This window comes from Paractinoplanes atraurantiacus (assembly GCF_900215205.1).
In the GTDB taxonomy this organism is placed as follows: Bacteria; Actinomycetota; Actinomycetes; order Mycobacteriales; family Micromonosporaceae; genus Actinoplanes; species Actinoplanes atraurantiacus.
Window position 1 is genome coordinate 126,178 of sequence record NZ_OBDY01000017.1, and the last position, 55,490, is coordinate 181,667.

Annotated in this window: 59 protein-coding genes (2 of these 59 only partly in view); 34 read left to right on the forward strand and 25 right to left on the reverse strand. The window is 70.5% G+C overall.

Annotated elements, in window-relative coordinates:
* The 7 genes from infC to pheT form a co-directional block, all read left to right on the forward strand.
* A protein-coding gene (infC, locus tag CRP55_RS31395) for a translation initiation factor IF-3 (RefSeq protein WP_097324695.1) crosses the window boundary here: on the forward strand, positions 1 to 193 show its end. It extends 434 nt beyond the left edge of the window; the window shows 193 of its 627 coding nt (coding positions 435-627); its start codon lies beyond the left edge, outside the window; its stop codon occupies positions 191 to 193.
* Positions 194 to 262: 69 nt separating this feature from the next.
* Complete coding sequence (rpmI, locus tag CRP55_RS31400; RefSeq protein WP_097324698.1) at positions 263 to 457, forward strand: 50S ribosomal protein L35; 195 nt, start codon at positions 263 to 265, stop codon at positions 455 to 457.
* A 37-nt stretch (positions 458 to 494) separates the two neighbouring features.
* Positions 495 to 887 (forward strand): 50S ribosomal protein L20, encoded by a 393-nt coding sequence (gene rplT, locus CRP55_RS31405; RefSeq protein ID WP_097324701.1) that lies wholly within the window; start codon positions 495 to 497, stop codon positions 885 to 887.
* Positions 888 to 954: 67 nt separating this feature from the next.
* Complete coding sequence (locus CRP55_RS31410; protein WP_097324703.1) at positions 955 to 1,731, forward strand: TrmH family RNA methyltransferase; 777 nt, start codon at positions 955 to 957, stop codon at positions 1,729 to 1,731.
* On the forward strand, positions 1,731 to 2,732 hold the full coding sequence (locus CRP55_RS31415) for an alcohol dehydrogenase catalytic domain-containing protein (protein ID WP_097324705.1): 1,002 nt from the start codon (positions 1,731 to 1,733) through the stop codon (positions 2,730 to 2,732). The genes CRP55_RS31410 and CRP55_RS31415 overlap by 1 nt, the downstream gene beginning before the upstream one ends.
* A gap of 169 nt (positions 2,733 to 2,901) precedes the next feature.
* A complete protein-coding gene (pheS, locus tag CRP55_RS31420; protein ID WP_097324709.1) occupies positions 2,902 to 3,963 on the forward strand; it encodes a phenylalanine--tRNA ligase subunit alpha in 1,062 nt (353 codons plus the stop codon).
* 4 nt (positions 3,964 to 3,967) lie between these two features.
* Positions 3,968 to 6,445, forward strand: coding sequence for a phenylalanine--tRNA ligase subunit beta (gene pheT / locus CRP55_RS31425; protein WP_097324712.1), 2,478 nt, complete (start codon positions 3,968 to 3,970; stop codon positions 6,443 to 6,445).
* On the opposite strand, the gene CRP55_RS31430 is transcribed toward pheT, so the two are convergent.
* The gene (locus CRP55_RS31430) at positions 6,426 to 7,073 is read right to left on the reverse strand and encodes a TetR/AcrR family transcriptional regulator (RefSeq protein ID WP_097324716.1); all 648 of its coding nucleotides are present in this window, start codon (positions 7,071 to 7,073) and stop codon (positions 6,426 to 6,428) included. The two genes, pheT and CRP55_RS31430, sit on opposite strands and share 20 nt — an antisense overlap.
* A gap of 65 nt (positions 7,074 to 7,138) precedes the next feature.
* Here CRP55_RS31430 and CRP55_RS31435 point away from each other — a divergent pair, with 65 nt between their 5' ends.
* The gene (locus CRP55_RS31435) at positions 7,139 to 8,488 is read left to right on the forward strand and encodes a serine hydrolase domain-containing protein (RefSeq protein ID WP_097324720.1); all 1,350 of its coding nucleotides are present in this window, start codon (positions 7,139 to 7,141) and stop codon (positions 8,486 to 8,488) included.
* Positions 8,489 to 9,177: 689 nt separating this feature from the next.
* A complete protein-coding gene (locus CRP55_RS31440; RefSeq protein ID WP_097324724.1) occupies positions 9,178 to 10,161 on the forward strand; it encodes an IS481 family transposase in 984 nt (327 codons plus the stop codon).
* Positions 10,162 to 10,168: 7 nt separating this feature from the next.
* On the opposite strand, the gene CRP55_RS31445 is transcribed toward CRP55_RS31440, so the two are convergent.
* From CRP55_RS31445 to CRP55_RS31460, 4 genes are all read right to left on the reverse strand, one after another.
* A complete protein-coding gene (locus tag CRP55_RS31445) occupies positions 10,169 to 10,681 on the reverse strand; it encodes a hypothetical protein (protein WP_097324728.1) in 513 nt (170 codons plus the stop codon).
* Positions 10,682 to 10,861: 180 nt separating this feature from the next.
* Positions 10,862 to 11,191, reverse strand: a complete 330-nt coding sequence (locus CRP55_RS31450) for a helix-turn-helix domain-containing protein (RefSeq protein ID WP_097324730.1) — start codon at positions 11,189 to 11,191, stop codon at positions 10,862 to 10,864.
* A 267-nt stretch (positions 11,192 to 11,458) separates the two neighbouring features.
* On the reverse strand, positions 11,459 to 11,737 hold the full coding sequence (locus CRP55_RS31455; protein WP_218854745.1) for an immunity protein CdiI family protein: 279 nt from the start codon (positions 11,735 to 11,737) through the stop codon (positions 11,459 to 11,461).
* A 7-nt stretch (positions 11,738 to 11,744) separates the two neighbouring features.
* The gene (locus CRP55_RS31460) at positions 11,745 to 12,128 is read right to left on the reverse strand and encodes an alpha/beta fold hydrolase (protein ID WP_097324732.1); all 384 of its coding nucleotides are present in this window, start codon (positions 12,126 to 12,128) and stop codon (positions 11,745 to 11,747) included.
* Positions 12,129 to 12,278: 150 nt separating this feature from the next.
* Between CRP55_RS31460 and CRP55_RS31465 the strand changes: the two genes are divergently transcribed.
* Positions 12,279 to 12,500, forward strand: a complete 222-nt coding sequence (locus CRP55_RS31465) for a nuclear transport factor 2 family protein (RefSeq protein WP_097324735.1) — start codon at positions 12,279 to 12,281, stop codon at positions 12,498 to 12,500.
* Here CRP55_RS31465 and CRP55_RS31470 read toward each other — a convergent pair.
* Positions 12,483 to 13,139: a maleylpyruvate isomerase N-terminal domain-containing protein gene (locus tag CRP55_RS31470; protein ID WP_097324738.1), complete on the reverse strand. Its 657-nt coding sequence runs from the start codon at positions 13,137 to 13,139 to the stop codon at positions 12,483 to 12,485. The genes CRP55_RS31465 and CRP55_RS31470 overlap by 18 nt on opposite strands.
* A 63-nt stretch (positions 13,140 to 13,202) precedes the next feature.
* On the opposite strand from CRP55_RS31470, the gene CRP55_RS31475 reads away from it, so the two are divergent.
* From CRP55_RS31475 to CRP55_RS31485, 3 genes are all read left to right on the forward strand, one after another.
* A complete protein-coding gene (locus CRP55_RS31475) occupies positions 13,203 to 14,546 on the forward strand; it encodes a M20/M25/M40 family metallo-hydrolase (RefSeq protein WP_097324740.1) in 1,344 nt (447 codons plus the stop codon).
* Between the two features lie 101 nt (positions 14,547 to 14,647).
* Positions 14,648 to 15,709, forward strand: a complete 1,062-nt coding sequence (locus tag CRP55_RS31480) for a DUF3616 domain-containing protein (RefSeq protein WP_097324846.1) — start codon at positions 14,648 to 14,650, stop codon at positions 15,707 to 15,709.
* A complete protein-coding gene (locus CRP55_RS31485; protein ID WP_097324741.1) occupies positions 15,706 to 16,005 on the forward strand; it encodes a hypothetical protein in 300 nt (99 codons plus the stop codon). The genes CRP55_RS31480 and CRP55_RS31485 overlap by 4 nt, the downstream gene beginning before the upstream one ends.
* 7 nt (positions 16,006 to 16,012) lie before the next feature.
* Here the strand turns inward: CRP55_RS31485 and CRP55_RS31490 are convergent, their stop codons facing one another.
* From CRP55_RS31490 to CRP55_RS31500, 3 genes are all read right to left on the reverse strand, one after another.
* A complete protein-coding gene (locus CRP55_RS31490; RefSeq protein ID WP_245923502.1) occupies positions 16,013 to 17,956 on the reverse strand; it encodes an FtsX-like permease family protein in 1,944 nt (647 codons plus the stop codon).
* A gap of 102 nt (positions 17,957 to 18,058) precedes the next feature.
* Positions 18,059 to 18,790: an ABC transporter ATP-binding protein gene (locus CRP55_RS31495; RefSeq protein ID WP_097324848.1), complete on the reverse strand. Its 732-nt coding sequence runs from the start codon at positions 18,788 to 18,790 to the stop codon at positions 18,059 to 18,061.
* 74 nt (positions 18,791 to 18,864) lie between these two features.
* A complete protein-coding gene (locus tag CRP55_RS31500) occupies positions 18,865 to 19,863 on the reverse strand; it encodes an LLM class flavin-dependent oxidoreductase (protein WP_097324746.1) in 999 nt (332 codons plus the stop codon).
* An 18-nt stretch (positions 19,864 to 19,881) separates the two neighbouring features.
* On the opposite strand from CRP55_RS31500, the gene CRP55_RS31505 reads away from it, so the two are divergent.
* From CRP55_RS31505 to CRP55_RS31520, 4 genes are read left to right on the forward strand one after another with little or no spacing between them, the layout of a single operon-like run.
* Entirely contained in the window at positions 19,882 to 20,364 is a 483-nt protein-coding gene (locus tag CRP55_RS31505) for a mycothiol transferase (RefSeq protein ID WP_097324748.1), read from the forward strand.
* A complete protein-coding gene (locus CRP55_RS31510; RefSeq protein ID WP_245923503.1) occupies positions 20,361 to 21,071 on the forward strand; it encodes an SDR family oxidoreductase in 711 nt (236 codons plus the stop codon). The genes CRP55_RS31505 and CRP55_RS31510 overlap by 4 nt, the downstream gene beginning before the upstream one ends.
* Before the next feature lie 18 nt (positions 21,072 to 21,089).
* Positions 21,090 to 21,866 carry an SAM hydrolase/SAM-dependent halogenase family protein gene (locus CRP55_RS31515; RefSeq protein ID WP_097324750.1) on the forward strand — a complete coding sequence of 259 codons (777 nt, stop codon included), beginning with the start codon at positions 21,090 to 21,092 and terminating at the stop codon, positions 21,864 to 21,866.
* Complete coding sequence (locus CRP55_RS31520) at positions 21,848 to 24,517, forward strand: AAA family ATPase (RefSeq protein WP_179855404.1); 2,670 nt, start codon at positions 21,848 to 21,850, stop codon at positions 24,515 to 24,517. Before CRP55_RS31515 ends, CRP55_RS31520 begins: the two co-directional genes overlap by 19 nt.
* 14 nt (positions 24,518 to 24,531) lie before the next feature.
* Here CRP55_RS31520 and CRP55_RS31525 read toward each other — a convergent pair whose 3' ends face one another.
* The 3 genes from CRP55_RS31525 to CRP55_RS31535 form a co-directional block, all read right to left on the reverse strand.
* Entirely contained in the window at positions 24,532 to 25,326 is a 795-nt protein-coding gene (locus CRP55_RS31525) for a DUF6082 family protein (RefSeq protein WP_097324754.1), read from the reverse strand.
* A 195-nt stretch (positions 25,327 to 25,521) separates the two neighbouring features.
* On the reverse strand, positions 25,522 to 25,758 hold the full coding sequence (locus CRP55_RS31530; RefSeq protein WP_097324755.1) for a DUF397 domain-containing protein: 237 nt from the start codon (positions 25,756 to 25,758) through the stop codon (positions 25,522 to 25,524).
* 227 nt (positions 25,759 to 25,985) lie between these two features.
* Positions 25,986 to 26,663, reverse strand: a complete 678-nt coding sequence (locus CRP55_RS31535) for a SanA/YdcF family protein (protein ID WP_342751592.1) — start codon at positions 26,661 to 26,663, stop codon at positions 25,986 to 25,988.
* 41 nt (positions 26,664 to 26,704) lie between these two features.
* Between CRP55_RS31535 and CRP55_RS31540 the strand changes: the two genes are divergently transcribed.
* Positions 26,705 to 27,397, forward strand: coding sequence for a GNAT family N-acetyltransferase (locus tag CRP55_RS31540; RefSeq protein ID WP_245923504.1), 693 nt, complete (start codon positions 26,705 to 26,707; stop codon positions 27,395 to 27,397).
* Here CRP55_RS31540 and CRP55_RS31545 read toward each other — a convergent pair.
* Positions 27,384 to 29,624, reverse strand: coding sequence for an exo-beta-d-1,3/1,6-glucosidase (locus CRP55_RS31545; protein ID WP_097324758.1), 2,241 nt, complete (start codon positions 29,622 to 29,624; stop codon positions 27,384 to 27,386). The two genes, CRP55_RS31540 and CRP55_RS31545, sit on opposite strands and share 14 nt — an antisense overlap.
* Positions 29,625 to 29,738: 114 nt before the next feature.
* Entirely contained in the window at positions 29,739 to 29,972 is a 234-nt protein-coding gene (locus tag CRP55_RS31550; RefSeq protein WP_097324760.1) for a hypothetical protein, read from the reverse strand.
* A 112-nt stretch (positions 29,973 to 30,084) separates the two neighbouring features.
* Here CRP55_RS31550 and argC point away from each other — a divergent pair, with 112 nt between their 5' ends.
* From argC to argH, 8 genes are read left to right on the forward strand one after another with little or no spacing between them, the layout of a single operon-like run.
* A complete protein-coding gene (argC, locus tag CRP55_RS31555; protein WP_097324762.1) occupies positions 30,085 to 31,086 on the forward strand; it encodes an N-acetyl-gamma-glutamyl-phosphate reductase in 1,002 nt (333 codons plus the stop codon).
* Positions 31,083 to 32,255 (forward strand): bifunctional glutamate N-acetyltransferase/amino-acid acetyltransferase ArgJ, encoded by a 1,173-nt coding sequence (gene argJ, locus CRP55_RS31560; protein ID WP_097324763.1) that lies wholly within the window; start codon positions 31,083 to 31,085, stop codon positions 32,253 to 32,255. The genes argC and argJ overlap by 4 nt, the downstream gene beginning before the upstream one ends.
* A 31-nt stretch (positions 32,256 to 32,286) precedes the next feature.
* On the forward strand, positions 32,287 to 33,156 hold the full coding sequence (argB, locus tag CRP55_RS31565) for an acetylglutamate kinase (protein ID WP_097324765.1): 870 nt from the start codon (positions 32,287 to 32,289) through the stop codon (positions 33,154 to 33,156).
* Positions 33,153 to 34,301: an acetylornithine transaminase gene (locus CRP55_RS31570; RefSeq protein WP_097324767.1), complete on the forward strand. Its 1,149-nt coding sequence runs from the start codon at positions 33,153 to 33,155 to the stop codon at positions 34,299 to 34,301. The genes argB and CRP55_RS31570 overlap by 4 nt, the downstream gene beginning before the upstream one ends.
* The gene (gene argF, locus CRP55_RS31575) at positions 34,298 to 35,227 is read left to right on the forward strand and encodes an ornithine carbamoyltransferase (RefSeq protein ID WP_097324769.1); all 930 of its coding nucleotides are present in this window, start codon (positions 34,298 to 34,300) and stop codon (positions 35,225 to 35,227) included. The genes CRP55_RS31570 and argF overlap by 4 nt, the downstream gene beginning before the upstream one ends.
* Complete coding sequence (locus CRP55_RS31580) at positions 35,224 to 35,727, forward strand: arginine repressor (protein ID WP_097324771.1); 504 nt, start codon at positions 35,224 to 35,226, stop codon at positions 35,725 to 35,727. The genes argF and CRP55_RS31580 overlap by 4 nt, the downstream gene beginning before the upstream one ends.
* Positions 35,724 to 36,926, forward strand: a complete 1,203-nt coding sequence (locus CRP55_RS31585) for an argininosuccinate synthase (protein WP_097324773.1) — start codon at positions 35,724 to 35,726, stop codon at positions 36,924 to 36,926. Before CRP55_RS31580 ends, CRP55_RS31585 begins: the two co-directional genes overlap by 4 nt.
* 6 nt (positions 36,927 to 36,932) lie before the next feature.
* Positions 36,933 to 38,357, forward strand: coding sequence for an argininosuccinate lyase (argH, locus tag CRP55_RS31590; protein WP_097324776.1), 1,425 nt, complete (start codon positions 36,933 to 36,935; stop codon positions 38,355 to 38,357).
* Here argH and CRP55_RS31595 read toward each other — a convergent pair.
* The 3 genes from CRP55_RS31595 to CRP55_RS31605 form a co-directional block, all read right to left on the reverse strand.
* Positions 38,354 to 38,572 carry a hypothetical protein gene (locus CRP55_RS31595; RefSeq protein WP_179855405.1) on the reverse strand — a complete coding sequence of 73 codons (219 nt, stop codon included), beginning with the start codon at positions 38,570 to 38,572 and terminating at the stop codon, positions 38,354 to 38,356. The two genes, argH and CRP55_RS31595, sit on opposite strands and share 4 nt — an antisense overlap.
* Before the next feature lie 117 nt (positions 38,573 to 38,689).
* On the reverse strand, positions 38,690 to 40,057 hold the full coding sequence (locus CRP55_RS31600; RefSeq protein ID WP_097324778.1) for a hypothetical protein: 1,368 nt from the start codon (positions 40,055 to 40,057) through the stop codon (positions 38,690 to 38,692).
* Positions 40,054 to 40,572 carry a SigE family RNA polymerase sigma factor gene (locus CRP55_RS31605; RefSeq protein WP_218854746.1) on the reverse strand — a complete coding sequence of 173 codons (519 nt, stop codon included), beginning with the start codon at positions 40,570 to 40,572 and terminating at the stop codon, positions 40,054 to 40,056. Before CRP55_RS31605 ends, CRP55_RS31600 begins: the two co-directional genes overlap by 4 nt.
* 225 nt (positions 40,573 to 40,797) lie before the next feature.
* On the opposite strand from CRP55_RS31605, the gene CRP55_RS31610 reads away from it, so the two are divergent.
* On the forward strand, positions 40,798 to 41,805 hold the full coding sequence (locus tag CRP55_RS31610; protein WP_179855406.1) for a hypothetical protein: 1,008 nt from the start codon (positions 40,798 to 40,800) through the stop codon (positions 41,803 to 41,805).
* 5 nt (positions 41,806 to 41,810) lie between these two features.
* Here the strand turns inward: CRP55_RS31610 and CRP55_RS31615 are convergent, their stop codons facing one another.
* A complete protein-coding gene (locus tag CRP55_RS31615) occupies positions 41,811 to 43,325 on the reverse strand; it encodes a glycosyltransferase family 2 protein (protein ID WP_097324782.1) in 1,515 nt (504 codons plus the stop codon).
* The gene (locus tag CRP55_RS31620; RefSeq protein WP_245923505.1) at positions 43,322 to 43,936 is read right to left on the reverse strand and encodes a hypothetical protein; all 615 of its coding nucleotides are present in this window, start codon (positions 43,934 to 43,936) and stop codon (positions 43,322 to 43,324) included. Before CRP55_RS31620 ends, CRP55_RS31615 begins: the two co-directional genes overlap by 4 nt.
* Positions 43,937 to 44,198: 262 nt before the next feature.
* Here CRP55_RS31620 and CRP55_RS31625 point away from each other — a divergent pair, with 262 nt between their 5' ends.
* Positions 44,199 to 44,804 (forward strand): helix-turn-helix transcriptional regulator, encoded by a 606-nt coding sequence (locus CRP55_RS31625; protein ID WP_097324862.1) that lies wholly within the window; start codon positions 44,199 to 44,201, stop codon positions 44,802 to 44,804.
* A 22-nt stretch (positions 44,805 to 44,826) separates the two neighbouring features.
* A complete protein-coding gene (locus CRP55_RS31630) occupies positions 44,827 to 45,375 on the forward strand; it encodes a VanZ family protein (RefSeq protein WP_143235023.1) in 549 nt (182 codons plus the stop codon).
* Here CRP55_RS31630 and CRP55_RS31635 read toward each other — a convergent pair.
* Entirely contained in the window at positions 45,351 to 46,433 is a 1,083-nt protein-coding gene (locus tag CRP55_RS31635; RefSeq protein WP_097324785.1) for a glycosyltransferase, read from the reverse strand. The two genes, CRP55_RS31630 and CRP55_RS31635, sit on opposite strands and share 25 nt — an antisense overlap.
* Before the next feature lie 238 nt (positions 46,434 to 46,671).
* Between CRP55_RS31635 and CRP55_RS31640 the strand changes: the two genes are divergently transcribed.
* From CRP55_RS31640 to CRP55_RS31655, 4 genes are read left to right on the forward strand one after another with little or no spacing between them, the layout of a single operon-like run.
* Positions 46,672 to 48,513, forward strand: a complete 1,842-nt coding sequence (locus CRP55_RS31640) for a polysaccharide biosynthesis protein (RefSeq protein WP_097324787.1) — start codon at positions 46,672 to 46,674, stop codon at positions 48,511 to 48,513.
* Positions 48,510 to 49,763 (forward strand): nucleotide sugar dehydrogenase, encoded by a 1,254-nt coding sequence (locus CRP55_RS31645; RefSeq protein ID WP_097324789.1) that lies wholly within the window; start codon positions 48,510 to 48,512, stop codon positions 49,761 to 49,763. The genes CRP55_RS31640 and CRP55_RS31645 overlap by 4 nt, the downstream gene beginning before the upstream one ends.
* A 23-nt stretch (positions 49,764 to 49,786) precedes the next feature.
* Entirely contained in the window at positions 49,787 to 50,371 is a 585-nt protein-coding gene (locus CRP55_RS31650) for a sugar transferase (RefSeq protein ID WP_245923506.1), read from the forward strand.
* Positions 50,361 to 51,437, forward strand: coding sequence for an aspartate aminotransferase family protein (locus CRP55_RS31655; RefSeq protein ID WP_097324793.1), 1,077 nt, complete (start codon positions 50,361 to 50,363; stop codon positions 51,435 to 51,437). Before CRP55_RS31650 ends, CRP55_RS31655 begins: the two co-directional genes overlap by 11 nt.
* A gap of 281 nt (positions 51,438 to 51,718) precedes the next feature.
* On the opposite strand, the gene CRP55_RS31660 is transcribed toward CRP55_RS31655, so the two are convergent.
* Complete coding sequence (locus CRP55_RS31660; protein ID WP_097324795.1) at positions 51,719 to 52,066, reverse strand: hypothetical protein; 348 nt, start codon at positions 52,064 to 52,066, stop codon at positions 51,719 to 51,721.
* Between the two features lie 105 nt (positions 52,067 to 52,171).
* On the opposite strand from CRP55_RS31660, the gene CRP55_RS31665 reads away from it, so the two are divergent.
* Positions 52,172 to 52,453, forward strand: coding sequence for a hypothetical protein (locus CRP55_RS31665; RefSeq protein WP_143235025.1), 282 nt, complete (start codon positions 52,172 to 52,174; stop codon positions 52,451 to 52,453).
* On the opposite strand, the gene tsaA is transcribed toward CRP55_RS31665, so the two are convergent.
* The 4 genes from tsaA to CRP55_RS31685 form a co-directional block, all read right to left on the reverse strand.
* Positions 52,454 to 52,843 carry a tRNA (N6-threonylcarbamoyladenosine(37)-N6)-methyltransferase TrmO gene (gene tsaA, locus CRP55_RS31670; RefSeq protein WP_097324799.1) on the reverse strand — a complete coding sequence of 130 codons (390 nt, stop codon included), beginning with the start codon at positions 52,841 to 52,843 and terminating at the stop codon, positions 52,454 to 52,456.
* A gap of 91 nt (positions 52,844 to 52,934) precedes the next feature.
* Positions 52,935 to 53,933 (reverse strand): GNAT family N-acetyltransferase, encoded by a 999-nt coding sequence (locus tag CRP55_RS31675; protein ID WP_097324802.1) that lies wholly within the window; start codon positions 53,931 to 53,933, stop codon positions 52,935 to 52,937.
* The gene (locus CRP55_RS31680; RefSeq protein WP_097324804.1) at positions 53,926 to 55,131 is read right to left on the reverse strand and encodes an FAD-dependent monooxygenase; all 1,206 of its coding nucleotides are present in this window, start codon (positions 55,129 to 55,131) and stop codon (positions 53,926 to 53,928) included. Before CRP55_RS31680 ends, CRP55_RS31675 begins: the two co-directional genes overlap by 8 nt.
* A 9-nt stretch (positions 55,132 to 55,140) precedes the next feature.
* Positions 55,141 to 55,490 carry the 3' end of a GNAT family N-acetyltransferase gene (locus CRP55_RS31685; RefSeq protein ID WP_097324805.1) on the reverse strand. Its footprint extends 688 nt past the window's final position, so 350 of the gene's 1,038 nt are visible here — the last part of the coding sequence; its start codon lies off the right edge, out of view; its stop codon occupies positions 55,141 to 55,143.

The window sequence follows — 55,490 nt, forward strand, 5'->3', positions numbered from 1 at the left end:
GGAGCTGGGTTTTGTCGAGGCCAGTCCGAAGCAGGACGGCCGAAACATGATCATGGTGCTGGCTCCGCATCGGGCCACGAAGGCCGCCGCCGTCGCGGCCAACGTCGCCGCCGCCAAGCCCGGCCGTGAGCCGCGCGAGGGCGAGGGTGAGGCCGTCGCACCGGACGCGCCCGCCGAAACCACCGCAGAGTAGACAGCTTTTCCGTGCGACGTGGGGCCGATCGGCCCCTCGCTCGCATGGAAAGATCAGAAAGAGGCTCAAGTGCCTAAGTTCAAGCCGCACACCGGCACGGGCAAGCGGGTGAAGGTCACCGGCAAGGGCAAGCTCCGCACGGAGCAGGCCGGTAAGCGCCACCTGCTCGAGGGCAAGTCCTCGCACGTCACGCGCCGTATGACGGGCACCACCGCCGTCGCCAAGGCGGACATCCCGCGAGTGAAGAAGCTGCTCGGCCGCTGACGCGCGCCACACACGTTCCCCTGTTAGGAGTACTGAAATGGCACGCGTCAAGCGGGCAGTCAACGCCCAGAAGAAGCGTCGCACGTTGCTGGAGACCGCCAGCGGATATCGCGGTCAGCGCTCCCGCCTTTACCGCAAGGCCAAGGAGCAGGTGCTGCACTCGATGCAGTACTCGTACCGCGACCGCCGTGACCGCAAGGGCGACTTCCGCCAGCTGTGGATCACGCGCATCAACGCGGGTGCTCGGGCCAACGGCCTGACCTACAACCGCCTCATCCAGGGCCTCAAGCTGGCCGGCGTCGAGGTGGACCGCAAGATCCTGGCCGACCTCGCGGTGAACGACGCCGCCGCCTTCGCGGCGATCGTCGAGGTCGCGCGGGCCGCCGTGGCGGCCGAGGGCACCGGCGGCGCCGCCGCGCAGGCTGCCTGATTTCGAAGAACCATTCAGGGCGTCTCCCGTACGAACGGGAGGCGCCCTGCTTCGTGGGAGAGCCCCGATGACATTCACGTCCCGTACGCCCAGGGTTGTCGCCGCCCGTAAGTTGCAGCGCCGCAAGGATCGCGACCAGGCCGGCCGATTCCTCGCCGAAGGACCGCAGGCGGTCCGGGAGGCGCTCGCCGCGGGGGTCGTCCTCGAGCTCTTCGGCACCGGCGACGGCCTGTCCCGGCACGCCGAGCTGGCGGCCGAGGCGCCGGTCGTCTCGCCGATCGACGACGACGGGCTGGCCTCCCTCGCCGAGACGGTCAACCCGCAGGGCCTGGTCGCGGTCTGCGAGCAGGTGGACGTGCCGATCCACGAGGCGCTGGCCAAGCAGCCGCGGCTGGTCGCGGTGGTCGCCGAGATCCGCGACCCGGGCAACGCGGGCACGATCCTGCGCACCGCGGACGCGGCCGGAGCGGAAGCGGTGATCTTCGCCGGGGACGCGGTCGACCCGTACAACGGCAAATGCGTCCGCGCCTCGGCCGGATCGTTGTTTCATGTAGATGTGGTCCGTGCCCCGCTCGACGTCGTTCCCGAGTTGACAGCCGCCGGTCTCCAGGTGCTCGCCACCAGCGGATACGGCGCCGACGACCTGGACTCCCTGGCCGATGACGGCGTGCTGGCCGCGCCGACCGCCTGGATGTTCGGGTCGGAGGCGCACGGCCTGCCGGCCTCCGTGTTGGAGGAGGCCGACCGCCGGGTCCGGGTGCCGATCTACGGCGGCGCCGAGAGCCTGAACCTGGCCGCGGCCGCCGCCGTCTGCCTGTACGCGTCGGCCCGGGCCCAGCGCTGATGCGCGCCATCGTCTACGACGCCGTCGGCGCGACGCCGCATGTGGCCGACGTGCCCGAGCCGGACTGCCCGCCCGACGGCGCGGTCGTCGACGTGCGGGCCACCGGCATCTGCCGCTCCGACTGGCACGCCTGGCGCGGGCACGACCCGGTTCCGCTGCCGCACACCCCGGGCCATGAGTTCGCCGGCGTCGTCTCGGCGGTCGGGCCGCACGTCAAGGGCTTCGCCGTCGGCGACCGGGTGACCGCGCCCTTCGTCAACGGGTGCGGGTGGTGCCCGTTCTGTCTCGCGGGCCGGGCGCAGATCTGCCCCAACCAGACCCAGCCCGGCTTCACCCACCCCGGGTCGTACGCCGAGAAGGTCCAGGTGCGGGCGGCCGACACCAACCTCGTACGGCTGCCGGACGCTGTTGATTTTGTACCGGCGGCGGCCCTGGGGTGTCGGTTCGCCACCGCCTTCCGGGCGCTGACCGGGCACGGGCCGGTGGCCGACGACGCCGTGGTCGCCGTCTACGGCTGCGGAGGCGTCGGGCTCTCGGCGGTGATGATCGCGGCGGCGCTGAAGCTGCGGGTGCTCGCCCTCGACCCCTCGCCGGCGGCGACCGCGATGGCGGCCTCCCTCGGCGCGGTCGTCGTCCCGTCCGTGGTCGGCGAGGCCGACATCGCCATCGACGCCTACGGCTCGGCCGAGACGGCCGAGGCTTCGGTGCGGAGTCTGCGGCGCGGCGGACGGCACGTCCAGGTCGGCCTGATGCTCGGCGTCGCCGCGCGGGCGCCGCTGCCCTGGGACCTGGTCGTCTCACAGGAGCTGGAGATCGTCGGCTCGCACGGGATGGCCGCCGTCGACTATCCGCCGATGCTCGATCTCGTGGCCCGCGGGCGGCTCGATCCGGGCCGTCTGGTCTCCTCCGTCGTCGATCTCTCGGAAGCCGGTGCGGCGCTGACCGCGATGGACTCGCCGATCCCGGACCACGCGGGCATCACGGTCGCTGTCCCGTCGTGACGACCGGTATGCTGGGCCACGTGCCAGGACTGATGATGCTGTTTAGCCGGCCCGCTGGTCGCGGGCGCTAGACACTCCTGGGCGTCTTCCCTGACCGGCGGGCTGCGGCTGAGCCGTGCCTCCGTACACTGCCCGATGGCTCATCAGGTGTTAGGGGAGTAGCCCGACCATGTCCTATCGCAACGATCCGTACGACCCGAAGCAGGCCGCCCTGCTCGACCCGGCCGCCCTCGAGGCCGCCGTGGACGAGGCGCGCCAGGCCTTCGACGCCGCCGGCGACCTCGACGCCCTGGCCGCGCTGAAGCCCCTGCACCTGGGCGACCGCTCGCCGGTCTCGCTGGCCCGCCGGGAGATCGGCTCGCTGCCGCCGGCCGCCAAGTCCGACGCCGGCAAGCGCGTCAACCTGGCCCGCCAGTCCGTGCAGGGCGCCTACGACTCCCGGCAGGCCGAGCTCGAGCTCGACCGCGCGGCCAAGGTCCTGGTGCAGGAGCGGGTCGACGTCACCCTGCCGTGGGACCGCGCCCCGCGCGGCGCCCGCCACCCGCTGACCACGCTGATGGAGCACATGGGCGACCTGTTCGCCGGCATGGGCTACGACATCGTGGAGGGTCCCGAGCTGGAGCTCGAGTGGGCCAACTTCGACGCGCTGAACATCGGGCCCGACAACCCGGTCCGCGGCGCCATGGACACGTTCTACGTGGACCTGCCCGGCCTGGTCATGCGCACGCACACGTCGCCCGGCCAGGTCCGCTCGATGATCACCAAGCAGCCGCCGATCTACGTGGTCAGCCCCGGCCGCGCCTACCGCTCGGACGAGCTGGACGCGACCCACAGCCCGGTCTTCCACCAGATCGAGGGCCTGGTCGTCGACGAGGGCATCACCATGGCCCACCTGCGCGGCACCCTCGACCACTTCGCCAAGGCGATGTTCGGCGCCTCGGCGCGCACCCGCTGGCGGCCCCACTACTTCCCGTTCACCGAGCCCAGCGCCGAGTTCGACGTGTGGTTCGAGCAGCACCGCGACGGCCCGCGCTGGGTCGAGTGGGGCGGCTGCGGCATGGTCAACCCGCGCGTGCTGACCGCCTGCGGCATCGACCCTGACCGTTACTCGGGCTTCGCCTTCGGCATGGGCGTCGAGCGCACCCTGATGTTCCGCAACGGGGTCAGCGACATGCGCGACATGGTCGAGGGCGACATCCGCTTCACCACGAACTTCGGAATGGAGGTCTGACGCGATGAAGACCACGCTTTCGTGGCTGCGCGAGTACGTCGAGCTGCCCGCGGACCTCACCGCCGATCAGCTGGACTCCGCCCTGACCAACCTGGGCATGGAGGTCGAGTCGATCGTCGACCAGTCCGCCACGATCAAGGGTGACCTGGTCGTCGGGCGGGTGCTGACGATCGAGGAGCTGACCGGCTTCAAGAAGCCGATCCGGTTCACCACGGTGGACGTCGGCCGCGACGCTCCCCAGGAGATCGTCTGCGGGGCGAGGAACTTCGCCGAGGGCGACCTGGTGGTCGTGATCCTGCCCGGTGGCGAGCTGCCGGGTGGCTTCAAGATCGGTGCGCGCAAGACGTACGGGCGCAACTCGAACGGCATGATCTGCTCCGCGGCCGAGCTCGGGCTCAGCGGCGACCACTCGGGCATCATCGTGCTGCCGGCCGGCTCGGCGGCGCCGGGCACCGACGCGCGCGGGGCCGTGGGTCTCGACGACGTCGTGGTCGAGGTCGAGATCACCCCGGATCGTGGCTACGAGATGAGCCTGCGGGGGCTGGCACGTGAGCTTTCGTATGCGTTCTCGGCCGCGTACACGGATCCGGCTGCCATTGATTTCGCCGCGGCCACTTCGGCCTCGCCTTTCCCGGTCACCGTGGAGGACACCGTCGGCTGCGACCGGTTCTCGGCGCGCGTGGTGCGGGGGATCGACCCGAGCGCGCAGTCGCCCGACTGGATGCAGAAGCGGCTGGTCGCGGCCGGCATCCGGGCGATCTCGCTGCCGGTCGACATCACGAACTACCTGATGCTCGAGCTCGGGCAGCCGATGCACGTCTTCGACCTCAACCGGCTCAACGGCGGCCTCGTCGTGCGCCGGGCCCGGGCCGGGGAGAAGCTGACCACCCTGGACGGCGTGGCCCGCGTGCTCGACGCCGAAGACATGGTCATCTGCGACGACACCGGCCCGATCTCGCTGGCCGCGGTCATGGGCGGCGAGACCAGCGAGTGGCAGCCGGACACGGTGGACGTGCTGCTCGAGGCGGCGCACTGGGATCCGGTGATGGTCGGGCGTACGGCCCGCCGGCACAAGCTGTTCAGCGAGGCGGCCAAGCGGTGGGAGCGTGGGGTCGACCCGCAGCTGACTTTGGTCGCTTTGGAACGAGCCGTGCAGATCTTGACCTCGCAGGCCGGCGGAACCGTTGACGACGCGGTGCTCGACATCGACCACGTCGTCGCGCCTTCCACCATCGCTGTGGATGCGGATCTGCCGGCACAGCGCATCGGCCTCGCGTATTCCTCCTCGGACGTCGTGAAGCTGCTGTCCCAGGTCGGCTGCCAGGTGCGCGAGAGTGTGCCGCTCGAGGTCACGCCGCCGTCGTGGCGTCCCGACCTGCTCACGCCGATCGACCTGGTGGAGGAGGTGGCCCGCCTCGGCGGGTACAACGACATCCCCAGCATCCTGCCGCCGGCCCGTGGCGGCTCCGGCATCACGCCGGCCCAGCGCCGTCGCCGCACGGTGGGCCGGGCGCTGGCCGAGAACGGCTACGTCGAGGTGCTGTCGTACCCGTTCGTGGCGCCGTCGGCCGCCGACCAGCTCGGCTACCCGGCCGACGACCCGCGGCGCAGCGCGGTCCGGCTGACCAACCCGCTGTCCGAGCAGGAGCCGCTGCTGCGCACGTCGCTGCTGCCCACGCTGCTGGCGACGCTCAAGCGCAACCTGGGCCGCGGCCACCGCGACCTGGCGATCTTCGAGACCGGCCTGGTCTTCCTCCCGACGCTCGCGGTCACCGCGCCGCCGGCGATGGGCGTCGACCGCAAGCCGACCGACGAGGAGTGGAAGGCCGCCAACGCGATCGTCCCGCACCAGCCGTGGCACCTGGCCGCGGCCGTGACCGGCGACATCGCCCCCGCCGGGTGGTGGGGCGCGGGCCGCGAGGCCACGTGGGCCGACGCGATCGAGGCGGCGCGGGTCGCGCTGTCGGCGGCCGGCATCACCGCCGGCCGGGTGACGGTGGCGGCGGCCGAGCTGGCGCCGTGGCACCCGGGCCGTTGCGCGGCGATCAGCGTGGACGGTGAGGTCGTGGGCCACGCGGGCGAGCTCCACCCGGCGGTCGTGTCGGCGCTGGAGCTGCCGAAGCGTACGAGCGTGATGGAACTCGACCTCGACGCCGTGCCCGCGGCGCCGGTCACGCAGGCGAAGAAGATCTCGTCGTTCCCGCCGGCGCTGATCGACGTGGCGCTGGTCGTCGACGCCGGCACCCCGGCCGCCGCGGTCTCGTCCGTGCTGGAACAGGGCGCGGGGGAGCTGCTGGAGTCGGTCGCGCTCTTCGACCTGTACGAGTCGGACCAGCTCGGCGAGGGCAAGAAGTCCCTGGCCTACAAGCTGACCTTCCGGGCCCCCGACCGCACGCTGACCTCGGAGGAGACCCTGGCCGCGCGCGACGCCGCCGTGGCCGCCGCGGCGTCACGTTTCGGGGCTACCCTGCGGGGCGCCTGACGTCCTGTTCCCCGGAGCGGTGGTGACACTCTCCGGGGAACACCCGCCGCAGCTCATCGGCGATCGTCTCGCGGGCGGCGATCGCCGACGGCTCGGTGTAGGCGTGCAGCCGTAGACCCTCGGTGAGGGCCAGAAGGCGTACGGCGGCCGCGGTCTCATCGGTCTCCTCGGGCACCTCGCCGCACTCCTTGCCGTTCTGCACGGCCTGCGTGATCGTGCCGCGGATGTGGGAGTTGCTGCGGCCCAGCGCCCCGGCCAGCTTCGGGTTGTCCACCGTGCGGCCGGTGAAGGCCAGCTCCACCCGGCACTCCCGGCGTCTCCTTTCGTCCAGGGGCATCAGTCGCGTCAGCGCGTTCAGCAGGATCTCCTCGATGCGCGCGCCTTCTTGGTCGGCTCTTTTCGCCTCGTCCTGGATCTGCTGCTCGAGGCGCTCACGCGCAGTCGTGAAGGCATGAAGCAACATTTCATCTTTTGTCCGAAAATAATGCTGCACTAAGCCTACCGAGATGCCGGCGGTGGCGGCGGTCCGCGCCACGGTGACGGCGTCGAAGCCCTCGGTCGCCACGATCTCCTCGACGGCCTCGGCGACCTGACGGCGGCGAGCTTCATGATCAGCGGTCCTGGCCATTGCATAACCATATCGGCATACGGTTTACTGCCATAACCATACAGCCATACGGTTATGGAGGCTCCATGCTCATCCATGCGCTCCTGGCTCTCACGCTCGCCGTGCCCACGTTCGTCGAGCAGCAGCAGAAAGACCTGAACATCCCCGGCGTGGCCTATGCGATCGTCACCCGCGACCGCGTCGTCGAGCAGCACACGTCGGGCGTCACCGCGCAGACCCCGTTCCTCATCGGCTCGGTGTCCAAGCCGTTCACCGCCCTGACCGTCATGCAGCTCGTCGAGCAGGGCCGGGTCGACCTCGACGACCCGGTCGTCCGCCACCTGCCGTGGTTCGCCTTCCCGCAGATCACCGTGCGCCAGCTGCTGAACCACACGAGCGGCCTGCCCCAGTGGGCCTCACGCACCGACCGCTTCGACAACAGTCCCGACGGCCTTTCCCGTTCCGTTCGAGACCTGGCGACAGCCCGCCTGGGAAAGCCCGAATACAGCGACGCCAACTACATGGTGCTGGGCGCGATGGTGCAGGAGGTGACCGGCCGCCCATTCCGCGAGGTGTTGCAGCGCCAGGTCTTCGACCCGCTCGACATGCGCCACACGGTCGCCCAGTCAGCCGGCCACCGCTATTGGTTCGGCCATCCACGCCGCTTCGAGGCCCCCTACGACCTTTCGGGCCTGCCGTACGGCTACGTGACAGCCTCCCTGGACGACATGACGCACTTCGCGATGGCCCACCTGAACGGCGGCCGCTACGGCCCCCACCGCGTGATCTCCGCCGACACCATCACCCAGATGCAGACCGCACAGACCGACGTCGGCTACGGCCTGGGCTGGCGCGACACCGAGCTCGACGGCACCCGCATCGTCTGGCACGCCGGCGCTGACCCCGGCTTCTGGGCCCACCTGGTCCTGGTGCCGAGCGCCGGCATAGGCGTGATCGTCCTGGCCGACGCGTACAGCCCCGCCTTGGACGAGCGCCTGGCGTCGATAGCCTTCAACATCACCCGCATGGCCTTGGGCGGCACACCCGAGCCGTCCCCACCCTGGGACCCGCTACTGCGGGGCACGCTCTACGCGCTGGTCACCCTGGCCGCCCTGCTAGCGCTGACAATCACCATTTCCGCCGTACGCCGCCGCGTACGCCACCGAGCCGCCGCCCTCATATGGGCGATTTCATGCGCCGCCGTGGTCACATTGGCCTTGGTGGTGCTTCCCGCCTCGATGGGCTACAGCCTGACCCAGATCCGCTTGTGGACCCCCGACATCTTCTGGTCCATCATCGCGACAGCCACCCTGGCCACCATCCTGGCCATCCTCCGCCTGGCCTTGGCCGCCACAGCCCCACGCCCCGGTCCGCAGCCTTCACTCCCGCCCGCAGGCGTCCCTTCCAGCGACAGCCCAGCCGTGCCAGGCCCATGAGCGCCCTTTCGCTCACAGCGTCGCCACCGACATCGTCGTCACTTGTTTCCACGCCGGCTTCCGTCCCGTGCTTCGCCATTGCCTCCGAGCTCGCTCGCTCCAGGCCTTCCACGCCGCGCGGCTCAACCAAAGCCACGAAAGGACAGCCCCGATTCCGCGCGATGAGCCTTCCGACGCGGCGGCGTTCCCCGGCGTGCGACAAAAACCTTCGAAAGCGGGCCTTCAAGCCGCGAGCGGGACAAGTACGGTCGCGGCCCTTCATGCGGTGCGCGGGACAGGCTCGGTCGCGGCCCTCCACGCGGTGCGCAGGACAGGCTCGGTCGCGGCCCTCCATGGTGCGCGGGGACAGGCTCGGTCGCGGCCCTCCACGTGGTGCGCGGGACAGGCTCGGTCGCGGCCTTTCGTGCGGTGCGGGGATGAGCTCGGGCGTGGGCCCTTCATCTGGCATCGGCGGCGGCACCCTGATCTTCCCCGCGCGGGATCGGCCTTCAGACGCGGCGAGAGCGCAGCCATCACTCGACGCGAGGAGAGCCTTCATTTGGGTGCGCGGGCAGCCCTTCGCGCGCTGTGTCGTGTTCTAGGTGTTCTGACCACGGACGTTGGTAACGCGGCGGAGTTCCGGAAATAGGTGAGGACCTCCAGGTGAGGTGGAGCTTGTCGAGAGTTCCGTTTCACCCGGGAGGTCCTCTATGCCCCACGCTAACGCCTCACTGACCGAACGCGGCCGATTGCGGCTGGCCCGGTGCGTCGTCGATGACAAATGGCCGCTACGCCGGGCCGCGGACCGGTTCCAGGTCAGCCCGACCACCGCGAAACGCTGGGCCGACCGCTACCGCACCGACGGCGCGGCAGGCATGACCGACCGATCCAGCCGGCCACACCACAGCCCAAACCGCACACCCCACCCGATCGAACGCCGCGTCCTGCACCTACGCCGCAGCAAACGACTCGGGCCCGTGCGCATCGGCTGGCGCCTCAGCCTGCCGGCATCAACCTGCCACGCGATCCTGCGCCGTGCCCGCGCCGCCCGTTTGTCCCACCTCGACCGGGCCACCGCCGAACCGATCCGCCGCTACGAACACGACCGGCCCGGCGACCTGATCCACATCGACATCAAGAAACTCGGCAACATTCCCGACGGCGGCGGCTGGCGCACCCAAGGACGCGCCGCCGGCAGCCACAACAAACAGCGCACCACACCAAAACGCAAGAACAGCCACCCGGTGATCGGCTACGCCTACCTGCACACCGCCCTGGACGACCACTCCCGACTGGCCTACACCGAAATCCTGGCCGACGAGGCCAAGGAAACCGCTGCCGGGTTCTGGCGCCGCGCCCACGCCTGGTTCGCCGGCCACGGCATCACCATCACCCGGGTCCTGACCGACAACGGCTCCTGCTACAAATCCCGCCTCTGGCACCAGACCAACGCCGAACTCGGCGTCACGGTGAAGAAAACCCGCCCCTACCGGCCCCAAACCAATGGCAAAGCCGAACGTTTCCACCGAACCCTGACCGACGAATGGGCCTACGCCAAGGCAAACACCAGCGAAAACGCCCGCCGAAAAGCCCTACCCCGGTTCCCGCATACCTACAATCATCACCGCCACCACACCGCCATCGGCGGACCACCCGCCGACCGCGTTCCCAACCTCTCTGGGCAGAACATCTAGGCGACGGTCACATGAGTAGGCAGGCGCGGTGGGTCAGCAGGTCGTCGGCTAGTTCGTTGAGCATCTTGGCCGCGCCTACGGAACGAAGGGCGTGGCTCACGGCGGCGCGGACAGGCTCGGGCACGTCCGGATTTCCGAAGGCGGGCAGCGCCAGCAGGAGCGACGCCGGATCGGAGGGCAGAAGCGGCCAGGGCAAACCATGGTCGTCGGTGTAGTGCGGACCGGGGTCGGCGGCTCGCACCCCCTCGTCGACCACCCAGTCGATGCCGGCGTCGTCGGGCATCGTGCAGACGACCAGATGAAGGGTGCCGCCGGCCACCGCCACGGCGAAGACAGGCCACTGCCCCGGATCCTCGAAGTTCTCGAGATAGGCCTCCAGGTCGCCGAGGTCCACATCGAAGGCTTCGGGCGCACCTTGGGCGAGGCCGACACAGTAGAGAAAGGCCGGCCAGAACAGTTCGTCCTCGACCCAGCCGCTCGCATCAACGAGGGGCGCGTCTTCGTATCGAGGCAACCGCACGCCGCATGTTAACGGCGCGGGGGAAGGGGCGCCGCCCTGGTGGTCCCGCCCGCCGCCGTGGGCGGGCCACCAGGGCTCTTCAGCGCGCCGCCGGGCGGGCTGGTCTGGGGGAACTCTGTCGGGCCGGGTGGGTGGTGGGGTGAGCGCGTCCTGGCGCCGGGGTGGCCGCCACCGCGGGCGTCAGGACGCGCTCAGCTTGGGGGTGGGGCGCCGGTTCTCCGGGAAGATCTGGTCGTAGGCGATCAGCCAGCGGATCTGCTCGCGTGGGGGGACCTGGCAGCCGCGCAGGAAAGCCAGAAGGGTGTCGCGCCGCGGATTGCTGCGGGCGGCGATCAAGTTGTGTGCCGTGGCCCGGGAGATGGGGGTGCCGGCCAGGCTGCTGCGGCGCACTACGGCGTCGACCGAGCATCTACGCTGAGTCATCAGAGCGCGGAGTCGTCGCCCCAGCTCTTGCGGGGTGGCGGCGCCGGCCGGGTCGGGCGGAACGTTCGGCAGGGCGGTGACGGTCATGAAGGATTGCCTCCAACGGCTCCGGTCCTCGCGGCAACGAGGATCTTTCCGGGGTCGATGTAGATCCTGGTGCGGCCGTCCAGGCGAAACAAGAACGCGCTTGCGCACGAAAACCCAAGGTCAGCGCGTTGTGCCCCGGCTGGACGGTCCGTGACGCCTCTGCGCCACACTCGGCGTAGTCAGGCCGGCCGCCGACCTCGGACAGTCACGGATCATCGGTCGGCCACCGGTCGACGGTGCCGCAGCGTTATCGCAGTGAAATAACGCTCAGTAGTCGTTGACGTAGGTGATCTCGTAAAGGTCACCCAGCTCCCGGCTCACCAAAGCGTGCAATTGCCGCCCTTCGGCGATGAAGGCGACCCGCGCCTCCTCGGACTTCCACTCGAACTCCGGCCCCAGCTCCGCGCCGTACCGGTCGCCCCACCGCTCCAGCCGGGCCACCAGCTCCGCCGAGAGGGGCAGATCCTCGGGGGACAACCCGCCGTAGCGCCCCCACAACGGAAACGCCCCGTAGTCGGCCATCAGCCGGATGTGCTGCACCTTCACCGGGTCATCATGCCTTGAGGAAGCCTCGGACCAGGTCGGCACACTCCTCGGGCCGTTCGGCGTGCACGAAATGGCCGGAGCCGGGGAAGGTCCGGATCTCCGCGTCGGGCCGGGCGCTTCGCAACGCCTGGAGCTCCTCGGCGCTGGGAAGGGCGTCGAGCTCACCCCGGATCAGCAGGCTGCGCGCGGTCAGCCGCCGAAGGGCGGGAGTGTGCGGCGCGAAGAACTCGGGGTCTTCGGTGAGCCGGCTCTGGTGATCGGCGCCCCGTCGCCAGTGCTCCGGCCCGAAAGGGGCGGCCGCCACTACGGCAGCGATGCGGCCGCGCGCGGCGGCGTCGGGCGTGTAGACCTCATCGCGGGCAGCGCCGAACGCCGCGATCGTCTCGATCAACAGCGCCCACAGGGCCCGCGCCTCGTCTTCGGCAGCGCGACCGAGTTGCTCCGTAGTCGCTTGGTGAGGGCGGTCGGCCGGACGGTAGGGGGTCGGAGCGCAGGACCCCACGCTGGTCCAGCAGCAGTGCAGGCCTGCGATCCTGAACGTGTGGACCGGATCGTGGCCGAAGTGATCGACGCGATGGGGCGTGGGGATCGGGAAGCTTTGATCCGGCTCTTCCATCCCTACCTGCATTGGACCGAGGGCAGCTTGACCGTACGCGGGCGCACCAAAGTCCTGGCCCACGTCGATGGTGTGCCGGCGCCGCCTGTGGACTACGAGTTGCGGGACGGGCAGATCTACCGGTGGGTGTCAGCCCAGGACCGGTAGACGGGCCACGGCCGGGGACTCGGCGCGCTGCGCCGGGGTGGGTGACACGCGGCCGGTGCCCAGCAGGACCACTGTCTCGTCGGGCCACGTGGGTGGGAGTGGGGCGCCGGCCAAGGTCTCGACGGTGCGGCGGGCCAACAGGAGCGCCGGGGTGTGCGGTGGCGAGGTGGTGATGTCCAGGTGGTGGACGGCCAGCTCGACTGCCCACGTGGCCAGGAAGTCGCCCCAGGGGAGCACGTGACCCTGGAATCGCACGGCGGACGGCGTGAAGGTGAGCACGGCAGCGCGTACACCATCAATTGTCGGGGTCAGATGTTTCAGCACAGCCGAGGGGCGCTCGTAGGCGGCGGCCACGCGCCGGACGAACTGGATGCCGGCGATGTCGGGTGTGCCGGTGGGGGTGAAGTCGCGCCAATACGAGGCGGCGTCGGTGTCGGGTGGGGCGTCCGTGTGGGAGACGCAGCCCAGCAGCATCTCCTGCAAGCCCTGGTGGACGTGGACCAGCGCCTCGCTCACGGTCCAGCCGGTGCAGCGGCTCGGCGCCAGCAGCGCCTCGTCGGAGAGGCCGGCCGCGGTGCCGATCAGGAGGTCCATCTGGCCGAGGAACGCCGAGCGTGCCTCGCCGGGGTCGACGTGCATGGGTCTTCCTTACCCCGAAACTGCGTATAGACATCGATCACTGTCCGGGCCAGAGTGGGACGCATGGCCAACTCGACGAGGCGTACGTTTCTGTCGGTGTCCGCGGCTGCTGTGGCGGCGCCGCTCGTGGCGGGTGAGGCGAAAGCCTCGGTGAAGCCCGAGCTGAGGGAGATCCTCAAGGAGATCGACCCGCGGCGGATCGAGGCCGTCGTCCGGCGTCTGGTCTCCTTCGGTACGCGGCACACGCTGTCCACGCAGGACGACCCGGTGCGGGGCATCGGGGCGGCCCGGGACTGGATCTACGCGGAGCTGCGGCGATATGCGGCGGGGACGCCGATGACCGTGGAGCTCCAGTCGTTCATTCAGCCGGTGTCGCCGCGGGTTCCGCAACCGACGCGGATCACCAACGTGATCGCGACGCTGCCGGGCTCGGTCACGCCGGAGCGGATCTACGTGGTGACCGGGCACTACGACTCGCGGGTGACCGACGTCATGAACGCGACCGCCGACGCGCCCGGCGCCGACGACGACGCGTCGGGCGTTGCCGTGATCATGGAGTTGGCGCGGGTCATGGCCAAGAGGAGGCCGGAGGCGACGCTCGTCTTCGCGGCGGTGGCGGGGGAGGAGCAGGGTCTGTACGGCTCCGACCACATGGCCCAGGTCTACAAGGACCAGGGCGCGGACATCCAGGCCATGTTCAGCAACGACATCGTGGGCACCGGGGACGCGCATGACGGCACGGCCCCCCACCGGCGGCAGGTGCGCCTTTTCGTCGAGGGGGTGCCGACCTCCGAGACCGCGGCCGAGGCGAGGACCCGGCTGAGCGTCGGGGGCGAGAACGACGGCCCGTCACGGCAGATCGGGCGATTTGTCCAAAACACCCGCACGGACCTTGACGTACGCGTGATCTGGCGCCGCGATCGCTACCTCCGGGGCAGTGATCACATCTCGTTCCTGCTCCGGGGCTATCCGGCGGCCCGCTTCACGGAGCCCCGGGAGAACTTCGCCCATGAGCATCAGGACGTACGCGTCGAGAACGGCGTCCAATACGGCGATCTGATCCAGTTCTGCGACTTCCGGTACATCGCCGGCGTCGCGAAGACGAACGCCGCCGTCCTCTGGTCGCTGGCCCAGGCGCCGGGCACGCCGCGCGGCGTGGTCATCGACACGACCCAGCTCACCAACGAGACGACCCTGCGCTGGGAGGTCGGCGCCGAGCCCGATCTGGCCGGCTACGAGATCGTCTGGCGGGAGACCACGGCCCCGGAGTGGCAGCACAGTCGCGACGTGGGCAAGGTGGGCACGATCACGATCGATCTGTCCAAGGACAACGTCTTCTTCGGCGTACGGGCGTACGACCGTGAAGGCAACCGCAGCCCGGTCGCGGCGCCGAGACCGTCGCCGTGATCCCGGCAAATGAGGACGCGTCCTCACTTATGTCGTGGATCGTGAAGCTGAAGTAGGACAGAACAGATCCGCAGGTGCGCGGCGGTGCGACGATGAGTTTCATGACGTTGGAACACACCGTGCGCCTGCGGTTCGGGGACGTGTCCCGCACGGCGGCGACGCACACCAACCTGTCCGCGGTCCGGCTCGACGGCCCCGTGCTGTGGATCGCCGGCGACGAGACCGCGACCCTGGAACGGCTGATCGTCGACGACCCGGCCCAGCCCACCGAGTTCGGCGACGAGCGCAGCTTCCGGCTGGCCGACTTCGTCGACCTGCCCGGCGTCGACGCCGACGAGGAAGCCGACGTCGAGGGCCTGGCCCGCACCGGGCATTTCCTGTGGGCGGTCGGCTCGCACAGCCTGCGCCGCAAGCAGATCAAGGAGAGGCATGAGGGCGCCCGGGCGCTCAAGCGGCTGGCCCGGGTCGAGGGCCAGGACAACCGCCAGATTCTCGTACGGCTGCCGATCGTCGACGTCGACGGTCTGCCGACACCGGTCCGCGAGGCGACGATCGACGGCGTACGTCACCGGGCGGCCGCCCTGGGCAAACGCGACGCCCTGCGGACGCTGCTGCGCTCCGACGAGCACCTGGGCCCGTTCCTGGGCATCCCCGGCAAGGACAACGGCCTGGACATCGAGGGCATAGCGGTCCGCGGTGGCCGCGTCTACCTGGGCTTGCGGGGCCCGGTGCTGCGAGGGTGGGCGTTCGTGCTGGAGTTGCGCCCGTACGTGGACGAGGACGACCCGGACCGCCTGCGGCTGACCCCGTTCCCGGACGGCAAGCTCTACCGCAAGCACGTGCTCGACCTGGACGGCCTGGGCGTGCGAGACCTGTGCCCGCACGGCGACGACCTGCTCATCCTGGCCGGCCCGACGATGGACCTGGACGGCCCGGTCCGCATCTACCGCTGGCACGGGGCGGCGGTGGCCGAGGAGCCGATCATCGTCCGCTCCGACCTGATCAGCCGGGAGCTGGAGCTGACGTACGGCGAGGGGGACGACCACGCCGAGGGCCTGAGCCTGGTCGGCGACGACCGGGTCCTGGTCGTGTACGACAGCCCGGCCCCGATCCGCTTGACCACCGACGGCGCGGTGGTCGCCGACGTGCTCAAGCTTCCGTGACGTTCCCGGCCGGCCCCATGACCGGCGCCTCCATGACCGGCGCCTTCGTGGCCGGCGCCTTCGTGGCCGGCGGCGAGGAAGGCGGCCGGTCGGGGCTCGGCCAGGCTTGGCGCGCTCGCCGGCGACGCGAACGCTTCTATGGCGTGTGCCCGTTGTGCGGTCACGACTGGCGCGAGCACGACCCCGGCGCCGGTTGCGGGGAGTGCCGGTACGAAATCGAACACGAGGAGCCGGGCGCGCCGGCGGACCGCTGCCGGGCCGTCGCGCCCGGCTACACGTTCGGCCTTCGTGGCTGATCGCGTGCTAGGCCGCGCGGAGCTGGGTGACCGGCTGGGGGCGGGTGGCCGACAGCGAGGTGATCAGAGTGGTTGCGGTGGTCACGACCAAGGCGATCGCGGTCACGGCGCCGATCTGGGTCCACGGCAGGTCGAGGGTGCCGGTGCCGGTCACCGACTTCGTCGTGGAGAGGACGGCGATGAAAGTCGCGGCCGAGGCCACGCCGCCGAGGATCAAAGCCGAGACCGTTATGGCGTACGCCTCCAGCAGTGCCGAACGCACCACCTGGCCCCGTGTCATGCCGGTCACCCGGGCCTCGGCGAACTCGCGGCGGCGGGTGGCGGCGCCGATGACTATCGAGTTGATGACGCCGATCAGGGCGTAGAGGCCGCCCAGGCCCAGCACGATCAGCATGATCTTCTCGTTGGTGGAGTTGGCGGCCTCGGCGTCGGCCCGCAGCCGGTCGTCGAGGGTCGTCACGGTGCCGAAGCGGGCCAGGCTCGCCCGGGTCGCGGCGGCGTCCGCGTCCTTCGTTAGTGTGACGAACGATTGTGTGGGGGCGTCCTTCAGCTCGGCCGCGGAGAGCAGGCCGGGCGGCACGAGGAGGTTGGCGCCGCCGGTCATGGTGGCCGGCACACCCGCGACGACCGGAAGGTCGCCCAGATCCCGGTCGGGCACCGTCAGGCGGACGGTGCCGCCGGCGCCGGGAACGTCGCCGCCGGGCCCGGCCGCGACCTCCCGGCCGTTCAGCCCGGCCAGCGAGGCACTGTCGTCGTGCGTCTTGGCGTACGCCACCGGATCGATCACCAGAAGGCTGATCGTCTCCGTCTCGCGGTCCTCGCCCGACCCGGTAGTGACCTCAGCCGGCACCCGCGTCTCGACGGACACGGAAGCCACGCCCGGAATATCCGAGAAGGAGGCCGCTCCCGGCGTGTCCGCGCTCGGAGTGCCCGTGGAAGGGCTGGGCGGGTTGGTGGGGCCGGGCGGTCCGGTGGACTCCACGACCAGGTCGGCGTGGGTCTGTGTGGCCAGCTGGTGGATGCCCGACGTGGTGAAGGAGGCGCCGGCGCCTACGTTGCCGACGACCAGGGCGACCAGGACGATCAGTGGGGCGGCGACCGAGGCCGAGCGGCGGCGGGCGTCGCTCAAGTTGGCCCGGGCCAGGCCGCCGGGGGCCCGGAACGGGACCAGGCGGGCGATCAGCGGGACCAGCAGCGGGGCGAAGGCCACCACTGCCACGGCGGCGGGGATCGGGACGTTCATGGCCATGGCCATGCCGCCGGCGGGGCCGCCGAACGGGGCCACGATCATCAGGGCGAGGGCGCCGCCGAGGAAGATCAGGCCGATCAGGGCCCGGCTCCACGTCATCACCCGGGCCGCCGGGCCGGTCTCGCGCAGCGCCTCCAGGGGGCGCACCCGGGACGCTCGCCGGGCCGCGACCAGGACTCCGGCGACGGCGAGCAGGATGCCCGTACCGAAAGAGACGCCGAGGATCCACTGCCGCCACTCGCCCGCGAAGCTCTGTGGCACGAAGCCGAACTCGCGCATGAGCCAGCCCTGCAAGCGCATCACCGCCAGGCCGGCCGGAACGCCCAGCATCGCGCCGAGCGCGCCCAGCGTCACCGCCTCGCCCAGCAGCAGGCGCCGCAGCTGGCCCCGGCTGCCGCCGACCAGGCGCAGTAATGCCAGGTCGCGGCGGCGCTGGTCGACCGTGAAGGCGAACGTCGAACTGATGATGAAACCGGCCAGGAAGACCGCCCCGCCGAGCACCACGCCCAGCATCGACACCGCGGCCGCCGTGCCGTCGGCGAACTCCATCCGCTCGGCCGCGCTCGCACCGGCCGGCGGATCCAGCAGCGCCGCCGTGATGAGCAGCAGCAGCGACGATTGCACGAGCGCCACGCCCAGCGTGACCGACAGCAGCGCGCCCGCGAACAGCGTCCAGCGCTCGGCCAGGCCGGCGCGGCTCATCCCCATCATGTCAGCGCTCCCGGAACGAGACCGGCGGCTCGAAGAGGCGTCAGCATGTCAGCGCTGCCGGCACGACCGGTGGCTCGAAGAGTCGTCAGCATGTCAGCGCTCCCAGGTGGCGAGCCGGTCGGCGACCGCGCGCGTGCTCGCGCCGGTCAACTGGTCGACGACGCGGCCGTCGCCCAGGAACACGACGGAGTCGGCGCGGGCGGCCGCGCCCGGGTCGTGGGTGACCATCACGATGCTCTGGCCCGCGTCGGCCATCGCGCGCAGCAGGTCGAGCACCGTGCGGGCCGCGCGGGAGTCGAGGGCGCCGGTCGGCTCGTCCGCGAACAGCACCTCGGGCCGGGTCACCATCGCGCGGGCGATAGCCACCCGCTGCTGCTGGCCGCCGGACAGCTCGCGCGGCTTGTGCCGGGCCCGGTCGGCCAGCCCGACCGTGTCCAGCGTCGCGCGCACCTCCGCCCGCGACGGCCTGCGCCCGGCGAGACGCAGCGGCAGGGCCACGTTCTGTTCCGCCGTCAGCGAGCCGATCAGGTTGAAACTCTGGAAGACAAAGCCGATTCGCGTACGCCGCAGCGAGGTCAACTGCGAGTCCCCGGCCGCCGTGATGTCGGTGTCGCCGATCAGCACCCGCCCGCTGTCGACCCGTTCCAGGCCGGCCGCGCAGTGCAGCAGCGTGGACTTGCCGGAGCCGGACGGGCCCATCACGGCCGTCCAGCCACCCCGCGGAAACTGGAGGGTCACATCGTCGACGGCCCGGACCGCGGCCGGGCCTCGGCCGTAGACCCGGCTGATGCCCTGAAGTGCGACGGCGGCCCCCGTCATCGTCATCGTCGTCATGACGTCGACGCTATTTTTCCGCGGGGTCGAAATCGCTCCCGCCGGCCCCCGTCTTCTTGGTGGTGTTAACTCCCCGGTTTCCAGCCGAGGGCGGGGCCGAGCTTGGTCGCGATGTCGGTGAGGATCTGGAGGTAGTCGTCGTGCTCGAAGCTGAACGGCAGGGCGAACGCCACCTCGTCGATCTCGCGGTAGGCGGCGTGCGCGTGCAGTTGGTCGGCGATCTCGGCCGAGGAGCCGACGTAGTCGCGGGAGAACAGCATGCGGGCGGGGCCCTGCGGTTCCCGCGTGCGTGGGGTGCGCTTGTCGGCGTACGCCAAATATTTGCTCTTCTGCTCCTGAGAAGCGGAATCCGTGGGGATGACCACGAGGCCCTGCGAGACGCGGCCGGTGGGGTTGGCGGCGCGGAAGGCGCGGATGTGGCTGAGCTGGATGTCGGCGAAGTCGGTGCCGTCCTCGGCCTTGACCACGCTGCTGGTCAGGAAGTTCATGCCGTGCTCGCCGGCCCACTGCGCCGAGCGGAGGCTGCCGCCGCCGTACCACATGCGCTCGCGCAGGCCGGCCGCGTGCGGCTCGACGCGCGGGGAGAAGACCTCGAAACCCTGCGTGCCCTCGAAGTCGGTGGCCTGCTTGCCGGCGACGAAGTCGAGCAGGCGCTCCACCCGGCCGTAGCCGAAGTCCTCGTCGTGGCCGGGGTAGAGGGCGGGCTTGACCTTGTCGTAGTTCATCGGCGGGCCGACGCTGACGCCCGGGTTGAGCCGGCCGCCGGAGAGGATGTCGACGGTGGCGAGATCCTCGGCCAGGCGCAGCGGATTTTCCCAGCCGAGGGGGATGACCGCGGTGCCGAGCTCGATCCGGCTGGTGCGCTGGCTGGCGGCGGCCAGCACCGCGACGGGCGACGAGATGCCGTACTGCAAATGGCGATGCCGGACCCACGCGCTGTCGAAACCGAGGTCCTCGCCCCGCTTGATGATCTCCAGGGTCGTCTCGTGCCCGGGTCGCGGATCGGCGCCGTCGAACAGCCCGATCGTCAGGAAGCCCAGCTTGCGCAGTGATCCATCCGCCATGGATCTACCCTGTCACGAATGACGGCCCTCGAGGACGTGACGTTCCCTTCACCTTCCCCGCCTACCGACTCAATAGGTCTTCACCTCCGCTGGCTCGACTTCCTGCGCGGCGCGGTCCTGCGCAAGGCGCTCGGCGTCACCGACGAGCAGGCCCGGTGGCGGCCGGACGGGAAGCTGCTGCCCCTGGTCGGCCTGGTCAATCACCTCACCAACGTCGAGCGCCGGTGGATCGACGGCGTCATGCTGGGCGGTTCGACCTTCAAAGATCCTTTGGAGTACGAGGCCCCGGCGCTCCCCATCGATGTCGTCATCACCGCCTATCGGGAGAGAGCGGTCGCGACCGCCGGCGCGGTCCGGTCTCTGGGTGACCTGGACACGCGGTCGCCGGGCGGGGAGTACGACCTACGCTTCGTGCTGCTGCATCTGATCAACGAGACGGCTCGGCATGCCGGGCACGCGGACGCCGTGCGGGAGTTGCTGGACGGGACGGTGGGGGAGTGACTGCTCTGATCACGGGCGCCTCGCGTGGGCTGGGCGCTTTCATCGCGCGGCGGTTGGCGGCCGTCGAGCCGGTGGTGGTCAACTACGCGCGGGATTCCGCCGGCGCTGCGCGCGTCGTCGACGACATCATTGCGGCCGGCGGACAAGCTCGCGCGTACAAAGCGGATGTAACCGATTTTTCCGCCGTGCAGGAAATGCTGGATAGCGTGGGTCCGGTGCGGGTCGTCGTGGCCAACGCGACCGGGCCGCAGCCGCTGATTGCGGCCGAGGAGACCACCTGGGAGGACCATCTGCGGCAGCTCGAGTTCTTCGTGAAGAGCCCGACGCTGCTCATGCAGGCCGCGCTTCCCGGCATGAAAGAGCTCGGCGGCGGCCGCATCATCATGATCGGGTCGGACTCGTTCGAGCGGGCCCTTCCGCTGGCCTCGGCCTACAACGCGGCCAAGGGCGCGCAGATCGGGCTCGCCCGCACGTGGGCCAGGGAGCTGGGTCGGTACGGGGTGACGGTGAACGTCGTCGCGCCGGGCTGGATCCCGGTCGAGCGGCACGGCGACGCCGACACCGCCGGCTACGTGGCCGAGGTGCCGCTGGGCCGGATCGGCACCCCGGACGACATCGCCGACGTGGTGGCGTTCGTGGCCTCGGACGCGGCCCGCTTCGTCACCGGCGAGCGGATCACGGTCAACGGCGGCCACACCATCGATTGACGCGGCTAGTCTGCGGACATGCTGATCACCGTGGTGGCCGACTACGGCCTCGGGGACCTCGCCTTCGCGGAGGTGCGGCAGCGCTTCGCCCACCTGCTGCCGCACGCTCAGGTCGACGCGGTGCCGGTGCCGCCGTTCGACACGGTGAGCGCCGGCTTCTGCCTGGCCCAGCTCGCCTTCGGCGACGGGCCGGCCGACCGGATCGTCTACGCCAACGTCGCCCCGCGCGAGGACCTCGACGACGCCCGCGACGACAACGAGGGCGAGCCGCTGGCCGCGGCCCAGCTCGACTCCGGGGTGCTGGTGGTGGGGGTCGCCTCGGGATTCTCGCTGTCGTTCCTGGCCGCCGAGGGGGTGCCGGTGCGGGCGGTGAAGGTGGCCGACGCCGGCTCGCAGTTCCGTTCCCGCGATGTGTTCCCGGCCGCCGTGGCCGCCCTGGCCCGCGGTGAGGATCTGCTCGGCGAGGAGCTGGACCTTCCGGCCCCGCCGGCCGGCGCGGTCGTCTACACCGACGGCTACGGCAACCTGAAGACGTCGTACTCCTCCGCGCCGGCGCCCGTCGGCACCGCCGTACAGGTGAAGATCGGTGACGTGGCCGCCGAGGCCGTCGTCAGCGACGGGGTCTTCGCCGTGCCCGCGGGCACGATGTCGTTCGCGCCGGGCAGCTCCGGGTGGGGCGGCAAGGCGTTCTACGAGCTCCTGCTGCGCGGCGGCGACGCGGCCGGCGTCTTCGGCCGCCCGAGATCGGGAACGCCGATTGCATTACAGTCCGGCGGGTGGGGGATGCGCTGGTAGGACGGGACGACACGGTCGCCACGGTGCGGGCGCTGCTGGACGGCGCCGCGGCCGGCGCGGGCGGGGCGCTCGTGCTGCACGGGCCGGCGGGCATCGGCAAGACCGCGATCCTGGACTGGGCCGCGCAGGCCGGTGACTTCCAGGTTCTGCGCGGGTCGGCGGCGCAGGAGGAGTACGTCCTGTCGTACGGCCTGATCGCGCAACTGCTCCGGCCGGTTCTCGTGCTGGAGGGCGCCGAGGAGCCGTTCACGGTCGGGCGGGACGCGCTCGAGCTGGTCACGACGATGGCCGAGCAGCGGCCGGTGCTGATCATCGCGGACGACCTGCACTGGGCCGACACGGCCAGCGCGAGCGTGCTGGCCTTCCTGGGGCGCCGGCTCGGCGCCGACCGGGTCGCGCTGCTGTGCGCCTACCGCGACGACGAGTCGGCCGACGGCGCCGGGGCCGGCCTGCCCGAGCTCGCCCTGGGCCCGCTGGGTGACGAGGCGGCCGACCTGGTGGTCCGGCGGCACGCGCCGGCCCTGCCGCTGGCCGCCCGCCGCCGGGTGCTGGCCGAGGCCGAGGGAAACCCGCTCGCCCTGGCCGAGTTCGCCGTCGCGGCGCGGTCACCGGAGGCGCTCGCGCGCGGCTCGCTGGCGTTGACCGAGCGGCTGGAGAAGACGTTCGCCGACCGGGCGGCCGGGCTGCCGGAGAGCACCCGGATCGCCCTGACCGTGGCCGCCCTGGGCGAGGGCGGCCTCGACGAGGTCGTGGCGGCGACCGGCCTGGTCGTCGGCGACGCCCGTTTCGCCTCGGACGATCTCGAACCGGCGGTCGAGGGCCGGATGATCGACCGGCCGGCGCTGCTCGGCGCCGTGCGGTTCCGGCATCCGCTGATGCGCTCGGCGATGCGGCACGGCGTGCCCGAGGCGGTGCGGCGGGCCTGCCACCGGGCGCTGGCCGAGGTCAACCGCGACGATCCGGGGCGGCGGGCCTGGCATCGGGCGGCCGCCGCCGACCGGGCCGACGAGCCGATCGCGGCCGAGCTCGAGACGGCCGGCAACCAGCTCTCGGCCGGGGCCAATCCGGCCGCCGCGTACCGGATGTACCTGCGCGCGGCCGAGCTCACCCCCGGCCACGACGCCCGGCAGCGGCGGCTCGCGGCCGCCCTGTTCACGGCGTTCGACATGGGCGACCACCGCGAGGTGGTGCGGCTCTGCGGGATCGTCGACCCGCGGCCGCTCGACCTGCCGTCGCGGCTGGCGATCGCCCTTCAGCAGGAGGCGCTGGTCGACCGCCGCTGGTCGGGCAGCCTGCTGCTCAACCGCTTCGCCGACGAGGCGGGCCTGCTGCCGCCGGGCTCCGAGGTCGAGCAGGTCGTGCGGGCCCTGCGGGTGCTGGTCATCCGGTTGTACTGGGGTGTCGGCGAGGGCGACCCGGTCCGTACGGCGATGCTCGGGGTCCTCGACCGCCTGCCGGGCGGACCCAGCTCGACCGGGCGGATCATCAGCGAGTGCATGCTGGCCCCGGTCGACCGGGCCGCGTCCGTGCTGCGCCAGGTGCGCGAGACTCACGTGTCCCCGGCGTTGCGGCCGTCCGAGCTGTGGGAGCTGGGCCTGGCCGCGCAGGTGTGCGGCGACATGGCGCTGGCCGGCCGGCTGCTGACCCGGGCGGTGTCCGGCATGCGCCAGGGCTCGTCCATCGTAGAGTTCGTGAACGCCCTGAGCAGCCTGTGCCTCCAGTCGATCCTGGAGGGCGACGTCCGCCAGGCGTCGGTGCTGGCCGACGAGATCACGGCGCTGGTGCCGGAGGCGGGCCTGCCGCTGTACGACCCGACTGCCCGGGCCATGGGTGCGGCGGCGGCCGGCCTGCGTGGCGACGCCGACACGGCCGAGCGCCTGGCCTCGCAGGCCGAGCAGGTGCTGGTGCCGTTCGGCGCGATCCCGGTGCTGGCGCTGGTCCGCATGTGCCGCGGGCTGACCGCGCTCGGGCAGAACCGCCCCGGCGAGGCGTACGAGGAACTCGTCACGGTCTTCACGCCGACCGCGAGCGGATATCACCACGCGTTCCGGCTGCTGCTGACGCAGCCCCTGGCCGAGGCGGCGATCCTGGCCGGCCGCCGCGACGAGCTGGCCGAGCAGATCGCCGTGCTGGAGCCGATCGCGGAGCGGACAGGCTCACCGATCCTGCGCATCGGCCTGAACTACGCCCGGGCGGTCCTGGCCGACGACGACGAGCTGTTCCGCCACGCGATGAGCGACCCCGACCTGACGGTGCTGGACCGGGCCCACCTGGAGCTCGCCTTCGGACGCTCGATGCGCCTGCGGCGCCGGGCGGTGGAGAGCCGCTCGTTCCTGAGAAGCGCCCAGCACACGTACGAGGCCCTGGGCATGGCCCCGTGGGCGGAGAGCGCCCGGGCCCAGCTGCGAGCGGCCGGCGAGCGGGTGGAGACCCCGACGTCAGAGGCGGCCGACCTGCTGACCCCGCAGGAGCTGCACATCGCGGCACTGGCGGCCCAGGGCCTGACGAACCGCGAGATAGCGCAGAGGTTGTACGTCTCGCATCGCACCATCGGCGCCCACCTCTACCACATCTACCCCAAGCTGGGCGTCACGTCCCGCAACGAGCTGGCGGCCGCGCTGGGCCCCTTGTCCGGAGAGCTGGCGGCGTAAATGAGCGGTGACGTCTACCCAGAGTGGCGAAGGGTCCCTTCTCCATCGGGCAGGGCGCTTCGGCCAGCAGTCTCGAGCGGCGTCAGCTCGCGTCCACGGTGCCGTCGACTTCGCGACGACGGTAGCCGTGGTTCCTGGAGCCTTCGGTGCCCGAACGGTGGTCGTGAGTGGCTACGGAACGTGCCCGGGTTGATCGGTGCGCCACCTCCCGCGGCATGCGCGTCGACGGCTTCGCGGTAAGTGTCGTCCGCAAGGTCGCGAAAGGACTGACTGCGCCTGGTACTGCCGTCGGCCCAGGCGCGAGCCCCGATGGAAGCCCACCAGGTCAGAGCCGCTGGATCCCTGAACAGTTCCTCGAACAAGTGCCGCAGCCCGGAACGGGACAGCGTCCCTGTGTTCCAGAGCATGGCCCAGTGCGACACCCACAAATTCAAGATCATCCAGCGCCTCAACTGGCTCCACGGAATCCCCGGAACGACCGGAAAGGCAAGATCCGGATCGCTCAGCGAGACCTTGACGAGCTCGATCTGCTGCGCCCGCCTCGTCGCGGCGTCAGCTAGGCGCGCCTGCCGCCATTGGAGGACCAGTGAGCCTGCGATGCCGCACAGGGCTAGTCCCGACAAGATCGCTGATATGCCGCCGTACGCCTGGCCGACATCCGCCAGCCATCGCCAGTCGACCGGCCTGCTCGTCATGACACTCATCAGCCAGGGAGCTACGGTGATCGCTATGACCAGGCACGCCATCGCGGTCACGGTCAGGGCGATCGAGAGCTGCGCACGTCCAACGGTTACGCGACTTTCACTCATATCTGCATGTTCGCCTGGGGCGGCAAATTGATCTTCAGTGGCGGGAGCGTGCAGCCGTCACTGCCGGCAATCTCTTGCGTTATTTGTGTCGCGTTGTCATGTGCTGGAATATCGACGGATAATACTTGAGGACCGAGGCGTCACGCCTTCGCCCGCGCATGGCAAGCGGATGTAGCCGTGACGCCTCGCCATTCTTCAGTTCAGCAACGAGAATTCATTGCCTTTCACGCCGTCCGTGAAGTTCTTCCATTCGATCGCATCGAACGTCAGAACGGTTTCCGGATCTCTGGAGTTGCGTAGTGCCACGGCACCGCCGAGGATGCACCACTCCACACAGTGGGCTTCGCCGACGCAGCGGCTGCTGCGGCACCATGCATTTTCGGCGCGAATGGTTTGACTTCGAGCCAACATGAGCTCCTTGATGTGCGACACGTAACGTGTCAGATGCGCATTATCGCCAAGGTCGATCGGCGCGCCGATCCGTCACGAGTGGGCGCCGTTTGGGCATCATTCTTGTGACGCGGACGGATACGGCGAAAAGGAGACTACTACAACCTCTGAGCTTCTTACGCCGGATTGGCGGTTGCCGCGTGCGAAACAAGTTTGCCTCGTGTCACGCCCGTGCGGTTCGCGACCCTGCGGAGTGCGGAGACAACGGGTCAGGAGGCGGCGAGGGCCTCTTCGACTGTTGTTTCGTGGCGGCCCAGGAAGACCGGGTCTCGGTGGGTCACCACGTCGGCCACGGCCTTGACTATGGCGCCTCGCTCTCGGATCACCGAGTTGCGCCACGGCTCCTTGTAGATTTTGACCGTGTCGTCGCCTACGCCGTTCGTGGCGATGCCCTCCGTGCGGCACAGGGCCACCGCTCGATCCAGGTGGTACGTCTGGGTGACGATCGTGGCCGCTTTCACGCCGAAGATGCGCTTCGCCCTGACGCACGAGTCGTACGTGTCGAAGCCCGCGTAGTCGATCGCTATCCGGGACGCCGGCACGCCGTGGGCGATCAGGTAGACCTGCATCGAGCCGGGCTCGTCGTACTCCCAGCGGCTGTGGTCGCCCGAGACCAGGATGGCCTTGACCTTGCCCGTCTCGTAGAGGCGCCGCGCTATGTCCAGGCGGGCGGCCAGGAACGGGGACGGCGACCCGTCCGCGTAGACCTCCGCGCCCAGCACGATCGCCACCGGGGCCGCGGGGACCTCCGACTCGCTGAAGATGTGGCCGCGCGCCTCACCCCGTACCCACAATTCGCCGCTCAGAAGGACCGCGACGCCCAGCATGACCACGACGACGCTTGCGAGAATGCCGCGGCGCAGCCAACGGCGAGTGAGGATCCGCACGTGCACGACTTTGGCAGGCCGGGTCAAGGCAGCATGGCGGGGTGCTCACCTCTGACGACCCTTTGATCATCTGGGCCGCCGATCAGCCCGGGGCCCGTGTCTTCACCCGTCCGGGCGCTGTCGCGGTTGTCTGCCCCGATCTCGCCCGGCATGACCGGATGCCCGTGCACGGTGATCCCGGCGCCGTCGCCGCCCTGCTGCGTGAGGTTCTTCCGCTGGCCGGGCCCACCTTTCGGCCGCTCGGCGACGAGTCGCTGATGACCGCCGTGGCCGAGCGGCTGCCGATGATCGAGGTTGCCGGGCGGTTCGGCTGGATGGACACCGCCACGGCGCCTTCGGCGACCGCGGGTCAACAGCCTCATTGGCTGGGTTCCGGCGAGCTGCCCGAGGTCACGGCGCTGCTTGATGAGGCTTCTCCCGAGACGTACGCCCGTCCGGGAGGTTCCGGGGTCGCGCGCTGGGCGGGTGTCCGCGATGCGGACGGCACCCTGCTGGCGGTGGCCGCCGACGCCTGGTCGTCCGGCCGGGTCGGCTTCCTGGCCGGCGTCGCCACCGCCGAACGGGCCCGGGGCCGCGGGCTGGCCGCGGCCCTCTGCGCCTTCGTCACCCGGGAGCTGCTCGTGGGCCGCGACCGGGTGGCGCTGTTCGTCGATCACTGGAACAGCGCCGCCCTGGCCACGTACAAGAAGCTGGGTTTCGCCCTGAGGCCGGTCGCGGCCGCTAGACGATCGTGAAGGCGGCCTTGGAGTAGGTGCGCGAGCTCGGGCCGACCAGCAGCTCGAAGTCGCCCGGCTCCACGACGCGCCGGCCGTCCGCCGTCACCAGCGAGCACGCGCTCGCCGGCAGCTCCAGCTCCACGATGCGGCTTTCGCCGGGCGGGACCGAGACCTGCTTGTACGCCTTCAGCTCGCGCCCGGCCCACGTGACGCTCGTGACGAGGTCGCTGACGTACACCTGCACCGTCTCGACCGCCGGGCGCTCGCCGGTGTTGGTGAGCGTGACCGTCGCCCGCACGACCCCGTCCGCGGCCACCTCGGGTGTGGTCACGGTCAGATCGCCGTACTCAATCGTGGTGTAGCTCAGACCCTCGCCGAAGGCGAACAACGGGTCCTGGGTCAGATCGGCGTAGCGGTCGCCGTGCTGGCCCCGGATGGTGTTGTAGTAGACCGGCTGCTGGCCGACGTGCCGGGCCACCGACAGCGGCAGCCGGCCGCTCGGCTCGATCAGGCCCAGCACCAGCTCGGCGATGGCCCGGCCGCCGCGCATGCCCGGGTTGAAGGCCTGAATGATCGCGGCCGCGTTCAGGGCCGACTCGGGCAGCACCGACGGCTTCGACTGGACCAGCACGACGATCATCGGGGTCTTGGTGGCCGCGATCGCGTCGAGCAGCGCGATCTGGCCGCCCTGCAACTCCAGCGTGGCCGTCGACTTGTGCTCGCCGGTCAGGTTGACCGTGTCGCCGACCACCACGACCGCGAAGTCGGCCCGGATCGCCTTGTCGCGGGCCACGTCGATGAGGTGCCGGTCGACCGGGGCCGCCTGCGAGATCGGCGGGCGCGGCTGCCCGTCCGGGTAGGTCTCGCCCTCGGGGTCGGGCACGAGCCGCTCGATCTCGGCGCCGCGGGCGTAGTCGATGTCCCAGTTGGCCGGGGCGACCGCGCGGAAGCCGTCCAGCACCGTCTCGATCATCTCGCGGGGCTGGCCGTCGGGCAGCCAGTCGATCTGGCCCGAGTCGCCGGCCCAGTCGCCGAGCTGAGCGGACGGGGAGTCGGCGTTGGGGCCGATCACCGCGATGCGGCGGAACTTGGCCGCCGGGTCGAGCGGCAGTGTGCCGTCGTTGCGCAGCAGGATCAGCGAGCGGCGGGCCACCTCGAGGTTGAGCTCGCTGTGCTCGGCCGAGCCGATCACGAGCCGCTGCCGCTGCGGGTCGGGCGCCCGGGGGTCCTCGAAAAGGCCCAATTCGAACTTCAGGCGCAGGATCCGGCGTACGGCCTCATCAATCTCCGTCTCCTGGAGAAGCCCCCGCTCGACCGCTTCCTGCGCGCCCTCGAAGAAGCCCGGCGTGACCATGACCAGGTCGTTTCCGGCCTTGACGGCGACCGCGGCCGCCTCGGCGTAATCGGCGCAGACCCGCTGCTCCCAGACCATGCGCCCGACGTTGTCCCAGTCGGTGACCAGGGTGCCGGTGAAACCCCATTCCTGCTTGAGTACGTCGTTGAGCAGCCACTTGTTGGCGGTGATGGGCACGCCGTCCATCGACTGGTAGCCGAGCATGAAGACCCGGCAGCCCTCGCGGGCGACCCGCTCGAACGGCGGCAGGAACCACGAGCGCAGCTTGCGCGGGCTCAGGTCGGCCTCGCTGGCGTCCCGGCCGCCCTGCGTCTCGGAGTAGCCGGCGAAGTGCTTGGCCGTGGCCAGGATCGCGGTCGGGTCGGTGAGGCCGCCGCCCTGATAGCCGCGGATCATCGCCGAGCCGAGCTCACCGATCAGGAACGGGTCCTCGCCGAAAGTTTCGTCGACCCGGCCCCAGCGGAGATCGCGGGTGATGCACAGGACGGGGGAGAAGGTCCAGTGGATGCCGGTGGCCGAGACCTCGACGGCGGTCACCCGGGCCACCCGCTCCAGCAGCTCCGGATCCCAGCTGCCGGCCATCGAGAGCTGGGTCGGGAAGATCGTCGCGCCCGGCCAGAAGGAGTGGCCGTGGATGCAGTCCTCGGCGGTGAGCAGCGGGATCTGCAACCGGGTCTTGGCGACCAGGTCGATCGCCTCGAGCATCTTGGCCGGCGAGGTGTGCAGGATCGAGCCGGCGAGCTTCTCGCTGACGATCTCCTTCACGTCGCCGCGGGCGTCGAGCTGGAGCATCTGCCCGACCTTCTCGGGCAGGGTCATCCGGCTGAGCAGGTCGTCTACCCGCTGGTCGACGGATAGGGAGGGATCCCTGTACGGGTGGACGTCGGGCACGCGCGCCTCCGGTCGCTGCGACCGCGGTGGCACGGTCAACGGAACATGAACGATCGGAGTCTGACAGCTCGGAACCGGTTCCGGCAGCCCGGAACGGTTCCGAAACTTTTCTTGTCAGTTATCCGGGTCGCTCTCATCAATACTGGGCACCTCCAGCCCCGCCGCCTCGATGGCATCGAGCCGGGCCTCAACTGCTTCCTTCTCACGCTGGACGAGGACCGCGTACTCCGCGAGGGCACTGGGGTCCTCGGCGTCCTCGAGCTTGTCGAAGAAGCGCTGCGTGTTGCGGACGGCTTCGGCGTAGGCCTCGGCGGCCGTACGGATAGCGATGATCGTCTGGTCTGCCATGGCGCCAGTCTTACCACCGGGCCGGTGGTTTCACTCACTCGCCGGGCAAATGGTGTTGCTCGTCGCTCGCGCCCCTTGATACGGTTCTCTGCATATTCATGCGGAGGTTGGTATGGGGATTCGGGTCGCGGTCGCGGGCGCCAGTGGTTATGCGGGTGGTGAGTTGCTGAGGCTTCTCGCCGGGCACCCGGAGTTCGACCTCGTGGCGGCCACCGCTCACACCCAGGCGGGCACGCACGTCACGGCCGTGCATCCGCAGCTCGCCGGGCTCGACCTGACGCTCGGCGCGACCGACGCCGCCGGCCTGAGCGGCGCCGACCTGGTGTTTCTCGCCCTGCCGCACGGGCAGTCGGCGGCGCTCGCGGCGCAGCTGCCCGAGACGGTGAAGATCGTCGACCTGGGCGCCGACTTCCGGCTCAGGGACGCGGCGCCCTGGGAGAAATACTACGGCGGCTCGCACGCCGGCACGTGGACTTACGGCCTGCCCGAGTTGCCCGGTCACCGCGAGCAGATCAAGGCCTCCGACCGGGTGGCCAACACGGGTTGTTATGCGGCCACCATCACCCTGGCGCTGGCCCCGCTGATCGCCGCCGGCGTCGCCGATCCGGCCGACGTGGTCGTGGTGGCCAGCTCCGGCACGTCGGGCGCCGGGCGCTCGGCCAAGGTCCACCTGCTCGGCAGCGAGGTCATGGGCGACCTCTCGCCGTACAAGGTCGGCGCCCACCAGCACGTGCCCGAGATCAAGCAGGCCTCCGGGGCGACGTCGCTGTCGATGACGCCGGTGCTGGCGCCGATGCCGCGCGGCATACTCGCCACTGTCACCGCGCGCCCGCTCACCGCGCAGGACCCGCGAGAGGTGCTCCAGGCCGCGTATGCGGACGAGCCTTTCGTGCACGTCCTGCCCGAGGGGCAGTGGCCGCACACGGCCGCCACCTCCGGTTCCAACTCGTGCCACCTCCAGGCCACCGTCGATGTCGACTCGGGCCGGATCGTGGTCGTCAGCGCCCTCGACAACCTCGGCAAGGGTGCTGCTGGGCAAGCCGTCCAGTGCGCCAACATCATGTTCGGCCTGCCCGAGACCTCGGGCCTGTCCGTGTTCGGAGTGGCACCGTGACCGTGACCCATCCCAAGGGCTTCCGGGCCTCCGGAGTCGCCGCCGGCCTGAAAGCCAACGGCAATCCCGACGTGGCCCTGGTCGTCAACGACGGCCCCGACTTCACCGCCGCCGGCGTCTTCACCGGCAACCGGGTCAAGGCGGCGCCCGTGCTCTGGAGCCAGCAGGTGCTCAAGGGCGGCATCGTGCGCGCCGTCGTGCTCAACTCGGGCGGGGCCAACGCCTGCACCGGCCCGCAGGGCTTCCAGGACACGCACGCCACGGCCGAGCACACCGCGACAGTGCTCCGCGGCGGTCCCAAGCCGCAGCTGATCGGGGCCGGCGACGTGGCGGTCTGCTCGACCGGCCTGATCGGCGAGCTTCTGCCCATGGACAAGTTGCTGCCCGGCGTGAACGCGGCGGCCAAGTCGCTGAAGGCCGACGGTGGCCCGGCCGCGGCCGAGGCGATCATGACGACCGACACGGTGCCGAAGAACGCCGTGGTCGAGCGCGACGGCTGGTCGGTCGGCGGCATCGCCAAGGGCGCCGGCATGTTGGCCCCGGCGCTCGCCACCATGCTCGTGGTGATCACCACCGACGCCTCGGCCAACAACGAGGTGCTCGACGCCGCGCTGCGTGAGGCGACCCGGGTGACGTTCGACCGGATCGACGCCGACGGCTGCATGTCCACCAACGACACCGTGCTGCTGCTGGCCAGCGGCGCCTCCGACCGCCAGCCGACCCAGGAAGAGCTGACGGCGGCGGTCACCGAGGTCTGCCACGACCTGGCCCAGCAGCTGATCGCGGACGCCGAGGGCGCTACCAAGCACATCGCGATCGAGGTCAAGGGCGCGGCCACCGAGGCCGACGCGGTCGAGGTGGGCCGCACGGTCTGCCGCAACAACCTGGTCAAGACGGCGCTGTTCGGCAACGACCCCAACTGGGGGCGCATCCTGGCCGCGGTCGGCACGACACAGGCGCGCTTCGAGCCCGACCGGGTCGACGTGGCGATCAACGACGTGTGGATCTGCAAGGGCGGCGCGGCGGCGGAAGACCGCTCCAAGGTCGACCTGAGCGGCCGCGACGTCAAGATCACGGTGAACCTGCGCGAGGGCGAGATGGAAGCGACGATCTGGACCACCGATCTGTCGCACGCGTACGTGCACGAGAACTCGGCGTACTCGTCGTGAGCGCTCGCGCGAACGAGAAAGCAGGCTCAGTGTGACCACGCCGATCGAGAAAGCGGGCGTCCTGATCGAGGCGCTGCCGTGGCTGGAGCGGTTCCACGGCGCGACGATCGTCGTCAAATACGGCGGCAACGCGATGATCAACCCGCAATTGCAGGCGGCCTTTGCCGCCGACATGGTCTTTCTCCGCTATGTCGGGATAAAGCCGGTTGTGGTGCATGGTGGTGGTCCGCAGATCAGCCGCATGCTCGACAAAATGGACATCACCAGTGAGTTCCGTGGTGGGCTCCGCGTGACCACTCCCGAAGCCATGGATGTCGTCCGGATGGTTCTTGTCGGACAAGTCGGACGTGAGCTGGTCGGGTTGATCAACCAGCACGGGCCTTTCGCCATCGGCCTGTCCGGCGAAGACGCTCGCCTGTTCACCGCTGTACGTCGGGGCACGCTGGTTGACGGCGAGGAGGTCGACCTCGGTCAGGTCGGGGACTTGGCCAAGGTGGACACCTCGGCGGTGGACGACCTGATCGCGGCCGGCCGGATCCCCGTGATCGCGTCGGTCGCGCCGGACGCGGACGGGGTCGTGCACAACGTCAACGCCGACACGGCGGCGGCCGCGCTGGCCGAGGCGCTCGGCGCCCGCAAGCTGGTCGTGCTGACCGACGTGCCCGGGCTCTACACCAATTGGCCCGACACCTCGTCGCTCACCTCGCGCATCGACGCTGACGCCCTCGAAAAGCTGCTGCCCACCCTGGAGGCGGGCATGGTCCCCAAGATGGAGGCCTGCCTGCGCGCGGTGCGCGGCGGCGTCCCGGCCGCCCACGTCGTCGACGGCCGCGTCGAGCATTCGACGCTGCTGGAAGTCTTCACCTCGGAAGGAATCGGAACAATGGTGGTCCCCTCATGAGCTCCCTGATCGACCGGTGGTCACAAGCGGGGATGAACAACTACGGAGCTCCGCAGGCGGCCCTGGTCCGAGGCGAGGGCGCGGTCCTCACCGACGAGAACGGCAAGCAGTACGTCGACTTCCTGGGCGGCATCGCGGTCAACGCCCTCGGGCACGCGCACCCGGCCGTCGTCGAGGCCGTCACCCAGCAGGTGCAGCAGCTCGGCCACATCTCCAACTTCTACGTCGCCGAGCCGACCGTCGCCCTGGCCGAGCTCCTGCTGGCGCTGGCCGGCCGTTCGGGACGGGTGCTCTTCACCAATTCCGGCGCCGAGGCCAACGAGGCTGCCTTCAAGCTCTCCCGCCTGACGGGGCGCACCCATGTCGTGGCGACGAAGGGGGCATTCCACGGCCGCACGATGGGCGCTCTCGCCCTGACCGGTCAGCCCGCCAAGGCCGACCCGTTCCGTCCGCTGCCGGGCGACGTGTCGCATGTCGATTTCGGCGATCTGGCCGCGCTGGACGCCGCTGTCACCGACGGCACCGCCATGGTCATCATCGAGCCCATCCAGGGCGAGAGCGGCGTCGTGGTCCCGCCGCCGGGCTACTTGGCCGGCGCCCGGGAGATCTGCGACAAGACGGGCGCGCTGCTCGTGCTGGACGAGGTACAGACCGGCATCGGCCGCACCGGGCACTGGTTCCATCACCAGAGCGAGGGCGTCGAGCCCGACATCATCACCCTGGCCAAGGGCCTCGGCGGCGGTCTGCCGCTCGGCGCCTGTGTCGCCTTCGGCCGGGCCGCCGACCTGTTCACCCCCGGGTCGCACGGCACCACGTTCGGCGGCAACCCGATCTCGTGCGCCGCGGGGCTGGCCGTCATCCGTACGATCGCCGGCGAAGGTCTCCTCGACCACGTGAAGCGGGTCGGCGAACAGCTGCGGCGCGGCCTCGAAGGCCACCCCGCCGTCAACCATGTCCGTGGCGCGGGCCTGCTGCTCGGCATCGTGCTGAACGAGCCGATCGCGGCCAAGCTCGCCGCCGACCTCAAGGAAGCTGGTTTCCTGGTGAACGCCCCCGCACCGGATGTCATCCGGCTCGCCCCTCCGCTGATCATCAGCGTCGAGCAGGCCGACGCCCTCATCGCCGCCCTGGACGGTCTCCGGTGACCCGTCACTTTCTCCGCGACGACGACCTCAACCCCGAGGAGCAGGGCGACGTCCTGCACCTCGCGGCCCAGATGAAGGCCGACCGGTTCGCCTACAAGCCGCTGGCCGGGCCGCGCTCGGTCGCCGTCTTCTTCGACAAGGTCAGCCTGCGCACCCGGCTGTCGTTCGAGGCCGGCATCGCCGAGCTCGGCGGCCAGCCGATCATCGTGGACACCCAGGCCACCCACTTCGGCCGCGGCGAGTCGCTGGCCGACGCCGGGCGCGTGGTCGAGCGCTACGTGTCGGCCATGGTCTTCCGCACCACCGGCGACGAGCGGCTCACCGAGCTGGCCTCCGGCGTCAACGTGCCGGTGATCAACGCGCTGACCGACGGCTACCACCCGTGTCAGCTGCTGGCCGATCTGCTCACGATCCGCGAGAAGCTCGGAACGACGGAGGGCAAGAAGCTGGCGTACGTGGGTGACGCCGCCAACAACATGGCCCACTCCTACCTGCTGGCCGGGGCGACCGCCGGCATGCACGTCCGGGTGGCCGGGCCGTCCGGCTTCGACCCGTCCCCGGCCGTGGTGGCGCGGGCGGGCGAGATCGCGGCGTGGACCGGCGGCTCGGTCGAAGTGGTCCGCGACCCGTACGAGGCGGTCGACGGCGTCGACGTGATCGCCACCGACACGTGGACGTCCATGGGCCAGGAGAACGACGGCCGTGACCGGCTCACCCCGTTCTGGCCCTACCAGGTCAACAAGGATCTGCTCGCGGCCGCCGCCGGCAACGCCATCGTGCTGCACTGCCTGCCCGCGCACCGCGGCGAGGAGATCACCGACGACGTCATGGACGGTGCCCAGAGCGTCGTGTTCGATCAGGCCGAGAACCGTCTGCACGCGCAGAAGGCGCTGCTGGCCTGGCTGTTGGCGGTGAACGAGCAGTGACCGGGCCGGTGACCAGGGCCGGCCGGCACGCCCGGATCGTCGAGCTGATCAGGGACAAGGCCATCCGCTCGCAGACCGAGCTCGCCGAGCTGCTGGCCGGCGAGGGCGTCCAGGTCACCCAGGCCACCCTGTCGCGCGACCTGGAGGAGCTGGGCGCCGTGAAGGTCAGCGGCGCCTACCTCATCCCCGAGGACGGCAAGCGGCCGCTGCGCGAGACCACCGAGCAGGGGCCGGCCCGCCTGCTGCGACTGCTGAAAGAGCTGCTCACCAGCGTCGACTACAGCGGCAACATCGCCGTGCTGCGGACGCCGCCCGGCGCGGCCCAGTTCCTGGCGAGCGCCCTCGACCGGTCCGGGCTCACCGACGTCGTCGGCACCATCGCCGGCGACGACACGATCTTCGTCGTGGCCCGCGACCTGAACGGCGGCGAGGCGCTGGCCGAGAAACTGGCCGTGTGGGCCGGGCACACCATCGACACGCTGGAAAGGAGCACCCCGTGACCGAGCGGGTGGTACTTGCCTATTCCGGGGGGCTCGACACCTCCGTGGCCATCCCCTATCTGGCCGACCAGGTCGGCGGCGAGGTCATCGCGGTCGCCCTCGACGTCGGCCAGGGCGGCGAGGACATGGAGGTCATCCGGCAGCGCGCCCTCGACTGCGGCGCCGCCGAGAGCGTCGTGGTCGACGCCCGCGAGGAGTTCGCGGCCGACTTCTGCCTGCCCGCGCTGCGGGCCAACGCCCTCTACATGGACCGCTACCCGCTGGTCTCGGCGCTGAGCCGCCCGCTGATCGTGCGCCACCTGGTCGAGGCGGCCAAGCAGCACGGCGGCACCGTCGTCTCGCACGGCTGCACCGGCAAGGGCAACGACCAGGTCCGGTTCGAGGTCGGCATCGGCGCCCTCGCCCCCGATCTGAAGGTGATCGCGCCCGCCCGTGACTTCGCGTGGACGCGGGACAAGGCGATCGCGCTGGCCGAGGAGAAGGGCCTGCCGATCGACGTGTCGCACAAGTCGCCGTACTCGATCGACCAGAACCTGTGGGGCCGCGCGGTCGAGACCGGCTTCCTCGAGGACATCTGGAACGCACCCATCGAGGACATCTACTCCTACACCCAGGACCCGTCCGCTGTCCGCGACCCGGACGAGGTCGTCATCACGTTCGACCAGGGCAACCCGGTCGCCATCGACGGCGAGACGGTCACCCCGTTGCAGGCCATCACCGAGCTGAACCGGCGCGCCGGCGACCAGGGCGTCGGGCGCCTCGACATGGTCGAGGACCGCCTGGTCGGCATCAAGAGCCGCGAGGTGTACGAGGCGCCGGGTGCCATCGCCCTGATCGCCGCTCACCAGGAGCTCGAAAACGTGACCGTCGAGCGCGACCTGGCCCGCTTCAAACGGTCGGTCGACCAGCGCTGGGGCGAGCTCGTCTACGACGGTCTCTGGTTCTCGCCGCTGAAGCACGCGCTCGACGCCTTCATCGCCGACAGCCAGAAGCATGTGACCGGCGAGGTCCGGCTCGTGCTGCACGGCGGCCGGGCCACCGTCACCGGCCGTCGTTCCGAGGCCAGCCTGTACGACTTCGGCCTGGCCACCTACGACACGGGCGACACCTTCGACCAGTCCCTGGCCAAGGGTTTCGTGCAGCTGTGGGGCCTGCCGTCACGCATGGCGTCGGCCCGCGACCACCGTCTGGGAGACTGACTCACCGTGACGAACGAGAAGACATCCTTGTGGGGTGGCCGGTTCGCCGGCGGTCCCGCCGACGCCCTGGCCCGCCTGTCGGTCAGCGTCCAGTTCGACTGGCGTCTCGCCCCGTACGACATCGCCGGCTCCCGCGCCCACGCGCGGGTCCTGGCCGCGGCCGGGCTGCTCGACCCGGACGAGCTGGGCCAGATGCTGGCCGCCCTCGACGACCTCGAGGCGGCCTGCGCGTCCGGCGAGTTCCGCCCGACGATCGACGACGAGGACGTGCACACCGCGCTCGAGCGCGGCCTGCTCGAACGGCTCGGTGCGCTGGGCGGCAAGCTGCGCGCCGGCCGCTCCCGCAACGACCAGGTCGCCACCGACCTGCGCCTCTACATGCGCGACCACGCCCGCGGGGTCGCGCAGGCCGTCGTCGAGCTGGCCGACGCGCTCACCGAACAGGCCGCCAACAACGTGAACACGGCGGCGCCCGGCATGACCCACGTGCAGCACGCGCAGCCGGTCACCTTCGGCCACTGGCTGCTGGCCCACGTGCAGCCGCTGCTGCGTGACCTCGACCGGCTGCGCGACTGGGACGCCCGTACGGCAATCTCGCCTTTGGGCAGTGGGGCCCTGGCCGGCTCGTCGTTGCCGCTGGACCCGGCGGCGGTGGCCAAGGAGCTCGGCTTCACCGCCCCGGCGCCGAACTCGATGGACGCGGTGGCCGACCGCGACTTCGTGGCCGAGTTCCTCTTCATCACGTCGCTGATCGGCGTGCACCTCTCCCGCCTCGGCGAGGAGGTCGTGCTCTGGACGTCGACCGAGTTCGGCTGGGTCGAGCTGGACGACGCCTTCGCCACCGGCTCGTCGATCATGCCGCAGAAGAAGAACGCCGACATCGCCGAACTGGCCCGCGGCAAGAGCGGCCGGCTCATCGGCGGCCTGGTCACGGTGCTGACCATGCTCAAGGGCCTGCCCCTGACGTACGACCGCGACATGCAGGAGGACAAGGAGCCGGTCTTCGACGCCATCGAGACGCTCGAGCTCCTGCTGCCCGCCCTGGCCGGCATGATCTCGACGATGACGGTGCGGGTGGACCGCCTGACCGCGGCCGCTCCGGTCGGCTTCTCCCTGGCCACCGAGGTCGCCGACTGGCTGGTCCGCAAGGGCGTCCCGTTCCGCGACGCCCACGAGATCACCGGCAAGCTGGTCGCCCTCTGCTCGGTCCGCGAGTGCGAGCTCGAAGACCTGACCGACGACGACCTGAAAACCGTCAGCGAACACCTGGACCCGTCCGTCCGCCAGATCCTCACGGTCGAGTCGGCCCTGGCCGCCCGCACCACCCCCGGCTCCACCGGCCCCGGCCCGGTCGCCGAGCAGCTCGCCCAGGTCCAGCACCACCTCGACACGTGGCGCTCCTGGGCAGTGGAGAAGGTCGTGCCCCGCTAGGTCGTGTTTCGCAGGGCGCGGAGCCATTGGTTGATGGCCGCTCGGAATACGGGCGGTGATACCGCGACGGCGTAGGGGGCCCGGTTGGCGCGGGACGTGCAGGCCTTGTCGGCCAGCACGATGTCCGGGCGGACTGGTGGCACCCAGATTTTGGCCAGTACGTTGACGAGCTGCGGGCTGTCGCCACGTTGCCCGGCGGTCACCACCGCGGCCATCAGGTTGCGGCCTTGTTCGCAGGTCAGATGTGTCTTGGTGGTCCAGCGGCGAAGCCATCGATACAGGGTTTCGGGCCGGCCACGCGGAAGCGTGGCCGGCTCGGGTGGCGGGCCGGGCTATTCGACGATTCTGGTCTTCAGGTCGTCGCCGGGCAGGCCGCCGCTGTCGGTTTCGAACGGGGGGACCGGTGTCGCGCCGATGACCGAGCCGTCGGCGGCGTAGGCCGTCACGGTGGCGTCGCCTGACGTCGGCAGCGTGGTGAAGGCCGCGCCGGCCGCGTCCGGCACGCCGCCCAGCGACAAGCGGGCGGTGCCGGGCGGGCCGACGACCACCACCTGGTCCGTGCGGTCGTCCTTGCCCTCGGCCCGCATCCGCCAGGCGATCGGGCGCTCGCCGGCGCCGGCGGCCGGCAGCAGCAGGCGCAGATCCTCGCGATATGTGTTCGCGCCGCCGTGGAAGGCGTAGGCCAGGACACCGCCGCCCTTCGGCTGGATGGTGAGCAAGGCCGCCGGCTGGCCGTTGACCGTGCCCGTCCAACGGATCTTCACCGTGGTGCCCTGGGCGGGCAGGCGGGCGTCACCGAGCGCGCTCTCGATCCAGCGGCGCATCGTGAGCCGGTCGAAGCTCCGCTCACCGAGCGCATCGGTGAGCACCTGCTCGCTGATCTCCTGCGTGTTCGGGCCCGCCTTGCCGCTCCACCCGCCGTACGCAGGACCGTTGTAGATCTCCCGGTGGTGTGGGTCGGTCACGGTGACCGTCGTGCCGGGGTCGAACGGCGCGGCCGGCAGGATGAACTCGGCCAGCCCGCTGCCGGGCATGGCGGTCTGTGGTGCCGCGTGCTCGACGCGCCCGGCGGCGCTGTAGGTGAAACCGTTGCTCACCGCGACCGTCGAACCCGACGGGGCGACCACGACCAGCGCCCCGGGCGCGTCGGTGCGGCCCTGCTTGAAGATCGCCACTTGTTCGCCGCCGTCGGTGCGGGCGTCCTCGTACATCTCGGCCGGCGTCGCGCCCGGGTCGCCGCGATACCACATCAGCGTCTCGTCGGTCAGGAAGCCGAAGCGCAGCGGCACCAGCGCGAGCGCGAGCCGGTGGCCGGGCACGTCACCGGCGTACAGGAAACGGATTTGGCTCCTGTCTTTGATTTTCCAGAGCTCGCCGGGGTCCTCGACATCCTTGATCGCGCCGCGCATGCCGTCCAGCCAGGCCGTGTCGTTCGCGAGCGATCCGCGCAGAGCGCTCTTGGCCAGCGCGGTCTCGCGCCCGGCGATCGCGATGCCCGGCGCCCAGCCCGGCAGCGGCACCAGGCCGGTTTGCACGCCCACCGCGGCCACGATGGCCGCCGCCACCACACCGATCCGGATCCTTCGGTTGCGCTTGTGGGCCTTCTCGCGCCGGGTGAAACCGGACCAAGGATCTTGCGGTACGCCCAGAGCCTCGGCCTCGGCCGCGAGCGCGTCGCGCAGGGTCGCCTCGGTGGTCATGCGCGCCTCCCTTCGAGAGTCGTGGCCGGTCCTTCGAGACTCGTGGTGGCGCGGAACTCGGCGCGCAGCCGTTCGAGGCCGCGCGAGGCCTGGCTCTTCACGCTGCCGACCGAGCATCCGAGCGTCGCCGCCGTCTCGGCCTCACTGAGATCGGCGAAGTAGCGCAGCACCAGCACCGCCCGCATCCGGGGCGGCAACCCCCGCAACGCGGTGATCACCTCGTGGCGCTGATCGAGCGGCCCGTACGGATCCGCGGCCGGCGCGTCGCCGAGCAGCAGCGGCACCTCGCTGACCCGCCGGCGCCGCCGCCACGACACCGCCGTGTTGACCATGGCCTTGCGGACGTACGCGACGGGCGCCTCCATCCGCGACACACGCCCCCAGCGCCGGTGTGTCTTCTCGAGGGCGGACTGCACCAGATCCTCGGCGTAGCCACGATCCCCGGTCAGCAGATAGGCCGTCCGCAGCAGCGGCGCCCACTCCCGTTCGACGAACGCCCGGAACTCCTCAGCCACGGCATCTCCTGCGATGTGAAGGCATGCGAGGTTAACGCCGCCACAGGCGCAAAAGGTTGAGCCCGGCACCACCCGATCGTGGTCGTCCGGCGGGCGGTGCGACGGCCGTCCTTTCCCAGACTGCCCCTGCCGAACGTCGCCCACTCAGGACGACATGAGGGATCCACGCGCGCCGCGGCCGGGTGGACCGTACAGGCAACGAGTCGGTCGGGAATGGAGACGATGGTGGGAACGGAGTTGGCTACGGCCGCCACGGGCACGGTGCTCGGATTCTTCCGGCGGATGCTCATGGGCACGCCGGACCGGGTGGCCGACGAGGCGGCGCAACGGGTCGTGGGTGTCCTGGACAATCTGGGGCGGGGTGACCCGGCCACGCGCTCGGCCCTGGCCACCTTGCGCGCCCAGCCCGACGATCACGCGGCCCGGGTCCTGCTGGAGCAGCGCATCGACCTGTACGCCCAGCACAATGCCCAGTTCCGGCAGGATCTGAGCTTCAGCCTCGGCGCCGCCCCGCACCAGCCGTTCCGGCCGGCGGCCACCGGCGCCATGGTGAAGGGCGCGGCCACCGGCGCCATGGTGAAGGGCGCGGCCACCGGCGCCATGGTGAAGGGCGCGGCCCTCGGCACCAGGGTGCGGGACATGGCCCGGAACCCCGGCTCCCGGCGGCTGCTGATCGGGGCCGGCGCCCTGCTGCTGGTCGTCCTGCTCGGCTGCGGCGGTGCCGGTTTCGCCTTCCTGCGCGGCAACACCACCGTCCTGGACAACCGGACCGATCTGACGGCGCCGGGCGGCTGGTCCTACCGGGTCTCCGAGGCCCACCTGAAGACGTCGCCGCAGCTGGAGGACCGGGCCCCGGCCAAGCCCGGCTACCGCTACCTCTATTTCGACATCACCGTCGAGAACAAGCTCGACGACCGGGAGGCGCCCGGCATCCGGCTCAGCTTCGCCCGCGCCGAGGACACCATGTCGCCCGGCTGCGGCGCCCAGCAGACCGGCTTCTTCGGTTTCTCCAACTACGCGCAGGGTGTGGTGCCGGGTTGGTGTGTCAGCCGGAGCGCGTCCTGCTTCGAGACCAACGACTCGTTCTTCCGCACCGTCGACCGGATTCCGCCCGGCGGAAAGAACGAGCTGCGCTGCGTCGACGACTACTTCGTCGAGGACGGCTTCGACCTGGGTTCTCTGCGTGTCTACTACCTGGGTGACAGTTACACGCAGATCCCCACGTCGACGTGAACGGGTCAGACGGTGAAGCCGCGGTGGCGGCGGAACAGCTTGCGCATCATGAAGACCGTCTGGGCGATCGTGGCGATGTAGAGGATCGGCCAGCCCAGGGACAGGATCGCCGACTGCACCGACACGCTCTGCTGGCTCCAGGCGTAGATGGCGCCGCCGAGGACCGCCAGCAGGACCACCAGCGGCATGACGTAGGCCGAGCCCTTGCCCTTCTCCGCGTTGGCCTGGGCCGCCCAGTTGTCCTTGTCCGTCTTGGCCAGGAACTGGGTCCAGGCCGACACGAAGTGCCCCATGCGGATCCACATGTAGAGCTCGGCGGGCAGCGCCAGCGCCGCGTACAAGATGTCGGAAGCGCTCTTGTCCTTCATCGACAGCGCCAGGCGCAGGTTGAGCAGCGCCGCGACGGCCGGCGGGATCAGCCAGATCGGGTTGAAGACGAACGCGTGGATGGACAGCGCCGCCACCAGCAGCAGCAGGAAGCCGAGGCGGGAGGCGATGTTGAACGCCATCGCGATGTTCTCGTACCAGCGCAGCCGCAGGTTGGGGTGCAGCGGCTGGCCCTGGTTGTCGCCGCGCGTGCCGGGCCAGAACAGGTCGATGGCGCCGAAGTTCCATTTGACCTGCTGGCCGTGCAGGGCCCGCAGGTTGGTCATCGGGCCGACGAAGGCGCGGGCGGTCGAGCTGATCTTCGTGCTGTAGCCGGCGTCCTTGATCTGCAGGGAGAGCTTGCTGTCCTCGACCTCGCTGTCGCGGACCCAGGGCGCCTGCTGGTGGTGGCGGACCATCACCGTCTCGAGCGCCCGGATGCTGAACAGGCTGCACTGCCCGCCGAGCACGGCCATGTTGCGGCCGCGCAGCAGGTTGTCCATGTTGAAGGCGGCGAACTGGGCGCGCTGGCCGGCGATGAGGAAGCGCGCCATCAGGCCCTTGTACCGGTTCTTGTCGATGCTGTAGATGGCGCTGAGCCCGCCGATGCGCGGGTCGTCGGTCATCTCCAGTTCGAGCCGCTCGACGGCGTCGCGGGCGAGGGTGGTGTCGCCGTCGACGCCGAGGATGTAGTCGTAGCCGCGGGACAGGAAGTAGCCGTAGTTGAGCGCGCCGACCTTCTTGTCGGGGTTGGCGCCCATGTCGTGGACGTGCACGACCGTGACGAATTCTTCGCCCTTGACGGTACGGGTGTGCCGGCCCTCGAACGACCGCGCGATCTCGGGGGTGTCGTCGTCGGTGTTGTTGATGATGACGTGGATGACGTCCGGCAGCCGGGTCTGCCCGAGCAGGCTCTTCAGGACGTCGGCGATCGAGTCCTGCTCGTTGTAGCAGGGGATGATGCAGCTGATCGTGGCGTTGCGGGGTGTCGCCGTGGTGGCCAGGGCGATCTCGCCCGACACCACCTCGACGTTCTCCAGGTCGGCCAGCTGGGGCACGGCCGGCGGCAGCGCCAGCGGCCCCGCCTTGGCGCTGCGCGGCAGCAGGATCTGGCGGTCGGTGGCCCGGCGCAGGCCGGGACTGGACTCGGTCATCGGGCGGCACCGTTCGTGAGCAGCGGCAGGGTCAGGGTGTCGAGAGCGGTGGAGCGGTAGTAGCTGTTCGATTTCGGCGCGGTCTCCACGAGGAGGTCGAGCCGGATCGTCAGCGTGAGCTTCGTTGCTCCCGCCGTCGCCGCCGGAAGGCTCACCACGGTGTTGTAGGGGTACGGCGGCGTCACGTCGAACTGGCCGCTGTCGGTGGTGACCACTGTCCGCTTGGCGTTGTCGTCCTGGATCACCTGGAAGGTCGTGATCTTGACGCGGTGCGTGCTGTCGGCGTCCTCGATGTGGGCGGCGACGTTGACGGTCTTGGACGACGCCGCCGTGTACTGCTTGGCGTTGTCCGAGGTCCAGTAGGTCAGCTGCACCGAGAAGTCACCTTGATCGATGCGGTGGGTGACCGTGCCGGTATCGAGCGGGCCACTGGCGCGGCTCACAACTGGCGACGGTGAGGGGGAAGAGCTGGGCGTCGGTGATGACGACGCACCACCCAGCAGCGGTTTGCTGCTGCTGGTGAGGTCGGTGAGGCTGCTGCAACCGGTGAGCAGGACGGCGGCGATGCCGACTGCTGCGATACGGGGGATGCGCAGAGCTGTACGAGTCAACGGCCCGTCCTGCTGTGAGATGTGACCGGGGGTAAGCGTTCAGGTCGGCAGGCCGGCGGGTCACCTGAGGGGACGTGACAATGGACACTCGCCGGTTCCGGTGCATTGGCATCGGTTGATCGGCTGAGCGCGGTATCCGTCGCGTGACAGGCGCGTTACCGTGAGGAGGCGTCGGAGCGACGGGCACCTGTGGCTCTCCACCCGCCACGTCACCAGATCAGCCATGCCCGTGGAGGTATGCCCATCGGGGGAGAGTGATGTGGTGATACGGGTAGCTGTGGCCAGGGAAGAGGGATATTTCGGCGTTCCCGTGCGGGCTCTGCTCGAGACGAACCCCGACATGGTGTTCGTGGGCACGCTGCCGTTCGGCAACGAGCTGCCCCGGCTGGCCGCGCAGACGTGGCCGAGCGTCATAGTGATCGACACCGACCGCATGGTCAGTCAGGTTCTGCCGGTTGCCACCGAGTTGCATTCCTTGTCGCCGACCTGCGCGCTGCTGCTGCTCTGCGACCCGGCCAAGCGCGGCATGCTGCCGCCCCGCCATCGCACCGGCTCTCTCAACTTCCTGCTCAAAACGGCAAGTGCCAACCTTCTCTCCGATTCCGTACGCCGTCTCGCGCTCGGCGAACGGGTGGTCTCCCCGATGTTGCAGGCGGCGTCGCTCACCACCGAGCGCGGCCTGACCACCCGGGAGCTGGAGGTGCTGGGCCTGGCCGCCGAGGGCGACTCGGTCAAGGAGATCGCCGGGCGGCTCTACCTGTCGGGCGGAACGGTCCGCAACTACCTGTCGGCCATCATCTCCAAGACCGGCGCGCGCAACCGCCTCGACGCCATTCGTATCGCCCGTAAGGACGGCTGGCTCCGCTAGCCGCCCACGTACCCTGGGAACGGTGCAGCGTCTGGTAATCCCCGCGATCCCGGTCATGCTCGTCCTCGGGATCGCCCTGATGGCCTTCGCGGCGCGCCGGATTCGCGACCGGGTGCAACTGGTGAACGCGTGGCTCGCCGGCTGGTACGCGGTGGCCGTGCTCGGCGCGACCATGCTGCCGCTGCACGTGGGCTGGGGCCCGGGTTCCCCCGACTGGTACCGGATCATCCTGGTGCCCATCCTGGAGATGCGCCCGGCCGACTTCATCCTGAACGGCGCGATGATGCTGCCGCTGGCCTGGTTCCTGCAGACCGTCTTCCGGGTCACCCGGGAGCCGCGGGTGGTGCTCATCGGCTTCCTGATCAGCCTCACCATCGAGCTCACCCAGCTGTTGCTGCTGGTCACCGTGCACGGCACGCGCTGGGCCGACGTCAACGACCTTCTCTCCAACACGCTGGGCGCGTGGCTGGGCTTCATCTTTCTCGAGAGCTTGCTGCGCTTTGCGTTCGTACGGGATCTGGCCCGGCGCTGTGAGGTCGGCCGGCCTCAGCTGGCGGCCACCCGCTCGTAGAGATCTTCCACGTCGGCCGCCATCCGGTTCGCGCAGTAGCGGTCGGGCAGGATCCGCGGGGGCAGCCGCGCCCCGTACCTCTCGATGTGGCAGAGAACCTCGGCGCGCAGCGCCCGCGGCAGCGACTCCGGATCGTGTGGCGTGAGCCGCTGCGTGTGCTCCACCGGCGTGCGCGCCGCGGCCATCTCCTGCAGCGGGGCGCACGCCGCGTAGAGCGCCGGCAGCCCCGCCGCGACCGCCTCGAGCACGGCCAGCCCGAACGTCTCCCGCCCGGGTGACGCGAAGACGTCCATGGCGCAGAGCATCTCGCGGGCGTGCTCGACGGTCCCGGCGAACAGCACCCGGTCGCTGACCCCCTCGATGCCGGCCAGCAGTTGCAGCGCGACCCGGGCCGGCCCGTCGCCGACCAGCAGCAGGGTGGCCCCGGGAACCTCGGCCACGGCCCGGATCAGCGTGTCCAGGCGCCGTTCCGGCTCGAGCCGGCCGACGGCGCCGATGACCGGGGTGCCGGGCGCGATCCGCAGCCGGGCCCGGGCCGCCGTGCGCAGCCGCGGGTCGTACGCGAACTCGGCGGCGTCGAGCGCCTTGGGGATGACGGTGACCCGGCCGAGCGGCACGCCCCAGCGGCGCAGCCGGTCGGCCACCGCGGGCGCCGCGGCGACGGTCACCCCGCTGTGCCGCTCGCCGGCCAGGTAGAGCGCGCGCACCCCGGCGGCGGTCCGCAGCCCCTCGTCGGCGTGATATTCGGTGGCGACCACCCGCGGCGTCCGGGCCAGGCGGGAGGCGACCCGCCCCTGCACGCCGGCGCGGAAGAGATGGGTGTGCACGACGTCGAAGCGCCCCTCGCGGATCAGGCCGCGCAGGTGGCGGATCGCGCCGAGGTCGCGGTCGCGGGTGGTCGGCAGCTCGTGCAGGGTGGCGCCGGTGGCCCGCAGCGCCGGGGGCGCGGGCCCGAGGGTGAGCACGTGACCGTCGTACGGCAGCCGCCCGAGAAGCAGCCGTAATTGGTGCCCGGCGCCGCTGCCGGGGCGCGCTCCGAACACGTGAAGGACTCGCATGATGTCTTCTCTCGACAAATGGACGGTCGCAGACGTTTCCGGGCAATGAAAGTTGCAAATGTCATGGCGAACAAGAGTGGTATTCACGTTATTGAAGCCAAATAATCCCAGCTCAGCGCCATGTCATGCGGAAAGTGAGGGATCCTCGCGTCGCTCGTGACAATTGCCACTGTGGCTCCGAGATAGCGACTGTAAGCCTGTGGAAGCGCATTCCCAGCGCTATTCCCGGGAGGATTCCATGGTCGTGAGCAGTGCGGCGCGCGAGGTCACCGACGACCCCAGCCGCCGTGCCCGGGCCGGTGTCCTCCCCGGCCGGGCCGCCCGGGCCGGCGCCGACGCCGCCGCTCTGTCGCTGGCGCTGCTGATCGCCACCCTGCTGCGGCACGACGGCGACCTGGCCGAGGTCGATCTGACCGGTCTGGCCGTCCTGTCCGCGGTCGCCGCGGTCGTGCTGGCCGTCACCGGCTCGTGGTGGGGCCTCTACACGGGCCGCTGGCAGTACGGCTGCTTCGAGGAGATCGCCGCGGTGGCCAAGACCCTGGCCGTCACCACCCCGGTCCTGTTCGTCCTCGACACGCTGCTCGGCCGGCTCGTGCCCCGGTCGGCCATCATCGGCGCCGGGCTGATCGCGCTGGTGCTGGCGGCCGGGGTGCGTTATTCCGTACGCCTGCTGCGGGACCAGAGACTGCGGCCCTCACCCGAACACGGCGTGCGGGTGGTGGTGATGGGCGCGGGGGAGGGCGGCGCCCAGGCCGTCCGGTCGATGCTGCGCAGCCCGTCGAGCCCGTACGTGCCGGTCGCCCTGCTCGACGACGACCCGGCCAAGCGCACCCTGCAGATCATGGGGGTGCCGGTGGCCGGCACCCGGCGCGCGCTGCCCGACGTGGTCCGGCGCTACGGGGCGCACTCGGTGCTCATCGCCATCCCCAGCGCCGGCGCCGACCTGATCCGCGAGCTCACCGACACCGCCGCCCCGATGAACGTGGACGTCAAGGTCGTGCCGCCGGTGGTGGAGCTGTTCGGCCGCACGGTCAGCGTCGACGACATCCGCCCGGTCTCCCACGCCGACCTGCTCGGCCGCCGCGAGATCGGCATCGACCTGGCCGCCGTGGCCGGCTATCTGCAGGGCCGCCGAGTGCTGGTCACCGGGGCCGGCGGGTCGATCGGCTCCGAGCTGTGCCGCCAGGTCGCCCGTTTCCGGCCGGAGCGGCTGGTGATGCTCGACCGCGACGAGTCCGGCCTGCACGCCGTGCAGCTCTCACTGGACGGCCGCGGCCTGCTCGACGACCGCAACCTGGTGGTGGCCGACATCCGCGACTCCGAGCGCCTGGACGAGGTCTTCGCCGAGCACCGCCCGCACGTGGTCTTCCACGCGGCCGCCCTCAAACACCTGCCGTTGCTGGAGATGCACCCGTCCGAGGCGCTCAAGACGAACATCATCGGCACGTACCAGGTGCTGCAGACCGCGCTGCGCCACGGCGTCCAGCGGCTCGTCAACATCTCCACCGACAAGGCGGCCGACCCGGTCAGCGTGCTCGGCTACTCCAAGCGCATCACCGAGCGGCTCACCGCGGCCGCCGCGTTCTCCTCGGTGCGCTTCGGCAACGTGCTCGGCAGCCGCGGCTCGGTCCTGACCGCGTTCGCGGCCCAGGTCGAGGCGGGCGGCCCGATCACCGTCACCGACCCCGACGTGACCCGCTATTTCATGACGGTCCAGGAGGCCGTACGGCTGGTCATCCAGGCCGGCGCGCTGCGCAGCCCCGGCGAGGTGCTCGTGCTCGACATGGGCGAGCCGGTCCGCATCGCCGACGTGGCCAAGCGCCTGGCCGACGCGGCCGAGCGGCACGTCGCGATCGTCTACACCGGACTGCGCCCGGGCGAGAAGCTCGAGGAGAGCCTGTTCGGCACGGGTGAGCGCGACAACCGCCCGCACCACCCGCTCATCTCGCAGGTGCCGGTGCCGCCGCTCGACGGCTCGGTGCTGTCCCTGCTCGACCCGGCCGCGCCCCGGCACGATCTGGTCGCCGTCCTGCGCTGGCTCTCCGAGAGCCCCGCCTTCGTGAAGGAGCCCATCCCGTGAAGGTCGTCGTCGCCGGTCAGGGATACGTCGGCCTGCCGCTCGCCGTCCAGGCGGCCCGGGCCGGGCACACGGTCGTCGGCTACGACGTCGACGAGGAGCGCGTCAAACGGCTGGCCGCCGGCGAGTCGTACGTCGACGACGTCTCCTCGGACGACCTGCGCGCCCTGCTCGACTGCCGGTTCTGCCCGTCCTCCGATCCACGCTCCTGCGCCGGGTTCGACGTCGCCGTCATCGCGGTGCCGACACCGCTGCGCGAGGGAACGCCGGACCTGACGTACATCAAGGAATCGGCTCGGACCTTGGCCCGCTATCTGCGGCCCGGCGCGACGGTGGCGCTGGAGTCGACGACCTATCCCGGTACCACCTCCGATCTGGTCGCGCCGATCCTGGAGGAGGGCTCGGGCCTGATCGCGGGAACCGACTTCTACCTCGGCTACAGTCCCGAGCGGATCGACCCGGGAAACCGGGAATGGCATCTGGCGGTCACCCCGAAGGTGGTCTCCGGCATCAATCCGGCGTCCCTGCAACGGATCCAGGTCTTCTACGAGACCATCGTCGAGCGCACCGTGCCGGTCTCCGACTGCAAGGCGGCCGAGCTGGCCAAGCTGCTGGAGAACACGTTCCGGCACGTCAACATCGCCCTCGTCAACGAGCTGGCGGTCTTCGCGCACGAGCTCGGCATCGACGTGTGGGAGGCGATCGACGCCGCCTCCAGCAAGCCGTTCGGCTTCATGCGCTTCACCCCCGGGCCCGGCGTCGGCGGCCACTGCCTCCCGATCGACCCGTCCTACCTGTCGTGGCGCGTGCAGCGCACGCTCGGGCAGAGCTTCCGCTTCGTCGAGCTCGCCAACGACATCAACAACCACATGCCCGATTACGTCGTACGCCGTCTGGTCGCCGCCCTCAATGAGCGCCGCAAACCGGTGAACGGCTCCCGGGTGCTCCTGCTCGGCCTGGCCTACAAGCGCGACAGCGGCGACGCCCGCGAGTCGCCGGCCCGGCGCGTCGCCTTCCTGCTCCTGCAGATGGGGGCCGAGGTCCGCGCGGCCGACCCGCACGTCGTCGAGGACACGCACATCGACCCCCGCGTGGTCCGGGTGGCCGCCACCGCCGAGGAGATCGCCCTTTCCGACGCCGTCGTCCTGCTCGCCGACCACTCCGACTTCGACCTGAGCCTGGTGGCCACGCACGCCACGTACGTGCTCGACACCCGGCACTGCCTGACCGGACCGACCGTGGAGGCGTTGTGATGTGGGACTTCATCCATCGAATCGTGGCTTTTTCCGCGTTGCTGGTTCTCCTGCCCTTGATCATCTTTGTCGGCGTCTGGATCCGCGTTTCTGACGGCCGCGGGGTGCTCTTCGTGCAAGAGCGCGCCGGCCGGGGCGGCGTGCCCTTCCGCATGCTGAAGTTCCGCTCGATGGTGCACGACTCGGTGGCCATGTCGTCGTCGCTGGGCATGGCCGACCCGTACGGCCTGATCGAGAACGACCCCCGCATCACCCGCTGCGGCCGCTTCCTCCGCCGTACCAGCCTGGACGAGCTGCCCCAGCTCTGGAACGTCGTCCGCGGCGACATGCTGCTGGTCGGCCCGCGCCCCGACGTGCTGCCGCAGGTCGCCCACTACTCGCCGCTCGACGCCCGCCGCCTGGAGGTGAAGCCCGGCATCACCGGCTGGGCCCAGGTGAACGGCCGCGACGACATCGACTGGCCGCAGCGCTTCATCCTCGACCGGTGGTACGTCGACAACCGGACCCCGGCGCTGGACATGCGCATCCTGTGGCGCACCTTCACGTCCCTGAACCGCGGCGAGCCCCCCGTCCACGTCGACCACCTGAACATCGACCGTGCCGCCTGACATCGGCTCGGAGTTCCACTGGGAACCCGCCGTCCTGGGCGGCGACGGCCTGCCGTCCTGGCTCCCCGAGCGGCGTGCCCTGTTCGCAACCGCGTGCGGCGCCCTGCACGCGCTGCTGCGGCTCCTGCGCCCCCGGGGCCGCCTGTTCGTCCCCTCGTACTTCTGCACCGGCGTAGCCGAATCCCTGTCGCACGTCGTCCCGATAGCCTGGTACCGCCACCTGCCGGACGCCCTCGACCTGAACGCGTTGCCGGCGGTACCCGGCGACGTGGTCCTGGCCCAGAACCTCTTCGCCCGCGAGGCCGGCGTCCCGTGGCGGGCTTGGATCGAGGCCCACCCCGCGGTGCCCGTCATCGAGGACCATTCCCACGACCCATTCGGCGAGTGGCCCCGCCACAGCACCGCCGCCTACGCCGTGGCTTCCCTCCGCAAAACCTTGCCCCTCCCCGACGGCGGCCTGCTCTGGTCCCCTTCCGGCCGCCGCCTGCCGGCCCCGTCAGGCCCGCCGAGCCCCGGCAGCGACCTCAAGCTGGCCGCCATGCTCCTGAAGTCCGCCTGGCTGAACGGCGGGAGAGTCCCGCGTGACGCTTTCCGCGCCCTCCAACAGCAAGGCGAACAGGCCCTCCTGTGCAGCAGCGCCCCACCATGCGCGACAACCGCCGCCGCCCTGCCCTTGATGGACACAGCCGGCGTGAGACGACGAAGCACCGAGCAGGCCCAGGCCTTGGCCGCCCTGCTCCCCACCGAGACCCCCGACTGGCACCTCCTGCCGCCGGGCCCCACACCTTTCCGCCTCCAGTTGGTGTGTCGCACCGAGCCGATCCGCGACGCCCTGCAGCACCACCTGGCCCAGCACCACATCTTCGCCCCGGTGCATTGGCGCCAGACCGCGTTCTGGAGCCACGACGAGCAGACCGCCACCCTGGCTTCCCGAATGCTCACCCTCCCGGTGGACCACCGCTGCACCGAGTCCGACCTTCATCGGCTGGCTAGCGTCATATCGAGCGCCGGAGAAGCTATCGGCGCCCGCGGCGGGGCCGGCGCGCTCGCTCCACCAACTCAGTAACTTCGAACGTCAAGAAGGGCGCGAGGCGTGTACACATCGACTCCCGGGTCATCACGGTCGTGCACTCCGATCAATAGGACTACGCGAGTGCCGCACAACCTCAGCTTGGAGCATGTCGAGGAACTGCTCGTAACTCGCTTTGTCTTTCCTTCTCGAGCCTTCGGCCTGCTGCGAGGTACGTGGAGTTTCGGTAACCCGAGTGCGCACGCGAAGATGCTAGAGCCGATCTTCGTCCTGCTCCGCGAAGTCACCCGATCGGACGACTCGCCCTTCGCCGCGCCTCATCTGCTCGACGCTCTCCTTAAGTCCTCGCGTTCGACCAACGCCTGATCATTGAGGCGGTACCAGACGGCTTCGATCAAATTGCGGTCGCGACCCCGTGCCCGAAGGTCCCGCACGAGATGCAGCACCTCATGGAGGCGCTCCGCGTCCAGCACGAGGCGCTTGTGCTTGCCGGCCGCTGCCGTCAGAAGGCCTTCCTTAGCCCACGCTTCGACAGTCTTGCGGCTGAGGTTGAGCAGTTGAGCCGCGATGGTGACCCGGACCGGCTCGCACTCCTGAATGGCTTGATGGGTGGCGTCGAGGATCTCGCGCCGCTGCTCGTCACGGATGTTGTCTGCGCCGGCCACCGCTTCCAGTCGCTCGACCCTCTCGAACAGCCGATGCGATGGAGTGAACCTGAGCCGGCGGTGAAGTCGCTTGCGCTCTACCGGGGGCCGAACGGGGATCCGAGCGTGGACGTGCAACTGCTCGGGAACGGCGACCTGCGGCTGCTGTCGATTCAGCGGCAGGGTGTCTGGGTGTACAGCGACATCGACACGATCGCCTGGTGGAGCTGGTACACGGTCAGCCGCGCCGACCTGACCCGCCTGACCGGCGAGGGCGGCGACGTCCTCGAGACCGTACGGGCCGCTGTAGCTCCGGAGGACGACGGCGTCGTCAAGCGCTTCCAGGCCTGGCTCGCCGAGCGTGGCGTCACGGCCGCCTGGAACTCCTATGACGAGCGCGAGGCCTGATCACAGGACGGGCTTGACGTCGACGACCGGCGTGCCGTCGACGGCTTCCAGCCCGGCCACCTTCACCCGGAGACCGTCGACCTCGACCACCCGCACCCGGTGCAGCCCGACCGGGTTGGGCCGGTCGGCCGACCGGGTGCTGAAGACCCCGGTCAGCGGATTGCGCGGGTCATCGCGCGGGTGAACGACGAGCGTGCCCCGGTCGGCGAGATGCAGCCACGTGAGGACCACGACCTCATCCCCGGCCGCCAGGTCGCGCAGCCCTTCGGCCACGTCCGGCTCGAACACCAGCCAGGCCTCGGCCCCGCCCTCGGTGCCCTGTTTAGGCGCGGTCGCGGGGTCGGTCAGGGCTGATTCGACGATGCCGATCGGGCGCATCTCGTACGTCACGACGCCTCCTGGCGGCCCGCGGGCCGCGGCTCAACTTAAACCATCTCGATCACAGTCTGGATACGCGCGGGGCCAAGCGCTCGCCGACCGGTCACCGGTACGGCGGAAAACGGCCCTCCAGCGCCTCCGGGGTGGGGGTGCCGGCCAGTTTGTCGTAGGCCCGCGGATCGGTGATGACCCGCCAGGTGTGGAAGTCCTGGCGGCCCGGTGAGAAGGCGGCCTTGTAGCGGAACAGCGAGTCGGCCGCGCCGCCGACGCCGCCGCCCAAGTGGTAGACCGTGGCGCCGGCCGCGCGGCCCCATGCCCGGACCTCGTCGTAGAGGAGCTTGTCGGCGTGCCGGACGTCGCCGTCGCGGGTCGCCTGCAAGTGGGTGTGCATGATGCCGCCGTACGAGAAGAAGAGGTTGCCGCCCAGCACCTCGCCGCTCGGGGAAAGCGCGACCGCCAGGTGCACCTTGTCCTCCAATGTGGATTGCAGGGTCTGGAAGTAGGGGCGGGAGAAGAAGTAGAACGATGTGGCGCCGACCCGGCGCATCGTCGCGTGGTACGTGTCGATCCACTCGTCGTAGCGGGACCAGTCGTCGAAGACCACGGTGACGCCGGCGCGCCGGGCCTTGTTGATCTGGTTGCGGTGGCTGCGGTGGGTCTGGCTCCACATCTGCTCGGCGGTCAGCGTCAGGTCGATCGACACCGTCTCGCCGTGGCGCACCAGGGTTCCGGCGCCGGCCAGCGGGCGGGTGGGCACCGGCAGGAGCGGGTGCAGGCGCACGAAAGCGGTCACGACTCCACGCGTACACAAAAGGTCTTTGAAAGCTTGCCAAGCCCGCTCGAAGAAGCCTTCGGAGGAGGCGTTGCTCACCGGGCCCGGATAGCCGTACGGGGACACGGCGTCGTGCAGGTCGGTGTCCGGCACCGGGCGCAGCAGCAGCGGCAGCAGGAGGACCCGGCCGGCCTCGGCGTACCGGAAAGCGATGGACGATCCGGCGTCGAGCCGTGCGTACTCGGGCCGGTGGTAGACGTCGTGCCGGACCCGGGAGAGGGTGTCGGCCCACGCCCGGTCGTCCGGCTTCAGTACCGCGGCTTCAGCCATAGGTGCCCCTCTCGGAAAGGCGGCGCCGCGCACGATGCCGGCGGCGTGTCGCCAGCGCGCCGCGCAGCATGGCCCGGGTGACCGCGGTCTGCGTGGTCACGTGCAGAACGTAGCGCCACAGTGGATAGTCGCCGCGGCGGTTGGAGAGCGCGTACGAGAACTGCTTCGCCGGCAGGTCGGCGTAGGAGGGCATCCGCTCGAACCAGGTGCTGCTGGCCAGGGCGGCCCGTTGCAGCGGGGCCAGCGCCGAGCGGCGGCGGTGCTCGTAGCGTTCCAGCGCGACCGGCAGGTCCTCGCCGGCGGCGAGCGCGTCGGACAGGGCCATCGCGTCCTGCATGGCCAGTTTCGTGCCGGAGCCGATGGCGAAGTGTGTCGTGTGGGCGGCGTCGCCGAGCAGGGCGACCACGCCGTGATCCCAGCGCCGGTTGGTGACACGGCGGAAGTTCATCCACCCCGTACCACCGGAAGTCGCCCGATGGTCGATGAGCGGCTGGCCGGCCAGGTGCTTGGCGAAGATGTTCTGCAGGCGCGCGCATCCGGTCGCCGCGTCGAGGCGGTCGAGTTGAAGCGCGGTCCAGGTCTCCGGCGTGCACTCGACGATGAAGGTGCTCGCGTCGCGGGAGAACGGGTAGGCGTGGTACCAGATCCAGCCGGCATGGGTGCGTTCGAAGCCGAAGGTGAAGGTGCGGAAGACGCGCGGGGTGCCGAGCCAGATGTATTTGTTGCGGCCGGTCTCGACCTCGGCGCCGAAGTGCTCGGCCGCCTGGTCACGCAGGCGGCTGCCGGCGCCGTCGCAGGCCACCACGAGATCGGCCGGCGGCAGCACGGGCCGCCCGGCCGACTCGGTCTGATAGCGCAGGTCGACGCCGAGCTCGGCCGCGCGCTCGGACAGGATGTCGAGCAGGCGGTGCCGGCCGAGGCTGTATCCGTATCCGGGAAGGTGGGTGACGTCCTTGCCGGTGCACCGCACCTCGTACTCGTCCCACTTGTAGGCGGCCTCCCAGATCCGCCGCGCGCTGACCGGGTCGTAGCGGAACAGGTCGTCGAGCAGGTCGTCCCAGAACACGACGCCCCAGCCGTAGGTGACGCCCTCCGGGTTGCGTTCGAGCACGGTGATCTGATGGCCCGGGTCGGCCAGCTTGGCCAGCACCGCGAAGTACAGGCCGGCGGGGCCGCCGCCGACGCACGTGATGCGCATGGGGGCCTCCTAGCGGTAGGGCGGGAACGTTCCGGCGACGTCGGCCGGATCGGCGCCCGGCTTCAAATCACGGACCAATTGGAGGTACGCCTGTGGGTCCGCGATGACACGCCATGTGTGGAAGGCGTGCCGCCGCGGGGAGAACCCGGCCTTGTACGAGAAGAGCGAGTCGCTGCGCCCGCCCCGCCCGCCGCCGAGATGGAACGCCGTGTCCCCGCGTTCCCGGCACCAGCGGCGCACCTCGTCGTAGAGGAGCTCGTCGGCGTACCGGTGCTTGGCCCGGCGGGTGGACGACACGTAGCCGGTGGCGATCCCGTCGTACTCGAAGAAGGTGTTGCCCCCGACCACCTCGTCGCCTT

What these genes read in the sequence shown, in the direction of transcription:
- rplT (WP_097324701.1), top strand. Translation starts at nt 495, where the DNA reads ATGGCACGCGTCAAGCGGGCAGTCAACGCCCAGAAGAAGCGTCGCACG.
- CRP55_RS31410 (WP_097324703.1), top strand. Translation starts at nt 955, where the DNA reads ATGACATTCACGTCCCGTACGCCCAGGGTTGTCGCCGCCCGTAAGTTG.
- CRP55_RS31415 (WP_097324705.1), top strand. Translation starts at nt 1,731, where the DNA reads ATGCGCGCCATCGTCTACGACGCCGTCGGCGCGACGCCGCATGTGGCC.
- pheS (WP_097324709.1), top strand. Translation starts at nt 2,902, where the DNA reads ATGTCCTATCGCAACGATCCGTACGACCCGAAGCAGGCCGCCCTGCTC.
- pheT (WP_097324712.1), top strand. Translation starts at nt 3,968, where the DNA reads ATGAAGACCACGCTTTCGTGGCTGCGCGAGTACGTCGAGCTGCCCGCG.
- CRP55_RS31430 (WP_097324716.1), bottom strand. Translation starts at nt 7,073, where the DNA reads ATGGCCAGGACCGCTGATCATGAAGCTCGCCGCCGTCAGGTCGCCGAG.
- CRP55_RS31435 (WP_097324720.1), top strand. Translation starts at nt 7,139, where the DNA reads ATGCTCATCCATGCGCTCCTGGCTCTCACGCTCGCCGTGCCCACGTTC.
- CRP55_RS31440 (WP_097324724.1), top strand. Translation starts at nt 9,178, where the DNA reads ATGCCCCACGCTAACGCCTCACTGACCGAACGCGGCCGATTGCGGCTG.
- CRP55_RS31450 (WP_097324730.1), bottom strand. Translation starts at nt 11,191, where the DNA reads ATGACCGTCACCGCCCTGCCGAACGTTCCGCCCGACCCGGCCGGCGCC.
- CRP55_RS31470 (WP_097324738.1), bottom strand. Translation starts at nt 13,139, where the DNA reads ATGCACGTCGACCCCGGCGAGGCACGCTCGGCGTTCCTCGGCCAGATG.
- CRP55_RS31475 (WP_097324740.1), top strand. Translation starts at nt 13,203, where the DNA reads ATGGCCAACTCGACGAGGCGTACGTTTCTGTCGGTGTCCGCGGCTGCT.
- CRP55_RS31480 (WP_097324846.1), top strand. Translation starts at nt 14,648, where the DNA reads ATGACGTTGGAACACACCGTGCGCCTGCGGTTCGGGGACGTGTCCCGC.
- CRP55_RS31490 (WP_245923502.1), bottom strand. Translation starts at nt 17,956, where the DNA reads ATGAGCCGCGCCGGCCTGGCCGAGCGCTGGACGCTGTTCGCGGGCGCG.
- CRP55_RS31495 (WP_097324848.1), bottom strand. Translation starts at nt 18,790, where the DNA reads ATGACGATGACGGGGGCCGCCGTCGCACTTCAGGGCATCAGCCGGGTC.
- CRP55_RS31500 (WP_097324746.1), bottom strand. Translation starts at nt 19,863, where the DNA reads ATGGCGGATGGATCACTGCGCAAGCTGGGCTTCCTGACGATCGGGCTG.
- CRP55_RS31505 (WP_097324748.1), top strand. Translation starts at nt 19,882, where the DNA reads ATGACGGCCCTCGAGGACGTGACGTTCCCTTCACCTTCCCCGCCTACC.
- CRP55_RS31515 (WP_097324750.1), top strand. Translation starts at nt 21,090, where the DNA reads ATGCTGATCACCGTGGTGGCCGACTACGGCCTCGGGGACCTCGCCTTC.
- CRP55_RS31525 (WP_097324754.1), bottom strand. Translation starts at nt 25,326, where the DNA reads ATGAGTGAAAGTCGCGTAACCGTTGGACGTGCGCAGCTCTCGATCGCC.
- CRP55_RS31550 (WP_097324760.1), bottom strand. Translation starts at nt 29,972, where the DNA reads ATGGCAGACCAGACGATCATCGCTATCCGTACGGCCGCCGAGGCCTAC.
- argC (WP_097324762.1), top strand. Translation starts at nt 30,085, where the DNA reads ATGGGGATTCGGGTCGCGGTCGCGGGCGCCAGTGGTTATGCGGGTGGT.
- CRP55_RS31570 (WP_097324767.1), top strand. Translation starts at nt 33,153, where the DNA reads ATGAGCTCCCTGATCGACCGGTGGTCACAAGCGGGGATGAACAACTAC.
- CRP55_RS31595 (WP_179855405.1), bottom strand. Translation starts at nt 38,572, where the DNA reads ATGGCCGCGGTGGTGACCGCCGGGCAACGTGGCGACAGCCCGCAGCTC.
- CRP55_RS31600 (WP_097324778.1), bottom strand. Translation starts at nt 40,057, where the DNA reads ATGACCACCGAGGCGACCCTGCGCGACGCGCTCGCGGCCGAGGCCGAG.
- CRP55_RS31615 (WP_097324782.1), bottom strand. Translation starts at nt 43,325, where the DNA reads ATGACCGAGTCCAGTCCCGGCCTGCGCCGGGCCACCGACCGCCAGATC.
- CRP55_RS31635 (WP_097324785.1), bottom strand. Translation starts at nt 46,433, where the DNA reads ATGCGAGTCCTTCACGTGTTCGGAGCGCGCCCCGGCAGCGGCGCCGGG.
- CRP55_RS31640 (WP_097324787.1), top strand. Translation starts at nt 46,672, where the DNA reads ATGGTCGTGAGCAGTGCGGCGCGCGAGGTCACCGACGACCCCAGCCGC.
- CRP55_RS31675 (WP_097324802.1), bottom strand. Translation starts at nt 53,933, where the DNA reads ATGGCTGAAGCCGCGGTACTGAAGCCGGACGACCGGGCGTGGGCCGAC.
- CRP55_RS31680 (WP_097324804.1), bottom strand. Translation starts at nt 55,131, where the DNA reads ATGCGCATCACGTGCGTCGGCGGCGGCCCCGCCGGCCTGTACTTCGCG.